Source organism: Embleya sp. NBC_00896 (genome assembly GCF_045207785.1).
Classification (GTDB): domain Bacteria; phylum Actinomycetota; class Actinomycetes; order Streptomycetales; family Streptomycetaceae; genus Embleya.
In genome coordinates this window covers 630,828-688,498 of sequence record NZ_CP108777.1, presented here as the reverse complement: position 1 = coordinate 688,498, position 57,671 = coordinate 630,828, and the positions used below count along the sequence as shown (strand labels likewise).

Below are 57,671 nucleotides of genomic sequence, written 5' to 3'. Positions count from 1 at the left end.
GCCCTGGCGGAGCGGCTCAGCCGGGCGGGCATCGACGTACCCGAGAGCGGGGTGGCGCGCCGCCGCCTGGAGGTCGCCGCGGAGTACCTCAAGATCAGCCTGTCGGCGCAGGAGCACGCCGACTACGCGCTGCACGGCCTCGTCGACGGCAAGGACGTGAACCTCGAACTCGGCCGTGCCGAACTGGCCGAGATCCTCGAGGAACCGCTGCGCACCCTGCGCCGGACCTGTGCCGAGTTCAAGCAGTCCCTGAACCGGCAGCCCGATCACCTGGTCCTTGTCGGCGGGCCCATGCTCTCGCCGCTGGTGCGCGAGGTCGTCGAGGAGGTCTTCGGCCGGAAGCGGACCACGGTGTCCGATCCGCGCACGGCCGTGGCCTGCGGCGCCGCGCTCCAGGGCGCCGTGCTCGCCGGCAGCCTCAAGGATCTCCTGCTGCTGGACATCACTCCCTTGCCCCTGGGCATCCGGGTCCTGGACGAGGAGAGGCAGCACGTCCTGTCCACGCTCATCGAGCGGCACACGACCATCCCCGCCACGGGCCGCAAGGAGTTCACCACCATCGGCGACAACCAGGCGGCGGTGCGCATCGAGGTCTACAACGGGCGGCTCGACCCCGCGTCGCGGATCGGGGAGATCCTGCTGGAGGGCATCCCGCCGGCCCCCGCGGGCGTGCCGAAGATCGAGGTGACGTTCGCCATCGACGCGAGCTGCGTCCTGGAGGTGACCGCGCGGGACGAGGGCACCGGGCGGACGAAGACCATCCGGGTGACCGACAGCACGCTGCTGTCCCCGAACGAGCTCGACGACATGACCCGGAGCTACCGGCGCCAGGCCGAGCTGGAGGAACTGCGCAAACGGCTGCGGGAGTCGGTCGACGAGGCCGACGCGAGCGACGGCGAGGCGTCGTGGCGCGAACTGCGGCAACGGCTGGTCGCCTACCGCCCCTCGCAGGCTCCCGCGGACCCCGAGGCCCAGCGGATGCTCGTCGAGATCTTCAACGAGGCCAACGACAGGGAAGTGGAGCTGCTGCTGACCCAGGAGCCGCTGCGCGACCTGGCCGCCAAGGCCCGCGAATACCTGGACCGGGCTCAGGGCGCCGGCGCGACCCACCAGGCACCGGACCAGGACCTGTCCCAGGCCCGGCACCTGGCGGCCGAGCTGGACGGGCTCCTGGACCGGCTGCGCCCGCAGTTGGCGAGGCTGGCGGCGTGGAACGCGCTGCTGGTCGGGTTGGCCACGGCCGAACCGGATCCGTTGCGCCGCTTCCGCAACGCCCACGACGCCGGCGAGTACGCCCGCGCCCTGGCGGCACTGGGCCGATCGACGGCCCCGCTGGAGTCGCCCGAGGACGTCCGACGACAACTGCGCAGCCTGGCCGAGGTCGGGGACGCCGACGGCTACCGCGAGGCGCTGACCGTGCACGCCGGCCGGCTTGCGGCAGTGGTGCTCGACCCGGAGCACCCGGAGGCATTCCTCGCCCGGATCCGGGCGGCGTTGGTGACGGTCACGGGGAAGACGACCGGCAGCGGATTCCTGATCTCGGACCGCCTGGTCGTCACCAACCGGCACCTGCTCCCGGACGGGGACGACGGGTACGACGCCGCGCGGGTCCAGATCGGGGTGGAGGGCATCGGGACGATGGCGGCCGAGCGGGTCTTCCTGCCGGACTCGGGCCGTGGCAACGCGGCGCTGCTGCGGCTGCGCGAGCCGGTGGCCGGGACCGTGCTGCGGCTGGGGCAAGTGAAGCTGCTGGGCATCGGTGACCGGGTATGGGCCGCCGGCCCGCCGCCGCGTGACCTGCTTCGCGGTGTCGTGGACAAGTTCGAGTCGTTTCCCGAGCAGGACCTGCGGCTGTTCAAGACCGGACTGCGGCTGCCGGCCCGGTGCAGCGGCGGCCCGCTCCTGAACGACCTCGGCGAGGCGGTCGGCATCCTCACGATCAGGGCGGACGGCGGTGCCGACGAGGGCACCTTCGCCCTCACCGCCGACGCCCTGACCCCGCTTTTGGCCGCCGCCGGTTTCGAGCTCTGACGCGGGCCCGGTCGAGGCGGGACCGGGGCGCGCGCACGGTTCCTGGAAACCGTCGACGAGGACCGGGACCCAGGCGTGTGACGAGCCGCCGCCGAGGCATCGCGACGGGGTTCACGATTAGGGCGGCCTTCAGTCGCGGATCCTTCTTCGCCGCCCGAGGGACGGCGTCGGCGACGGTGCCGCCGGCCGCGCTCACCCCTCGCGAACGTGAGGTGCTCGGGCTGATGGCTGACGGTCCGTCAGTACGACCAGTTTGCCGACCGTGTGGCCGGCTTCCATGTCCGCGTGGGCGTGGCGGATGTCGTCGAGGCGGTAGGTGTTGACCGGGCCCAGGGTGATGCGGCCCGCGGCGATCTCGTCGAGGAAGCGCTGCAGTACCTCGCCGGGCAGGTCGCCGCTCTCGCCTCCGTAGGCGGTCAGCCGCACGCCCTTGGGCAGGTAGCCGATCGGGTAGAAGTCGTGCACCAGCCACTGGTTGGACAACATCCCGGTGAAGCAGACCGTGCCGTGCACCCGGGTGGCGGCGAGGGTGTCGGGAAGGGTCGGGGTGCCGACCAGTTCCAGGGCGGCGTCCACGCCGTCGGGGAACAGGGCGCGCGCGGCCTCGGCGACGTGGCCGTCGTCGACCAGGACGTGGTCGACGCCCTGCGCCTTGAGCGCGTCGGCCCGTTCGGGTCTGCGGGTGGTCGACAGGACGATCGCGCCGAGATCCTTGGCCAGCGCCGCGGCGGCCAAGCCGACCGAGGACGTCCCGCCGCGGATGAGCAGGCTCTGGCCGGCCGCGAGGTCCAGGCCGGTGGTCAGCGACCCGTACGCGGTCTGCAGCGTCTCGGGGACCGCGCCGATCACCTCCCAGGGCAGCGCCGAGGCGAAGGGGATGACCTGACCCACGGGGACGAGGGTGTACTGGGCGTAGCCGCCGTCGTAGGTGCGGCCCATGTCGCCCATCATCGTCGCGACCTGCCGGCCGGGCGCCAGACCGCTGTTCGCGTCGGCCGGGTCGAGTCCGTCGACGACGCCGACGGCCTCGATGCCCGGCACGCGCGGAAAGGTGACGCCTTCGGCGAGGCCGAGGCGGGTGTGCAGTTCGGAGCGGTTCAGGCCGAACGCCTTGACCGCGATCCGCACCCAGCCCGGCCGGGTCGCCGGGACGGGGCGGTCGGTGACGACCAGGTTCTCCACCGGACCGGGCTCACTCAGAACCACGGCGCGCATCGTTTCGGCCATGACGGCCCTCCCTCGGGGTGCTTGCCGCGGGAGACTACAGGGCCTGGGCGGTCCGATGGACAAGCGACGCGCTGTCGACGGGGTGTGGGGCGAGGGCCGCGTACCCGGTGTCCGGCATGACGGTCGCGCGCACATACACGCACTCCGCCAACTCGTCGCCCCACGCGCGCTCTTCACGTTGGTCGCACGATCCGGCAGGGGCTTCGGAGCGGGCCGACCTCGTCAGAGCTGTCGCCACGTCCACGTCGTCGAAACCTCCAGCGGGTCGATCGGGGTGACGAGCCGCGGCAGGGTGTCGAGGCCGTTCGGCGGCCCCGACTGGGGCTGGACGCACACGGCTTCGGCCCGCTCGTCGTCCACGACCACGCGGGGAGTTCGTCAGTCCGACTTCGACTGGGTGCGTCGGGCGTACGCGCGGGCGGCGCGGGCGCGGTCGCCGCAGCGAGTGGAGCACCAGTGGCGGCGGCCGTGGCGCAGCAGGTAGCGGTTGCAGGGGGTGGAACCGCAGGTGGTGAGGCGGTCGGCGTCGGGGCCGGTGAGGAGGTCGGCCGCGTTCGCCGCAAGGGTCGCGAGCGCGCGGTCGAGGATCTCGGTGGTGGGGCACGGCGCCGCGCGATAGGGGCCGTTCTTCTCGTCCCAGTGCAGCAGTGCGGCCGTTGGGGCCCTGCTCAGCGCGTCATTGACGGCGGACAGCGCCGTGGGCAGGGCGGGCAGCCCGGCGACACGGGCGGCGAACAACGACTTGAGGTGCTCGCGCAGCGAGCGCAGCTGCGTCGTGCACATCTCCTGCACCCCGGCATCGGCCGGAGCGAGGTCACGTGCGGTGAGCCACTGATTCGTCGCCTCGGGGGTGCCGAGGAGATCGATGAACTGCCCTCCGGGCAGCGCGATGGCGCTGTTGGCGAAGTCGAGGGCGAGGTACTCCTCCGCTCCTGGCGCGGGCGGCGGCACAGACTCGGTGGTCAGGGTCTCGCTCATGGTTCTCATGGTACGGCTTGCACTCGTCCGTGAGACACCGCTACCGTTCTTCACGGATAAACCCCTTCTCATCCGTGAGGTGTTTGGATGGCCAGTACCGGCACGACCAGTGAGCAGATACCCGTGCGCGTCTTCGGCGGCCCGACCGCCCTCTTCGAATACGGCGGCCTGCGATTCTTGACCGACCCGACCTTCGACGCTCCCGGCGACTACGAGGTGCCGGGCGGCAGGCTGACCAAGACGGCGCCCTCCTCCGGCACACCGGCCGACCTCGGCCGCGTCGACGTGGTGCTGCTCTCCCACGACGAGCACCCCGACAACCTCGACAACTCCGGCCGAGCACTCCTCGCCGACGTCCCGCTCACCCTCACCACCCCCGGCGGCGGGCAGCGTCTCGGAGGCAGGGCCAAGGGGCTGGCCGACTGGGAGGCGATCGAGCTCGACCGCCCCGGCGGCGGCACGATCACTGTGACGGGCGTGCCCGCCATCCACGGCCCCGGGGCCCGCGAAGAGGTCGAACCGATCACCGGCCAGGTCGTCGGCTTCGTCCTGACCGGGGAGGGCCTGCCCACGGTCTACGTCAGCGGCGACAACGCCTCGCTCGACCTGGTCAAGGAGATCGCCGAACACTTCGGCCCGGTCGACACCGCCATCCTCTTCGCCGGGGCTCCCCGCTTCGCCGTCCTCTTCGACGGCGCGCTGATCGTCCTCGACGGCGCCCAGGCCGCCGAGGCTGTCAAGATCCTCGGCGCCCGCCGGGTGGTTCCCGTCCACTACGACAGTTGGGCCCACTTCACCGAGGGCCGTGACGAACTGGTAGCCGCTTTCACCAACGCCGGACTGGCCGACCGCCTGGACCTGGGCGACCTGGGCTGACCGGACAGTCGCTCGGACGCGCTGGGCCAAGAGCAGGAAATGGCCCTCGTCGCGCAGCGGGTCGTATTCGACGGTGACGATCAGCCACGGGGGCACCGAGGACGGGTCGTCGCCGCGGACGGGGGAGACGCGCGGGTCGGCGGGGTCGACGTCCGGGCCGAGGTAAGGGCGTCCCTGCCCGTCACCCTGGCCGCCGCCGACGGCGCGCCGCCCCTGTTGCCCGCCGCGACCCCGGAACATACCGACCCCGCCGACCAGTTCGCCTTCGACCTGGACATCGCCATCGCCATCGCCTCGGGAACCGCGCGGCGGGCCGGGCGATGTGTCGGGACTTCGGTAGTGGATCTTCCTCTCCAAAACGTTCACAGTCTGTACATGGCATCAGGTTCGACATTTTCCGGGCGTCGATGGACCAATCGTTACGAAAGAGGGCAGTGGGAGCTCCGCGAGAGCCTCTGCTCCAAGATCGCCGAACTCGAGGCACTGCTCAAGAGCAAGACGACGCAGGTCCCGCTTCCGGCGCGGACACAGCTGCTCGCGGAGCAGGCACTCAAGTCCTTGGAGGAGGCAACGAGCGCACTGCGCCACGATCACCGCCGGCGACTGCCCACGCAACACCTGGCGGTCGCGCAGACGCGGTACGACGTGGCGTACATCCTCATGGTGCGGCTGTCGTCATTGGACGACGTGAGAGCGATGCTGCCCGGCATGGTGGCCTACATCAGGGAGCATCTGCCGGTCGGCGACGAACGCAGAACGCAGGTCGAGGAGATCTCGCTGGCCGTGCGATCGGGTGGTGTCCTCGACGACGTGCAGCGTGAGGTGCTCGTCGACGCGTCCACGATCGCCCATCAGGCGCACCTGAGAGAGAAGCTCAGGGTGCGCAGCTTCGCCAACATCGTCTTCGGGGTGTCGGCCGTCCTGGCCGTCATCGCCTTCCTGGTCGCCGCGTTCACCGCCGTCTCGCCGGAGACGGTGCCCCTGTGTTTCGACCCCGAAGGCATCGGGATCGTCTGCCCCACGGCGAGCGCACCGGTCGATCGGGACCAGATGGCGGGCAACGTCGACGAGCTCTACGCGAGCGTCGCGTCCGCTTGGGACTACCCCGTGGTCGAGTTCGTCGGGCTCGTGGCCGCCGCCGTGGCGGCGGCCGCCTCGCTGCGACGGATCAGGGGCACCTCGACCCCGTACAACGTTCCCGTGGCCTTGGCGCTGATCAAACTGCCGACCGGCGCGCTGACCGCCGTGCTCGGACTGCTCCTGATGCGCGGCGAGTTCGTGCCCGGATTGAGCGCCCTCAACTCGTCGGCCCAGATCATCGCGTGGGCCGTCATCTTCGGGTACGCCCAGCAGCTCTTCACCAGGTTCGTCGACAATCAGGCGCAGGCCGTCCTCAACTCGGTCGGAGGACCGAACGGCGCGGCCAAACCCGTCCGCGCTGCGCCGACTCAGCCCGGCTGACCGGGATTCGGGCGCGTACCACGATCGGCGCAGCGTTCGGAACACGGGTGTGCGCGTCGCCGATGGATGCCGCCCCCGAGATGTCCGCCGAATCGCCCCGTCACCCCCTCGCGGGTCACTCCTCGAGGCGTGCCGTTGACGTGCGGTTCGTACCGCCTTGTGTTCCGCTGGGACGGGCGCGAGCGATCGCAATCGAACCGAACGCGCGACGCCCGTGGTCGCGCCGAGCGACCGAAACCGCGCCACGCGAAGGAGCCGACATGCCCGGCGACATCACTCAACCCTGCGACTTCACCATCCACAGGCCCACGATCAAACGCGGTTCGACGGGGGACGCGGTCAAACAGGAGCAGTGCTACCTCAACCACTCGTTGACCGGGACCAAACTCCTCGAAGACGGGGTGTTCGGGCCGGTGACCGATGCCGCCACGCGCAGGTTTCAAACGTGCGCGAAGATCGGGATCGACGGCATCTGCGGCCCGCAGACCTGGTCGTTCCTGACGTTCTGGGCCAACTCGCCGGGCTTCGTCTGCTGAGCCCGTCGCACGCGCGTCGAACGGGTAGGGGGTGAACGGCGGTTGGTATCCCAACCGCCGTTCACCCGTGTACTCAGACCCGTACCGGTACCGGTGCCGACTTGGCGACGATCAGCCGCTGCCCGACGTTGATCAGGTTCGGGTCGGGAATCCCGTTCCACGCGACGAGTTGCTCGATCGTCGTTCCGAACCTGCGGGCGATGGCCGTGAGCGTGTCACCGGACTTCACCGTGTAGAGGGTGTTGTGCGGTGTGTCGGACTCGTTGACGATGAGTTTCTGCCCGACGTCGATCAGGTCCGGGTTGGGAATCTTGTTCCAGGAGACGAGTTGCTCGACCGTCGTCCCGAACATGTCGCCGATGGCCGTGAGCGTGTCGCCGGACTGGACCGTGTAGCGCGTGACGTGCAGCGTTTTTGTCGACATATCGGCCACGGTAACCCAGACATCCCCCCATCGCGCGGAGGCGCGCGTCCCGCGCGCGTCGGCGCCATCTCGGCCGCAGGGTCCGGCGGTTGCGCCGAGCACCGCTCCGGCCGGCCGCCTCGATGTCGACCGGGCGCGTCGATTCGAGCCGATGGGACCCGGCTCCGTTCCCATGATCCGCCGCGAGGCGCCCCGATGCCCCCTTCGCGGACGGTGTGGCTCGAAGAAACCGACACGTTGTCCGGAGTCGGGGTCGTTCGGGTACCGGTGGGCGGACCTCGTACCCCTTTTTGGCGGAGTGGTGACGTTCTCGCCGAAGGGCCCAGCCGGTCGTCACAGCCGGCCGGGCCCTTTGTGCGCGGGCGCAGGCAGTGCGCGCCGGGCGATGTTCAGCCGTCGCTCGGGGCCAGGGGGTGGCGCCGGGCCGAAAGGGTGAGCGCCAGTACCCACGGCCGGTCGGAGAGGGCGCCGATGTCGTCCGCGGAGAGGGTGGCGGTGGCCACCGTGCGGTCCCCCTCCGGGGGTTCGACTCCGTGGCCGCGCAGGATGTCGTGCTCGGGGCCCCTCGCGGGACCGGTCAGCCGAATGATCACCGGCAGGACGCGCGTGCCCGGGTCGCCGTCGGCGTCGATGGCTTGCGCGAGGGGGGCATCGAGCTTGGCGTAGTCCATTTGTCGAGTGTCGCACCGACCGGCAGCCGTCGAAGGGCCACAGGTCGGTGCGACGACGTCACGCGTGGTTGCGCACAGGTCTCACAGGTCCAACAGGTCCAACAGGTCTCACAGGTCGGTGGCGTCGATCAGGCCGTTGCCCCACTTGGGGTCGAAGTCGCCGGGCGCACCGCCCGGGATGTGGGCCTTGGCGCGCAGGATCGTCATGAGCTTCTCGGGGTCGAGGCTTGGCTCGCGTTCCAGGAGCAGCGCGGTGAGTCCGGCGACGAAGGGACTCGCCATGCTGGTGCCCTGGAGGGCGAGGTGTTTGCTGTCGACGACGAACTTCGCGGGCATGTCCTCGGTGTCCCGAGAGAAAGCCGAGATGATCATCGCGCCGGGGGCGGTGATGTCGGGTTTGGCGACACCGTCGCGGCGAGGGCCCTCGCTGCTGAAGGACGCGATGTCGTCCTCCTGGAGCCAGGTCGCCTCACGGGCGGTGCCGCCGGCGTCCGTCCACCGGATCCGCGTGGCGTAACAGGCGACAGTGACGGCGGAGGTCGCGGCCCCGGGTGAGCCGACCTTCATCGAGTCGTGCACCCTGGGTCCGCTGAACTGCACCGGGTGATCGCCGCCGAGAATCCAGGCGTCGACCCGGCCTTGGCCGCCCGTGGCACCGCGCAACACCAGCAGCCACGGCCCGCTCCCGAGCGCCTCGCCGTCCTTGCTCTGCACCGTGACGAAGAAGTTGAGGTCGCCGTTGACCGGGTCGGGGCCGGGCGTGGTGATCTCGACCAGGCCCTCGGGCAGGATGTGCCGACTGGTCGGCCGTCCCGTGGTCTTGACCGGTTGAAACGGTGTCGTGGCGCCGTTGGGGGAGACCACGGCGACCTCGATCCGGTCGCTCGGGGGGTACCACCCGTTGACCGCGAACACCGGGGAGTTCCCGGGATGGCAGGGAATCGACCTGGTGGCGCCCTTCGGTACGGTGAGCTGGACGTGGATGTCGTCGTCGCCCTCGTTGCCCGCCGCGCAGCACACGATTCGGCCGGGCCCGACCTCCTCCTCGATCGCCTGCGACATCGCGTCGGTACCGTCGTGGGGGTCGAAGTGGCCGCCCAGGCTCAGGTTCAGCACCACGGGCAGGTCCAGTTCGCGCCCCACCCGGAAGATGTACTGGATGCCGTCGATGATGTGGGCGTCGTCGAAATCGGTCTTCACCATGACGATGCGCGCGCCGGGGGCGACCCCGTCGACGCCGGCGGCGATGCCCGCGACGTGAGTGCCGTGTCCCTCGGTGTCCCGGGACAGGATCTGCGCGTTGCCGGGAAACTCCTTGCCGTATCGACCCTCGGGAACCCCGGACCCGCCGAGGATCGTCTGATCCCACACGCGTTCGATCCGTCCGGCGAAGTCCGGGTGGCGTGGGTCGATGCCGGTGTCGACGATGCCGACGAGCACTCCCTGACCGGTCAGGTTCGTGGCGTTGCGGAACACGGTCACGCCGGTCTTGCGCTGCGCGACGTCGAGAAGGGGACGCATGCGGTAGGCCGGGACGATGCGGCGGATCCCGGGGTGCGCCGCGACGCGGTCGAGTGCGCCGATCTCGACGAGAGCGGTGCGCACCGCCCGGCCGCCCTCGTTCAGTTCCACGCCCTCGCCGGCGAGGTCCTCGAGCGAGGCGTCCGGCTCGCATTCGAGCTTGACCACGACGCGCACCGGCTTGGCTCGTTGACGTGCCGAGACGAGCCCCGACATGACGGCCGTACGTACCAGCGGGCCCGGCCGCCGCTCCTCCTCGAGATACCGGTCGTAGGTCGCGGCCAAGGACGGAGCAAGTTTGCCGAAGTCCATGCTTCGTTTCCCTTCGAGGTTGCGACGAGGCACGGCATACCCATCCGAATCAGGCCTCGATGCCGAGCCGTGACCAGCTTCGAGCACTCGAAAAGCCCACCATGTGCGCGGCCGGCCGAAGCTGCCGAAGTTCACCCGTACGGGCGCGCCTTGCCGGCGGAGCCGGGGTCGGGATCGTGGCGGTGCGCGCGCAACCGTCGGCCGGCGGCGGCGGGTGGACGCGCCGCCGGCGTGATCCGGACAACTTTCGTCGTGGCGTGCGGACGAGATGACCGGTTCGGGTGGGTCGGGGCGGGGTGCCGGCGGTGTCGACGACGAGCGCCAACGGCCTTGCGTGGCACGGGTGGACGGCGATGGGGAAGGGGTATCGACGGCCGCTTTTGGCAACTGTCCGTAAATACGCTTTCACTCAGCGCTTCCTTTGGAAAGGCTTACCTGTGTTGGCAACCCGCCAACCAACATCTTGGGAGGATCGATGTCAGAACCTGTCGAAGTCACCGACCGCGGCGCAAGCCGCAAACTCACCACCATCGGCGCGGGTCTCGTGGCGAGCGCTCTGCTCGGTGCGATCGCCCTCGCCCCGACGGCCGACGCCTCGGTGGCGGACTCCTGTCCGAGGAACACCGTGTGCGTCTACACCGGGGAGGATCGCACCGGGACGCGCACCGTCATCCCGGCGCGGGTCGTCGAGGAAACCGGCGACATCGGGTACACGGTGGCCCAACCCGTGCGATCGCTGGCCAACCGGACCGGGTTCGACCTGCTCGCCGGCACGAGTCGACCCGCCATCTGTATCCGATTCCCCTGCTACCAGTACGAGTTACGCGAGCGAGTCCTCGCTGGCTGGGACGCGATGGGCCTCGTGGACACCGGGAGCGAACCCCTGGTGATCGGCGTGGACTTCGGCCCCTGATGTAGCCGGCCGACACGTGAACGGTGAGCCCCCGGACCCCGCCGGTGCGGGCAAGCGGGCCCACCGAAACACCCGGCAGGGGGCACGGCGTGACGGGCATCCACACGAACACCCGTCACGCCGGCCCCCTGCGCGGTGGTCGCCCGCGCCGACCAGGGGAGATGCCATCAGCGAAGACACACGCGAGCCCGTTCCGGACCCGGAACCCTTCCGGCAACCGGCCGCGTCCAGGGCGGACTGAAGCGACGCTCGTTGGCCCGGCTCCGGGGGTGGGTCGAGGTCCATGTGGACCTCATCCGCCTCGGGGCCGGGACCTGAGTGGCGACCGTGGTTCAGTCGTGTTCGACCCGGTGGTTCAGGTGACCGGCTTGGGCGGGAATACCCAGACGCGCTCATTGGTGGCTACGACGCCGTAGCCACCTGTGGCCACCTGGGGGATCAGCTCGCCGGCGGGACCGGGGTCGGCGAGGACGGACTTGTCCGCGGCGGACAGTACGAGGGCCTCGCGGATCGTGACGCGCTCCGACATCGACGTCGAGGCGTCCGCCGCCGCGTAGGCCGCGCCGTTGACGATCTGCCAGACCACCACCGGCCGCTCGCTCGGCGTCTGCTGCCAAAGGATCGTCCCGGAGGTGACCTGCCAGGCCAGGGCGTGCGGGCCGCCCTGGTCCCGGTTGGACAGGTACAGGACCGCGCCGTCGGGGGCGAGGTGGTACGCGAAGTCGGCGCTCTGTACCCGCGGGGCCGGGCCGGGCGTCGCGAGCCGCCCTGTGACCGGGTCGTACAGGCCGAGCAGCATCGGGCCGCGTCCCATGGTGACGCTGCCGTTGCTCGTCTCGTTCGTGTACCAGCCGAGCAGGATCTTGTCCCCGACCGGGCCGAGCACCACGGCGCGTTCTTGGCGGTCCCTGGCCTGCGCGTCCGTCGGGGTACCCGGCGGGGCGGTGACGGTCGCCGTCGACCACCTGCGCTGCCCGGTGGCGGCGTCGGTCGCCACGACGTGGCCGACGAGGGCCGCCTTGTCGTACTCGATCGTGAACACCGTCCCAAGGGCGAAGGAGCCGGCCGCCCCCCGGGCGAAGTCGCCGGGGTCCGAACAGCCCTTGTCACGGTCGCCGCACGTGACCACCGGCGGGCCGAAGTCCGGGGTGTCGGCGGTCCGGGCCCAGACGTGCTGCTTCCCGTCCGGTCCGGCGCCGCGGCGAATCACCCAGCCGTCCGAGACGATCTCCTTGTACGAGTAGTCGGCGGCCATGGTCAGGTCGACCACGGCGATCCGACGGCCCTGCTCGTCAAAGGCCGTGACGAGCAGCGAACTGCGCTCGGCGGTGAGACCGGACGCCGGCACCTTGCGTTCCTCGCGCGTGACCAGGGCAGGCATGCCACGCCACGTCTCGACGGAGACGATGCCCTTCAGGCTCACAGTGGCGCGCAGGGCACCGGCCCTGGCGTCGTGGAACCACGCCACCTTGTCGGTCCCCGCCCCGCCCGGCGTTGTGGCCTGCTCGTGGACGATCACGACGCCACCGCCGACGACGCGTACGGCGTCCCGGGAGTTACGGACGCCGGTTTCGCTCTTGTCCCTCGGGGCGGACCAGGCCGGTGTGCCGGCCAGCCCGGGCAGCGCGGGCCCGGTCCAGGGGACCTGCCCACCCTTCGCGCCCTGCTCCGGCCCGACCGCCGCGTCCGGGCGCGGCGCACCCCTTCCCCCGCCGTCGTCCGAGCATCCGACCAGCACCGTCAGGAGTGCGGCCGACACAGCCGCCAGCCCTCCCAGCCGCCGTGTTTTCGCCATGCTTGTACTGAGCCCCGATCCGTGTGGTAACCGCAGGATGATAGGGACCGAGAGGCGAATCCAGACACCCCTCCACGGTATTTGGATGAGCCTCGCGCCTTGCGGCTACACGATGAGCACAGCGATGGCCCGGCCGTGGTCGGTGTCAGCTGGGGGCGTCGGGTTCAGGCGGCTTGGCGGGCGACTTGGATGTCCAGGGCGGCGCGGAGCCAGTCGTGGGCGGCGCCGGCGGTGGGGGCCGATGGGCCGGACAGTTCGGCGGCGAGTTGCCAGTAGTGGTCGATGCGGGGGTCCGCCGCGAGCTGATCGCTGAGCCTGCGGCGGAAGGTGGGGGTGTCGCGCGTGCCGCCGGCGCAGGCATAGGCGGACACGAAGGAGTCGAGCGCCTCGCCCTCGTGCGGTGGCCGCCGGGACCGCAGTTCCGATGACGCCAGCGCGTACGTCTCGCCGAGCCCGTCGTAGAGCACCTCCGGACGGTAGCCCCCGTCGGGCCGGTGCGCCGCGGGCTGACCGCGTTCGGTGCCGACGCAGTCGCCGGAGACGAAGGCGTGCAGTCGGGCGAAGGCCAATACCTGAGCCGGGGTCGGATCCGCGGGCGGCTGCGGAACCGCCTGTTCGAGGACTGCGGAGACCACCCGTGCCGGCAGCCGCGCGGGCAACCAGCGCCGCCAGAAGCGCGCCAGCGCGGCGGTATCGGGCGGTGCGGAAACGGCGCCGATCAGACGCAGCCGATCCGCGCGTTCCTCGGGCGCGCAGTCCCGGAGCAGCCCGAGGGCGGCCTCCCGCCAGCGCAGGGCGGCCAGTCGCGAGCCGACCTCCCGCAACTGCCCCGCGATGACGTCCTCCAGCGCGTCCTGCCGGTCGAGGACCCGGCCCACGTCCGGCACCGGCAGGTCGAGGGCGCGCAGGGAGCGGATCAGGCGGAGCCGGTCGAGCGCGTCGGGGCCGTACCGGCGGTGGCCACCGGCGCTGCGGGCGGCTTCGGGCAGCAGGCCGCGATCCGAGTAGAAGCGGACGGTCTTGACGGTGACGCCCGCATGCCCGGCGAGCTCTCCGATGCTCCACAGGCCGTCGTCGGCCAAGGCTTGAACCTCCCTCAGAGGGAGTTCCTACCGTACCGGCGAGCGCGGACGGCCGGTGTGGCCGGTCCGCGAGGCCCGGCGTGCGAGGAGACGTTCATGACGGCATTCATCCTGGTGTCGGATACCTACACCGGCGGTTGGATATGGCGGGAAGTGGCCGCCCGACTGCGGGAGTCGGGGGCCGAGGCGTATCCGACGACGCTCACCGGCATGGGTGACCGTCGCCGTCCGGCGGGGCCCGAAACCGACCTGGAGACGCATATCCGGGATCTGGTGCGGCTGATCGACGACGTGGAAGCGGCGGAGGTGGTGCTCGTCGGTCACGGCTACGGCATCCACCCCGTGCTCGGCGCCGCCGACCGACGCCCGGAGCGGATCGCCCGGATCGTCCACCTGGACGCGGGCCTGCCCCGGGACGGCGACCCGGCCCTGACGCTGCTGCCCGATCAGGCGCTCCGCGACCGGCTGCTGCGGGCCGAGCGCCCCGCACCGGCCGAGGACGACTGGCGGATCCCGCCGCCGGCACCGGACGAGTGGCAGCACTGGGGCAGCATCGCGGGCGTCCCAGCGGACGCGTTGGAACGGTTGGCCCGACTTGCCGCACCACAGCCGCGGGCCACGCTCACCCAGCCGCTCCGACTGACGGGCGCGGTCTCGGCCATGCCGACGACGGGGGTCCTGTGCACGGCCAACGGGTCGAGCATCGCCATGGTCGAGGCGTTGGTGGGAATGGGGGATCCGCGCCTGCGGGCGCTCATCGATCCCCGGGTGAGCTTCTTCGAACTCGACACCGGGCACTGGCCGATGCTCTCCGCGCCCGACGAACTGGCCGAGGTGCTACGCCGAGCAGCCGCGGGAGAAGGGCACCGACTGGCCGCGACGGTGGGCGAACGGCCCAGGCATCTTGGGCCCTTCCTCATCATCGATGTGCCGGAGTCGCCGCGTGAGCGGGTGGGCCGGGTCGATCTCTACCCGCCCGATGCCGACCGCCCTCGTCCGGCGGTGGTGTTCGTCCACGGCGGCCCGGTTCCCGCCGAGGTGCGGCCGACGCCGCGGGATTGGCCGACCTACGTCGGCTACGGCCGATACGTGGCGGGGCTGGGAGCGGTCGGCGTGACCGTGGACCACCGGCTGCACGATCTCGCCGACTACGGGCGTGCCGCCGAGGACGTCGCCGAGGCGGTCGAGCTGGTACGGGCCGATCCGCGCGTGGACGGGGAGCGCGTCGCGCTGTGGTTCTTCTCCGGTGGCGGGTTGCTGTCGGCGGATTGGCTCGCGGCGCCCCCGCCGTGGCTGCGGTGTGTGGCGGCGACCTATCCCGTGCTCGCGCCGTTGCCGAACTGGGGGCTCGGCGATTCCCGGTTCCGGCCCGCGGTCGCGGTGCGTACGGCGGGGCGGCTGCCGATCGTGGTGACCCGGGTGGGGCTGGAGCGCGCGGAGATCGCGGTGACGGTCGAGGAGTTCCTGGCCGCCGCCGAGGACTCCGGGGCCGACGTCGAGGTGGTCGACGTACCGCTCGGCCGGCACGGGTTCGAGGCGATCGACCACACCGAGCAGGCGCGTCACGCCGTGGACCGCGCGGTGCGATCGGTGCTGGGGCATCTGCGGAGCTGAGGCATCCCGGGACGTGCCGAAGCCGGGCCGGCCGAGGCTCGGCTTCGGCTTCGGCGCTTGACAGCAATCGGTTAGAGGTCCATTCTCAAGTTAGAGGGTGTAACAAACACAACAAGCCATAACAGCGAAGGATCGTGATGATCGTGAACGCGAACAACACCGGCCTCGACCGGGCCACCGAGATCGTCCTCCCGGGCATCGTCGAGCCGTCGGGCCTGGAGGTCCGGGTGCGCCCCGTACCGGAGCCGGGCCCGGGAGAGGTCCTGCTGGCCGTCGAGGCCTCGGGTGTCTCGTTCGCCGAGCAGCAGATGCGTCGCGGCAAGTACTACGACCAGCCGTCGTTCCCGTTCGTCCCCGGCTACGACCTGGTCGGTACCGTCCTGCGGGCCGGACCCCGCGTCGATGCCGCGCTCGTCGGCCGCCGATTCGCCGCCCTGACCAAGGTGGGCGGCTGGGCCAGTCACGTCGTGCTCAAGGCCGCGGACCTGGTCGAGGTACCCGAGGGCGTCGACCCGGCCGAAGCGGAGACCGTCGTCGTCAACGGGATCACCGCGTGGCAGATGCTCCACCGCCTGGCCAAGATCCGCAGCGGACAGACCATCCTCGTCCACGGCGCCAACGGCGGAGTGGGGTCGACCCTGGTCCAGTTGGCCACCCACGCCGGTGTCCGTGTCATCGGCACCGCCTCCCCGCGCCACCACGACGCGGTGCGCGCCCTGGGGGCCACCCCGCTGGACTACCACGCCCCCGACCTGCCCGGTCTGGTCCGCGCGCTCGCCCCGCACGGGGTCGATGCCGTCTTCGACCACGTCGGCGGCGAGGGGATCGTCGACTCGTTCCGACTCCTCGCCCGCGGCGGCACGCTCGTCTCCTACGGGACCGCCGCCACCAAGAACGAGCCCGGTTCCTCGAAGCTCCCGGTGCTCAAGCTGGTGGCCCGACTCCTGGCGTGGAACCTGCTGCCCAACGGTCGGCACACCCACTTCTTCAACATCTGGGCCGGCCGGCGCCGCCCGGAGACCTTCCGAGCCCGCCTGCGCTCCGACCTGACCGACGTCCTTGACCTGCTCGCCGACGGCGCGATCACCGCGCAGGTGGCGGCCCGCATCCCGCTGAGCCGAGCCGGCGACGCGATGGAGCTGGCCGAATCGGGCACCGTCACCGGCAAGGTCGTGCTCGTGCCGGACTCCGAGCACTAGCCGGTCTTCGGGCCCGATTGGCGGGGGCCGACGGCGGTCGGACGATGGAAGGCAGCGGCCTCGCCCGGGGGCGCGAAGACGCGGCCCGACGTCACGACGACGCGTCACGCCGGAGGGTGCCGAGGTCGAGCCTGGGTGCGACGGCCACGATGCCCGCGCCGAGCGCCACACACAGGGGCGAGTACAGCCACAGGTTCCAATGCGTGTGCACCTCCGTGGTGCCCGAGTTGAGCAGGGGGCCGCCCAGGCCCCGCAGGAGCAGCGTCGCGGCCAGCCCCCACGTACCGAGCCGGTACACCCACGGCGGACCGATCTCGGGGGCCAACCGCGCGCTCGCGAGCGGCAGATAGCCGGAGACGACGAGGCCCGAACCGACCAGGAAGCTGAGCGGTGCGGGCACCCTCGCCGATTCGGAGCCCAGGAGATGGCTCGCCCATTCGTCCTCGGACGAGAACGGCCACGGCGTGAACTCCCACACCATGTGCTGGACACCGATCGCCGCTAATACCGCGCCGACCGAAACCCCGACCACCTTGCGCCACATGCGAAGACATCTCCTTCGATCACGATCCGACCCGATCCGACCCGACCCGACCCGATGTCGCGCCGCCGATGTCGACGCCTTCGACGCTAGGGAAACGGACCGGAACGGACGATCGCGCAGACACCACAACCGTGGTGCGCGATCGCGTACTTACCGGGTGGTGCGGGCACTCGCCGGGCGGCTCGTATGATCGTCGGCATGACTCTGCGGATCATCTACGCGGAGGACGACTACCTCGTTCGGGAAGGCGTCGCCGCCCTGCTCGGACACGTCGACGGGCTCGACGTGGTCGCCACCGCGACCGATCTTCCCGAGCTCCTGACCGCGGTCGCGGAGCATCTGCCCGACGCGGTGCTGACCGACATCCGCATGCCGCCCACGCACACCGACGAGGGTGTCCGCGCGGCCCGGCTCATCCGCGACGCCCACCCGGGCATCGGGGTCGTCGTGCTGTCCCAGCACGTCGAGGCCGCCTACGCCCGCGATCTGCTCGCCGCCGGTGCCGAGGGGCTCGGCTATCTGCTGAAGGAACGCGTCGGTCACGTCGACCACCTGCTGCGCGCCCTCCAGGACGTGGCACGCGGCGGCACGGTGCTCGACCCGCGGGTCGTGGCGACGCTGCTCGCCGAGCGGCGCGCCACCGCCGACTCGACCCTCGACCGGCTGACGCCGCGCGAGCGCGAGGTGCTCGCGCTGATGGCCGAGGGACTCAACAACGCGCACATCGCGACCACGCTCACCGTGTCCTTGCGTGCCGTCGAGAAGCACATCAACGCGGTCTTCGCGAAACTCGGCGTCGTCGGCGAGGCCGCGGTGCACCAGCGGGTCAAGGCGGTGCTCGCCTTCCTCGACGACGAGGGCAGGCTCTCATCGGACTGACCGGACCGGGCCCGTGGTGGGCCCACGTCCTGTGGCTCGGGACGGTGGTCTGCGCCGGCGCGAACGCCTTTCTCGCCGTCCTCAACCGGGGCACCGGGCACGGGCCGGGTCTGGCGTACACGCTCGGCGCGTCCCTCCTCGCCGTGACCTTCTCGGCGGTGGGCGCGCTCGTGGCCGAGCGACTGCGTGCCAACCCCATGGGGCCGCTGCTGTGCGGGCTCGGCGTGGCGGTCGCGGCGACGAGCCTGTTCCAGGGCTATGCGCTGTACACGACCCGGACTCGACCCGGGGCGTTGCCGTGGGGCGACACGGCCGGGTGGGTGGGACTGTGGATGTGGGTCCTCGCCGTGGTGCCCGCCGGGACGTTCCTGCCGCTGTTGTTCCCCGACGGCCGGCTGTCGTCACCGCGCCGACGCCTGGTGGGCCGGCTCGCGGTGTTCGACGTGGTCGTCGCGACCGTGTGCGTCGCCGCGGTGGCGCGCGGCGCGTCGCCGGTCGAGCTCGAACCGGCCGTGGACACCACCGCCGACCTCGTGCTTCTGGGCGTCGCGGGCGGCCTGTTCGCGGTGGTGGCGGCGGCGTCGGTGGCGGCCGGCGTGGTGCGCGGCCGGCGGGCGGTCGGCGATGAGCGGCAACAGCTCAAGTGGTTCGGCTTCGCCGTCGCGATCGCGGCCGCGGCCGTGCTCGCGCAGTTCCTCCCGCCGACCGGGCAGCCTCGGCCGTGGCGCGCCTGCCTGCTGTTCCTGACCGCGGGCGTGCCGGTGGCGATCGGCATCGCGATCTTCCGGTACCGGCTGTACGACATCGACGCGGTCATCCGCCGAACGTTCGTGTACACGGTGCTCGCCGCGTTCGTCACCGCCGTGTACCTCGCGGTGGTGGTCGGCGCGGGCGCGCTCGTCGGGGCGCGCACCGGGGACGGTCTGTGGCTTCCGCTCGCCGCCATGGCGGTCACGGCGGTCGGCTTCAGCGGGGTGCGCACGCGGGCGCGGCGGCTGGCCGATCGGCTCGTCCACGGCAGGCGTGCCACCCCCTACGAGGCGCTGGCACGGCTGTCCGAGCAATTGGCGGGGCGCGTCGCGCTCGCCGACTTCCTGCCGACCCTGGCGCGGGCGCTCGCCGAGGCCACGGGGGCGGCCCGGGCGGACGTATGGATGCGCGTCGGCGACCGGCTCCGACTCGCCGCGTCGCACCCGCCGTCCGATGCGGCGCGCGAACCGCCTTTCCACGGCGTGGGTGTGGGTATCGGTGCCGGTGCCGGTGTCGGCGACCGGTCGACCGCCGAGGCCCTGGCCCGGGCGTTCGGGGCCCACGCCGCCGCCGAAGTGCACGGGCCCGCGGGCCCGCTCGGCGTGATCGCACTGACCAAGCCGCCCGGTGTGCCGGCGACGGACATGGACGCCAAGCTCGTCGCCGACCTCGCCACGCATGCCACGATCGCGTTCCGCGACGCCGCCCGCGAGGCCGAACTACGCGAATCACGCCGCCGCATCGTCGCCGCTCAGGACGCCGAACGCCGACGCCTGGAACGCGACGTGCACGACGGCGCCCAGCAGCAGATCGTCGCGCTCGCCGTCAAGAGCCGGCTGGCCGGTCTGCTCGTCGACGGCGACCCGGAGCGAGCCCGCACGCTCTTGGACGAACTCGCGGCCGACGCCGAATCGGCCCTGGAGACCCTGCGCGACCTCGCCCGCGGCATCTTCCCCGCGGTCCTGGCCGACAAGGGCCTCGTGCCCGCGCTGCGCGCCCACGTCGCCAAGACGCCATCACCGACGCAGGCGCGGATCGAGGCGACCGGGCCGACCCGGCGCCATCCACCGGAGGTGGAGGCCGCCGTCTACTACTGCTGCCTGGAAGCCCTCCAGAACGCGGCCAAGCACGCGCCCGGCGTGCCGCCCCGGGTACGGATCGACGCCACCGCCGACGGCGTCGGGTTCGCCGTGGCGGACGCGGGCCCCGGGTTCGATCCGCGGGTTCGCGCCGAAACCGGCACGGGCCTGCGCAACATGCGCGACCGCTTCGAGGCGGTCGGTGGCGTCCTCACGATCACGTCGACGCCGGGCCACGGCACCCTCGTCGCCGGGCACGTTCCGTCCCCCGGTCGCCGCCACGATCCTCACGCCTAGGGGGTCTGCGGCGTTCCGGCCTGGTGCTCAGGCGGGCGTCGGCGCGTGCTCGGGGCTGTCGGGGGCGGGCAACGTTGTGTCCGGTGCCGACAGCGCGGGGGCGATTTCCAGGACGACGTCGGCGAAGGCTCGCACGCGTTGGTCGGCATCATCGCGCGTGCGCCACACCAGGCCGTGCTCGACGGGGGGCATGTCGGGGACTCGGGCGAAGTGGATGTCCGGCCGTTGGTACAGCAGGGGCAGCTGTCCGTCGCCGGGCACGATGGCCCGACCGGCCGCGACCAGCGCGAGCGCCTCGGCGTACGTGGTACACGGCTCGCGATGCCTGCCGATCGGCCGCCCACCGGGCGTCCGCCGGGGGAGGTGGAAGTCGGCCCAAGCGGCGGGGACGGAAGCGGCCAGGTCGACGAACGTCTCGCCCGCGAGGTCCTCGAACGAGATCACATCGCGCCCCGCGAGGCGGTGGTTCGTCGCCAGGCACATGTATCTGGCGCCGCGCGTGACCACCGCGCCGACGGTCAGATCCGGTTCGTCTACGGGCAGCGCGGTCAGCAGCAGGTCGGCGGTGCCGTCGCGCAACTGCGCCACGTGATGGTGCAGCTGGGTCTCGACGACGCGCACGCCGCAGTCCGGGTTCCGCAGCTCGAACACCTCGCGGGCGGCGAACAGGAAGCGTCCGGCCTGGGCGCCCATGAACCCGACGGTTAGCGTGCCGGTGATGCCGCGCCCGGCCAGTTCGGCGCGGTCCATCGCCAGCTTGATGCCCTCGTACAGCGGCAGCAGGTCGTCGCGCAGGTCGCGCCCGACGGAGGTGAGTTCGACGCGGCGACTCGTGCGTTCGAACAGGGCGACGCCGAGGCGGCGCTCGATCTTCTTGACCGTCGTGCTGATCAGGGCGGTGGAGACGTAAAGGCGCGTGGCGGTGCGACCGAAATGCAGTTCCTCACAAAGCGTCAGGAATATCTCCATCTCGGAGCGTTCCAACATCTCGTCCATTCCTTGGGATCCATCAAGCGACGTAGATGATCCTGCCTCATCGTTCACGCCAGTTGAACGATGGGGGATCGGGAACGAATGAAGGGGGAGTCGCCCTCGGTGGTGTCCGAACCCGGTGCGAACACCTGCGCTCCGTGAGGCCCGCACGTCCGCGCTCGATGTCGCGGGCCGACCCGAGGATCGGCCGGTCGTTGGGGGCGTGATGGAGCAGGTCCTGGTTCCCCGTACGGAGTGGTGACGGTCGGGCAGATTGGGGCGGGTCACATCGGTCCCACGACGCTCAGCCGGGTACAACAGTAAACATGGCCGACAATTTCGGCCGATTCCGGGGCGCATCGGTTCAGTCACCGTCCGACAGGCGCCAGCGAAGCGTTGCCGGGCAGGTCTTCGTCCTGCAAGTGGCCGTCGTGGTTTTGCTCGTGGCCGGCGCGGTGCTCGCGCTCGTGCTGCAGTCCCGTCACGACAGCGACAGGGAGGCCCGGAATCGGGCCGTAGCCGTCACGCAGACCTTCGCCCACTCCCCCGGGGTCGTGGCGGCGTTGCGTTCACCCGACCCGTCAGCCGTGCTGCAACCGCTGACCGAGGCGGCGCGCAGGGCTGCCGGCGTCGACTTCATCGTGGTGACCGACACCGAGGGGATCCGCTACACGCACCCCAGGCCCGAGCTGATCGGAAAGCCCGTCGTCGCGAATATCGAACCGGCGCTGGCCGGGCACGTCCTCGTCGAGAGCGTCGACGGCCCGCTCGGCCGCGAGGTACAGGCGGTGGGGCCCATCGTAGGCCCCGAGGGCGCGGTGGAGGGCGTGGTCATCTCCGGCCTCAAGGTCAAGAACGTGACCGGCGTGGTCGACCGGCAACTGCCGATCATCCTCGCCACCAGCGCGGCCGCGCTCGCCCTGGCCACCGGCGGGACGGCGCTGGTGACCAGGCGGCTGCGGCGGCAGACCCACGGGTTGGGCCCGGCCGAGATGACCCGCATGTACGAGCACCACGACTCGGTGCTGCACTCGGTCCGCGAAGGCGTCCTCATCGTCGGCGACGACACCCGACTGCTGCTGGCGAACGACGAGGCCAAGCGGCTCCTCGACCTCCCGCCCGACGCCGAGGGCCGGCGGATCGCGGACCTCCCCGGCCTGGACCCCGGCACGGCGGAGCTGCTCGCCTCCGGCCGCGTGGTCACGGACGAGGTGCACTACGCCGGAGATCGGTTGCTGGCGGTCAACCAGCGACCCACGGACCGTCGCGGCGGGGCTCGGAGCGCGGTCGCGACCATCCGTGATTCGACGGAGTTGATGGCGCTCTCCGGTCGGGCGGAGGTGGCGGGCCGGCGCCTCAAGCTCCTGTACGACGCCGGCGGGGGCATCGGCACGACCCTCGACATGGTGCACACGGCCGAGGAGCTCGCCGACGTCGCGGTCCCGCGTTTCGCCGACTTCGTCACCGTCGACCTGGCCGCCACGGTCCTGGACGGAGGGGAGCCGATCGGCACCGGCGCGAACATGCGCCGCGTCGCCGTCAGCGGCATCCGGGACGACCACCCCCTGTACCCGCTCGGCACGCTGATCGACTTCGTCCCCTCGACACCGCAGGCGCGCGGACTCGTCGGCGGCGGGTCGGAGGTGCTGGCCGATCTGTCCGCCGCGCCCGGCTGGCACGCCCAGGACCGGGAGCGCGCGGGAGAAACCGTCGAGTACGGCATCCATTCCCTCATCACGGTCCCCGTCAAGTCGCGCGGTGCCGTGCTGGGCATGGCCAACTTCTGGCGGATGGAAAAGCCCGAACCGTTCGACGAGGAGGATCTGTCCCTCGCCGAGGAACTGGTCACCCGCGCCGCGGTCAGCATCGACAACGCCCGCCGCTACACCCGTGAACACGCCTTGGCGGTGGCCCTGCAACGCAGCCTGCTGCCGCGTGCCCTGCCCGAGCAGAGCGCGCTCGACGTCGCCCACCGCTACCTGCCGGCCCAGTCCGGGGTGAGCGGCGACTGGTTCGACGTGATCCCGCTCTCGGGCTGTCGGGTGGCGCTGGTCGTCGGTGACGTCGTCGGCCACGGACTGCACGCGGCCGCCACCATGGGGCGGCTGCGCACCGCGGTGCACAACTTCGCCACGCTCGACCTGGCGCCCGACGAACTGCTGAGCCACCTGGACGACCTGGTCGGCCGGATCGACCAGGACGAGGCGGATCCGGACGTCGGGGCGGGCATCATCGGCGCCACCTGCCTGTACGCGGTCTACGACCCGGTCTCCCGCAGCTGTGTCATGGCCCGGGCGGGGCACCCGCTGCCCGCGCTGGTCCACCCCGACGGCAGCGTGGAGTTCCCCGACCTTCCCGCCGGGCCGCCGCTGGGCCTGGGCGGCATGCCGTTCGAGACCATCGAGCTGGAGCCGGCCGAGGGCAGCCTGCTCGTCCTGTACACCGACGGGCTGATCGAGGACCGCAGCCGTGACCTCGACGTCGGGATGGAGCTGCTGCGCCAGGCCCTGGCGCACGCCGGCCGGTCGCCGGAGGAGAGCTGCCGGGCGGTCCTGGACGCGCTCCTGCCCGAGCGCCCCAAGGACGATGTGGCGCTGCTCATCGCCCGCACCCGCACTCTGGCGGCCGACCGCGTCGCCGAATGGGACGTGCCCTCCGATCCCGCCGCCGTCGCCGTGATGCGCGAGACCGTCGCCGCGAAACTGGAGGAGTGGGGGCTGGGCGATCAGCTGTTCGGCACCGAGCTGATCCTCAGCGAGCTGATCACCAACGCCATCCGCTACGGATCCGAGCCGATCCGGGTGCGGCTGTTGCGCGACCGGAGCCTGATCTGCGAAGTGGCGGACGGCAGCAGCACCGCACCCCACCTGCGGTACGCGGCCACGATGGACGAGGGCGGCCGAGGTCTGTTCCTCGTCGCGCAGATCGCCGCGCGCTGGGGCACGCGGTACATCCCCGAGGGCAAGGTCATCTGGGCGGAGCAACTCCTGTCCGACTCCGCCGACATGCAGGCGGTAATAAGCATTGATATGGATGATTGACCCGATATGGGCGGGTGTGCCGGCGCCTGGTTTCGACGCGGTCAGCCGGGACGGAGGGCCGCTCATGATTCTGCCGCCCCACCGGACTCGGCGCCGGTGGTGACGCCCATGCCGGCGGCGTCTACGCCTCGGGTCGGAGGGCGTCGGGGGGCGTGTTCGGCTCACCAGGATCGGGGTCGGCCGGAGTCGACCGTCGCTGCAAACCGAGCTGAACCGCACCCAGCACCACTCTGGCGATCACTCCCACCGCGACCAGGTTCACGGTCATCTGGATCATCGTCACGATCCGCGCGGTCTCGGTCCGGGGCGTGATGTCGCCGAAGCCGACGGTCGAGAAGACGGTGAGGGTGAAGTACAGGGCGTCGGTACGGGTCAACGATTCCGTGAAGGATTCCGCCCGGTCCCTGGCGATCAGGAAGTATGTCGCAGCGAAGAGCAGCAGGAGGAAGGGAACGGAGACGGACAGGGCTTCGAAGGCGCGCAATCGTGGCCGGTCGGAGCCGGCGATGGAATTGATCTGCCAGACCACCATGGCCGCGAACGCGACGAGCCCGGCGACAAGCCCGGCAGCGGTGGCGCCGTCGAGACCGCGGTCGAGCGGCAACGTGTAGTACGCAACCATGAGTAGGACCGACATCAGTGAGCCGCGCAGCAGCCCGAGCAGCAGATAGCGGCGCTCGACCGGGTCCGTGTCGGCGAATCGCATCATGAAGTGGGCCGCGGTCGGCCGAGTCCCACCGAGACTCGCACGCGTTCCTCGGCCCGCACGAGCAGTGCCGGCCCTGGATCCTCGACCGGCTCGTCCGATGTCAAGATTCGCCTCCTCGAGGTCACTGTAGCCCGATCACGTGCGATATCGGGGCGAATCGGTTCGTGTCGTGCGTCGACCCGCGCCGTTTGCCGCGGTCGACGCCTCCGGCTCGGACGAAGGGCCGACGCCGGGCTCGAAGGCCCGTCCGCGGGCAAGCGGTTGCGCCGCGAGACCGAGGAGGAGTGCGCCGCCCGGCGACGATCCCGGTGCTCAGTCGAACAACGATTCCTGGACGTCGACGGGCAGTTCGGGCATGAACTCCGGCTCGATCGGAGGCGGGACCGAACCGGCGGCCCGGACGAGGTCTTCCAGCGAGGACCATCGGCCGGCCGCCACGCCCGCGGAGACGACGGTATGGAACAGCCGCATCATCGCGTCCGTGTCCCATGACAGCGATCGGTCGGGCGGGATCTCGATGCCCGCGAGCCGGAGTCGGGCATCGAAGCCCAGGGGAGTGGCCGTCGGCTGCACGATGGCGGCCAACGCCATGACGTCCAGGAGCGGGCAGGATGCCAACCGCGGGCAGTACGGCCGCTGTTCCCAGACCAGCGTCTTCTCGATGAAACCGTGGGTGGCGACGAGGGCGTGGGGCTCCTCGCGGCCGACGCGTCGCTCGACCTCGGCGAACGCCGCGGCAAGGGAACCGGCGGCGGGCTCGGGAACGGGGGTCTTGACCGGTGGCGGAGGCGGAGTCCCGGGCTCGGGCGGAACGACGGCGTTGTGCACACTCCACGCGGTGACCTCGGTGGCCCCGCGACGGGCGAGGGCGTTCAACTCGACGGGTTCGGGCCGATGACCACTCCGGGTCTCCAGCCGCAGCCGCAGCCCGACGAAACACACATCCGACATCGCGCTCGTGTCTCTTGCCACCCCCGGAGTGTAGACACCCGGACCACGGACCCGCCGACCACCTCGACACCCGCGTGGCGCCGACGACGGCGAGCACCCTTCAGGTCGGCGTCGGCCGACGCCGACGAACTTCGCTGACGGCCCGCGGCCTCATGGCGTTTCCTCGGATTGCTGCTCGACCTTGCGGATGAAAACCAGCCAGTCGTCGTCGGGATCCTCCACGCGGTCGAGTGCCCAGAGCTCATCCCGGACGCGGAAGGTGTCACCTGGTTCCAGGGTGTACCGGCGCTCCTCGCCGTCCTCGACCACAAGTCGGACGGTGAGGGGATGTCCGGGACGCGCGTCCACGTCAATCACGCCGAAGAAAGCGATGTCAGTCTGCGTCGGCCTTCCGCGGCTGATAATGATCTCGACAGTCATTCGTCCAGTCCGGGGTGTAGTACGGCGGAAGGCCGATCTTGACCTGTATCGCCGTCGGGTGTTGGCACAAGATCCGCCAAACGTACCCTGGCAGCGCTCACCGGCCGGCACGTGTCATGCCCCGGTTGGCGGCCGAACTCGACGCCACCGCCGCGCAGATCGCGCTCGCGTGGCTCCTGGACCACTCGCCGGTCGTCCTGCCGATCCCGGGCACTGCCCGGGTCGACCATTCGGAGGGGAACCTCGCCGCGGCACACCTCCGCTTGACCCCGGCCCACTGCGACCGCCTCGACCGGCTGTCCGAGCACGCGTAGAGCCATCGGACCGTCGCGCCGGACGGCGATGCCGTACCGCCACGACCCCGCGCTGCGCCGGCCGCGTCAGCCGACGGTCGCCGCCATGCGCTCCACCGCGTCCGCGACGTGTTCCGGCGAGGTGCCCAGATTGAAGCGGGCGAATCCGCGCCCGGGCGGACCGAACCCCAAGCCCGACGCGAGCGCCACCTTGCCACGCCGCAGGAACGCCTCGGCCGGGTCGTCGCCCAGACCCAGCGCACGACAGTCCAACCACGCGAGGTACGTCGCGCGCGGCGGAACGTATCCCACCTCGGGCAACCGCTCCGCGAGCAGCTTGCCCAAGAGCAGCCGGTTGGCGTCCAGGCCCGCGAGCAGTTCCGAAAGCCACCCCTCGCCTTCGGTGAACGCCTTCTCCGAGGCGAGTACGCCGAAGAGCCCGGCACCCACACTGATTTCCGGGTGGATCGCCGCGACGTCGGCCCGCGCCTCCTCGCCCGGCACGGCGAGCGCCGCTTTGAGGCCCGCCAGGTTCCACGCCTTCGAGGCCGAGCACAGCGTGATCGACCGCGCGGCGGCCGTCGCGTCGAGCGACCCGAACGGCGTGTGCCTCGCCTCCGGATACGTGAGCGGGGCGTGGATCTCGTCCACGACGACCCGCACGTCGTACCGGTCGGCCAAAGCCGCGACGGCGGCCAGTTCGTCGGGAGTGAACACGACGCCGGTCGGGTTGTGGGGGCTGCACAACAAATAGGCGTCGGCGCCGGCGGCGAAGTCGCGCTCCAACCGGTCGAGATCGAGACGGAAGCCGTCCGGACCGAAGGCGAGCGGGCTCTCCACCGCCTCGCGGCCGATCCGGGGGATCCAGTAGAAGAACGGCGGGTATCCCGGCGTGTTCACCACGACGCGAGCACCCGGCTCGGTGACCAGACTCAGGGCCTCGACGATGCCCGCCATCACATCCGGTACCAGGCGCATGGCGGCGGGATCGGATCGCCAGCCGTAGCGGCGCTCGGCGAATCCGGCGAAGGCCTCCGGAAGACCTCCCGCCAGGGCGTACCCGGTGTCACCCAGCCGAATCGCCTCGATCAACGCCTCGGCGATCGCCGGCGCCGGCGAGGTGTCCATCTCGGCCACCCACATCGGCAGGACGTCGGGCTCGTACTCCCGCCATTTGAAGCTGCGCCGCCGCCGCAACGCGTCGAGGTCGTACGTCGTCAGCGGGTTGCCGACACCGATGTTCTCCCAGGAGGTCATAGCCGGCTGCCTTTCACGTTGAGCACCGGGGGAGCAGACCCCTGGATCATGCTCGCTCACGCGTCGGGTCCAGGACAAGGAAGATTCGGCGGGGCACCGCGTCGGCGAACTCAAGCCCGGTGGCGATCGCCCGACTGCCCGCTCCCCGCCGACTGCCCGCTTCTCCCCGAATGCCCGCTCGTCCCCGACTGCCCGCTCCCCGCCGGCGGCGCCGAACGGCCGCCCAGGCTCCGCGTTCCCGTGTGTCGCTGAATCAGCAGGCTCCCCAGAGCGGTGCGCCGGTGCAGTACCGCCCGTCCGGCGCGAACCGTGGTGATCAGACCGGCGCCGCGCAGCGCGGTGGCGTGGGTCGAAGCGGTGGCGGCGCTGACACCCAGCCGCCGGGCGAGATCGCCGGTGGTGTGCTCCTCCGCGAGCAGGAACAACACGTCGACGCGGGTCCGCCCCAGCACTCCGGCCAGCGCGTCCTCCGCGCTGCCCGCCGCGCCCACCCCGTCCGGCGACAGCGGCAGGCCCGGACCGGCCGGGTAGGTCACGACCAAGGGGCGATCCGGCACGAGGGAGACGAGCGGATGGCCGGTCCAGTGGAAGGTGGGCAGGAGCACCATCCCCCGACCGCGCGGCTTGATGTCCCACTCCCCGCCGGGGCCGTCGATCTCCCAGACGTCCTCGCGCAGCCGGGTGCCGGGGACGAGCGCGGTGAGTGCGGCGCCGATGCCGTGCTCGGCCACGGTCAGCGCGTGGCGGGTGAACTCCGCCCGGTGCAGGTCCTGTACCAGGGGCCATACGGGGCCCAGGACCGTGTCGAAGGCCGCGTGTTGCGCGCGGCGCAGGAGCTGCCAGGCGTCGGCGTCACCCCGGTGCAGGTCGCGGATCCACAGCGGAGTCGGGGCCGGGTGCCCGGCGTATACCCGCTCGATCTCGGAGCGGACCAGGTCCGGATCCGAAGTTCGGACCGTGTCCAGTCCCTCCTTCAGCGAGTCGCTGATCGAGTCGATGAAGTTGGGAGCCGTAACCCCGGGGACCAGGTCCCCCAGCGGCTGGACGGCATCCGGCAAAGAGCGGAGCAACCGCCGTCTCCAGCGACCGAAGAGCAGCTCGTCGTCGGGGCGGACCATCCGCATGAGGGCCGTGTTCAGCTCTTGCAACGGGACCGGCCGGGGCGCGAACCGGACTCGCCCGAGATCGGCGGCCGTGAAATGGATCCGGATCACTACTCTCCCCGGCGGCGCCGCGCCATCGTTTCGGGCAGGGCCTAAACCATCGCGTGTGCTCCCTGCCGGAGGCCAGCATTCAGGTCATGCCCCTTCATTCACACAGGGGCCGCCCGAGGGCGCAAGGACCGAGGTCACAGAGACACAAAGGGAGAGCCATGTCGCGCAGGAACGTCGGCGCTGACGACCGTGCCGCCGCACTGGACCGGCGGACCGTCGCCAAGTCGGTGGTGCTGGCCGCCACGCTGCTGGTCGCGGGGAGCGGCGCCGCGCACGCACAACCCGCGAACGCCGCGAAGGCGCAGCCCGCGGACGACTTCGTCGTGCGGTTGCCCGCGCCGACCGGCCCGCACCAGGTCGGGGTGACCATGCTGCATCTGGTCGATCGGCACAGGCGCGACCCGTGGGACGGCGCCATCCCCGTCCGGGAGTTGATGGTCACGGTGTTCTACCCCGCGCGCACCGTCCGCGGATACCCCATCGCACCGCAGATGACCCCCGCGGCGGCGGAGGGGTTCAAGGCCTTCGACCCCGTCTATTGGCACCGGGAGTTGCCGACGAGCGGCGTGGACTGGGCCGCCACGATGACCCACTCGCACACGGGCGCGCCCGCGCAGGCGATCCGGCGGCCGGTGCTGCTGTACACCCCGGGCGGCAGCGACCCGCGCACCATCGGCACCGGCGTGGCCGAGGAGCTGGCCGGCCGCGGCTACGTGGTGGTGACCATCGACCATCCCGGGGAACCCGGGGCGGTCGAGTTCCCCGACGGCAGGATCAGAGAGTACGGATTGCCGGGAACCCCAGAGGACCCGCGGATCTTCCGCACGATGATCGACACCCGACTCGCGGACGTACGGTTCGTCCTCGACGAGCTGACGGCACTGGCGGCCGGCCGGAATCCCGACGCGGAAGCACGGGCCCTGCCCGCGCACCTCGGCCGCGCCCTGGACCTGCGCCGGGTGGGCATCTACGGCCACTCGGCAGGCGGGACGGCCGCGGCCCAGGCCCTGTACGAGGACCGGCGCATCGCCGCGGCGGTCAACCTGGAGGGCTACCTGGACTACCCGCCGACCCGACCGGGCGAGGAGGGCGAACTGCTGCCGATTGCCCGGCACGGGACGGACCGGCCGATGCTGCTGCTCGGGACGGACGGCTTCCGCAACGCGCGGCTCGATCGCTCCTGGTCGACCATGCTCGGCCGGCCGGGAGGACACACCCACCGGCAGTGGATCGACGACGCCACGCACTGGGTCTTCACCGACTACGCCGCCATGGCGCCCCACCTGCAGGCCGCCGGGCTGATGACCGCCGAGAACCGGATCAAGCTGATCGGCGCCATCGACCCGGCGATATCGGTGCCGACGGTGCGCGCGCGGGTGCACTCGTTCTTCGCCCGGCATCTGCCTTCACACTGAGGCCGGCGACCCGTCCCACACGCCTGGGCGTCGAGCCCGCCCAGGCGCCGGCGACCCCCACGCGGCCGGAGTGGCCCACCACCGGAGCACAGGCTCAGGTGCCGAGGACGAACTCGCGTACGGCCGAACCGATTTCGTGGGGCGTCCTTACGAGAAAGTCGCGGGATGCGTACCTTTCGCCATTCGCGCTATTCGCGTCAGCCGCGCGGCGCGAGCACCGTGCCGAACATGCCGCTCGCGCCGTGACCGCACCGGTTCAGCGCGTTCCGAGTTTCCGGGAGGGGTTACGGCGACACGATGCGTTCGACTGCGGCGGTGATGAGGTGTTCGCGGTCGGCTTCGGAGAACACGCCCGGGAGGGTGAGTTGTTCGACGATGAGCCAGTTGAATGCCAGGTACAACAGGCGGACTGCGGTGGCGTCGCCGGGGAGGCCGGATTCCTCGTGGTAGGCCACGTTGGCGTCGACGTCGGCGCGGACGCGTTCGGTCAGGACCGCGCGCAGTTCGGGGCGGCGGGTGGCTTCCAGGCGGAGTTCGAGCAGCGCCAGATAGCCGGTGCGGAAGGCGCTGACTCGGCCGACCAGTTCGCGCATCAGCATCGCGTAGGTCTCCCGGTCCGGGGAGCTCTCCCGGTGCCGTGCGAGCGTCGCCTCGTCGGGCTGGAGCCGCTCGTAGACCCGGGCGCCGGCCTGGGTGAGCAGGTCGTCGCGGTTGGAGAAGTAGTTGGAGGCGGTGCCGACGGGGACGGCGGCCTCGATGTCCACGGCTCGGAAGGTCAGGCCTCGCGCGCCCTGCTCGGCCAGGACCTCGATGGCGGCATCGATCAGGGCTGCCCGTCGCTCGTCGTTCCTGCGCACCATTGATACAACTCCAGATGTAGTACTACGTTTGCACCGCTGTTATCATAGTACTACGAATGAAGTTGTCTGTGTGTAAAAGTACTACGTCGGTATTACCACCGACGGCTACATCGCGGTCCGGCGCGGATGTTGTGGGCGCCCCAGCGGATGCGGAAGGCGTCGCTGCGGGCGCGGATGCCCCGTCGCGCGTCGAGGGGGGCATCCGCGGGTCGGCTCAGTTGTCCAGGCGGCGCTTGCTGAGCCAGGCGACCATCTCGGGGTCGCGGTGGTCGAAGAAGAGGGTGGTGCCGGTGTCGAGGGTGGCGATCCGGGCCATCTGGTCGTGGGTGAGCTCGAAGTCGAAGACATCGAGGTTCTGCGCCATTCGCTCGGGGCGGACCGACTTGGGGATCGTGACGATGTCGCGCTGGACGAGCCAGCGGAGCACGACCTGCGCTGCGGATTTACCGTGCGCTGCGCCGATCTCGCTCAGGACGGGGTGGGTGAACAGGTTGTTCTTGCCTTCGGCGAAGCCGCCCCAGGACTGGTGTTGGACGCCGTGCTCGCGCATGAGCTGCTGGTCGGCGGTGCGCTGGAAGAACGGGTGCGTCTCGATCTGGTTGACCGCGGGGGTGACCTCGTTGTTGAGGATGAGGTCGAGAAGGCGGTCGGGGTGGAAGTTGGCCACGCCGATGGCCTGGGCGAGGCCCTCGCGGTTCACGGCCTCCATGGCCCGCCATTGCCCGTAGACGTCGCCGTAGGGCTGGTGCATCAGGTACAGGTCGAGGTGATCAAGGCCCAGCTTGTTCAAGGAAGTCTCGAACGCCCGCCGGGTGTTCTCCTGCGCGGGCGCGTCCTGGATCCACAGCTTGGTGGTGACGAACAGTTCCTTGCGCGCGATGCCGCTGTTCTTGATGGCGCGGCCGACGGCCTCCTCGTTCCCGTAGGCGGCGGCGGTGTCGAGCAGGCGGTAGCCGGCGGCGAGGGCTTCGGTGACGGCCTGTTCGGTCTGCTCGGGCGGGATCTGGTAGACGCCGAAGCCGAGGATCGGCATCTGCACGCCGTTGTTCAGGGTGACGTTGTGCATGGGATCTTCCCTTGGTCGCGAACGTGTGCGGGGGGGGTGAAGGTGTGCGAGGGCGCGGTGCGCTCCAACTCTCGCCCGATCGCCTCGCGACCGCCCGCCGTGACGCGCGGTCACGGGCGGCAAGACCGCACCCGTCCAGGGGTGCGGCCAAGAGTCGGCTCGGCGGCCGTCGGCCTCACCGGCCGTGCGAAAGCGCCGAGAACCACCCTCGCGCCTTTGCCCCATCAGCGGCAGGCCGGGCCGTTCGGGGGTGACGACAGGGCCCCCATCGCGCCGTCGGACCGGTCGGCGCGGTGTGACACTGAAGCCATGGCACACGAGCGCACGACCGGTGACAGCCGGGGCACGGAGCTGGGCCGATTCCTGCGCGCCCGCCGCACCCAGACCACGCCCGACACCACGACGCCCTGCTCCTGCTGGACATGACCGCCGGTGGGCCGCTTCGGCGTCGAGCCGAGCCTTCTGCGCGCCGGCGGGACTGACGTGCAGACCCGTCCACCTCGCCCAGCGGACCCTCCCGCTCGGCCTCGGCGATCCGGGCGATGAGGTTGTCCCGGATCTCGACGAGTCGCCCCGCGCTGTTCCGGCTCCGGCCGCGGCATTCGGCGTGTCGAGTCTTTCAGGGCAGGAGGAGAATGCGGCCGAGTTGGGACCGGTCTTCGAGTAGCCGGTGTGCTGCGGCGGCTTCGGTAAGGGGGAGGCGGGCGTGTACGGCCGTGCGCAGTCGTCCGGTCGTCAAGTAGTCGGCTGCCTCGGTCATTTCTTGGCGGGCCTGCTCCGGGTCGGCCGCGCGCCAGGCGAGGAGGGAGAATCCGGTCACGGACTTCAGGGCGAGGAATTCTAAGCTCTGCTGTTCGACGTGCGTCGGCCGACGGTGGGTTGGAATTCGGGCATGCCAAGGTTGGTGGCGGTGTGTTTGGCGGTACGGCTACGGAGATGGCCCCGCCGCTGCACGAGCGTCCGTGCGCGGTTGCGTAGTGATCTTCAAGGCGACGTGAAAGCTACATCGTGTTCACGGGTTCTTTAATCCTTCTGCTCGGTAAATGCAGAGGGTATGCAGGGAATAGTCCAGGCTGATTTTGCAATGGGGTGCTGGTTGATGCAAAATCGCACTTGGGATTTTGCAATGAGATGAATGTGACTGCATACTGGCTCCCGGTCTGCGGCCCCTCGGCGTGGGCGGGGGACACGACGGCGGGAGGCGGGCGGCGATGCCGGGCGGCAGGCTGACTCACGAGGAACGGCGGCGTATCGCCGACGGGTTGGCCGAAGGACTCACCTACTCCCGGATGGCAGCGGACCTGGACCGCCCGGTCTCCACCGTCACGAGGGAGGTCGCCCGCAACGGCGGAGCCGGCGGCTACCGAGCCGACCAGGCACACCAACTCGGGCAGCCTCACCTCCGCCGAACTGGTCCAGCGCCTACAGGTCAGCCCCGCGTCGGTGTCCAAAGCCGTCGGCTACCTCGAGGTACAGAACCTGATCCGGCGCGAACGCGACCCGCACCGGCGGGCTGAGCACTACGTCATCGACCACGACGTGTGGTTCGAAGCCATGCTCGCCAGCGCCCGGGCGACTGCCGAGGTGGCCGACGCGGTCCGCGACGGCGCCCGGACCCTGGGCACGGCCACCCCGGCCGGGGCCCGACTGGCGGACCTGAGCGAGTTTCTCGGCCACGTCGGCCGCGACCTCGAGGACGCCGCCCGGCGCTGGCGACGGGTGGTGTCCCCCGGTCCCGCACCGGACCCCGGCGACGGCCCGGCCTGACCGACCTCGGACCCGGCACACCGCGGGCCACGTAGCGTCGTCTGCTCATGGCGCAGCTCGACCATCGCTCGGCGTCGCCGGGGCCGTCGAGCCCGATCCTGAGCCAGTCGGCCCCCGCGGCCACGCGTTCCTCATGTCGATCCCTCCGATCGTCGAAGTGTCCGCGTCCAGTGTCGCGTTCGGCACCGTATCGCCGTTCGTCGGGATTCGTCGGAGACCGGTGGCGACCGGTGGCGACCGCGTCCGGGAAGCGCTGCGGTGGGGATGTATGGATTGTGTATGGCCGGACGAGCGGCTCGCCATCGGTGGGCGTCGGTAGACATCGGGTATGGCTCATCACACACGATCGGCGGCTCGGCCGTCGCGGCGGTCGGTCATCGGGTTGCTCGCGGCGGTTCCGCTCGCCGGCGGCGGCATCCTCGCCGCGTCCGACATCGCCGACGCCGATGCCGGCACCAGTCGCGGCAGGCCCGAGATACCGAAGGATCTGCGGCCCGGTGGCGCTTACGACCGGCTCATCGCGCAACTGGCCGCCGAGGACAAGTTCTCCGGAACCGTGCTCTTGGCGCACCGCGGTCGGCCGGTACTGGCCCGCTCGCACGGCATGGCCGACAAGGTCCGGTCGATCCGCAACGGGCCGGACACCGTCTTTTGCCTCGCCTCGATCACCAAGTCCCTTACCGGTGTGGCGATCGCCCAACTCGTGCAGCAGGGGCGGATGGGGTTTCAGGCGACCGTGGGGACCTTTCTCGACGGCTTCCCCGCCGAGATCGCGGACCACGTCACCATCCATCAACTGCTGACCCACACCTCCGGCGTCGGCAGGCCGGCCCTCGGCAGCGGGGGACCGCCCGCCGACTGGGACAGTTTCGAAAAGGTGATGGACGGCACGCAGGCCGCCGTTCGGCGGACCCCGTTGCGGTTCGCGCCCGGGACTCGGTACGGGTACAGCAACGACGAGTACTTCGTTCTGGGTGCGATCGTGGCCAAGGTGTCCGGCGAGACCTACTTCGACTACGTCCGTCGGCACGTCCTCGGTCCGGCCGGCACGGTTCGCGCGGACTTCCACCCCAGGCCGTACATCCAGACCGCCGCCGACATCGCCCACCCGTACTGGACGCAACCCTCCGGTCCGCGCGTCGACTTCAGCGCCGGCGCGCATTGCCCGTTCACCAACGGTCCCGCCGGCGGCGCGTACTCGACCGCGAAGGACCTGCTCGGCTTCGCCCGTGCCCTGATGGGCAACCGGCTCCTCACCCCCTCGTTCACCGACGTCGTCACCGGCGGGAAGATCGCCCTGGCGCTGTCGGAATCGCCCGGCCCGCCGACCCAAAGCCAGTTCTACGGCTACGGGTTCGACGACCTCGTCGTCAACGGCCGACGCGTCGTGGGGCATTCGGGCGGCGGCCCCGGGGCGGCGAACCGGCTGGACATCTTCCCCGACCTGGACTGGGTGTCGATCGTGCTCGGCAACTACGACAACAGGATCGATCCCATCGTCGAGCTGGGGCGAAAGCTGGTCACGGCGTAGGCACGACCCACACCCGCGCGGCGAAACACGAAGCACGGATCACGAATCACGAACACGGATCACGAAACGCGGACGGTCGATGGCACGAGCGAAACGCGAAGCGCGAAAGGCGAAACAATCATGACCTCCACCCGACGAAGGATGCTTGGCGCACTGGGTGCGGTCCCGTTGGCCGCGGGCACGGTGGTCGCGACCGGGGGAGCCGCACGGGGCGACGACTTCGCGCGGTCCGCCAAGGACCCGGTACACCTCGGCCCGGTGCCCGACGCGCTCAAGCCCGGCGGCGAACTCGACAGGTTCGTCGCGGACTTGGCGGCCAAGGACGAGTTCTCCGGCACCCTGCTGCTCACCCGACGGGGCCGGCCGGTCCTGTCCCGGGCCTACGGCATGGCCGACAAGCAGCGGAACGCACCCATCGGTCCGGACACCATCTTCGCGCTCGCCTCGGTGACCAAGTTGTTCACCGCCGTCGCGGTGACCCGGCTCGTGCAGCGCGGCAGGCTCGCCTACCACGCGACGTTGGGCAGCTACCTCGACGGCTTCCCACCGGAGATCGCGGACCGGGTGACCCTCCATCACCTCCTCACCCACACCTCGGGCCTGGGTGATCACCGGGAGACGCCGGGCTACGCGGAGGCGGCGGCCGGTTGGACCACGGCCGATCAGGTCATGGACGGCACCCTCGGGTTCATCCGCAAGGGCGGGACGGCCTTCCCGCCCGGTGCCGGGAGCCGGTACAGCAACTCCGGGTACCACCTGCTCGGGACCATCGTGGCGAAAGTGTCCGGCCGTTCCTACTTCGACCACGTCCGCGAGGAGGTCTTCCGCCCGGCCGGCATGGCCGACACGGACTTCGTCACCGCGCCCCGATGGCGCCAGGACCGACGCGTCGCGCGCCCGTACGTGAAGCAGACCTCGGGGCAGCGGGTGGACGACGTCGCGGGGCGGATGTTCATCGGTACGCCGGCCGGCGACGCGTTCTCCACCTGCCGGGACATGGACCGCTTCGCGCGGGCGCTGCTCGGCGACAAGCTGCTCGACCCGCCCTTCACCCGGCTCGTCCTCGGCGGGAAGACGCCGCTGGGACCGCCACCGAAGGGCCCGACACCGACAGGCCCGACGGACCCACCGCCGGGCGGGGGTGGCGGCACGCCCCCACAGGCCATGTTCCAGTGCTACGGGCCGACCGGAATGCTGATCGACAACCAGTGGGTGATCGGGCACGGCGGCGGCGCCGACGGCGAGTCGACCAACATCGACATGTACCCGGACGGCGGCTGGGTGGCGGTGATCCTGAGCAACTACGACAGGGACACGGTGCGGCCCATCGCCGGCATGGTGCGCCGCATCATCACGAGTCCGCGATAGCGCCCTGCCCGGGCCGAACCGCCCTCGGCCTGCTCGGTACCGCCGCCCCGCCGGGTTGGTCGCCGGGCACCCGGGGTCGTCGGGTCCGGCCGTGGCGGTCAGTCGTCCAGGTGGACGAGGGACTCTCCGTAGGCGGCGGACCGCCCTGGGGAATCGCCTGTTCGGGATCAATTCCTCGCGGTGGCGACCGAGTCGAGGACCACGCCCGCGGCCGGTGCGCCGTCGCTCGAACCGTCCGCGACGCCGGCGGCGGCGATGTTTCGCAGGGCGTCCAGGCCGCCGGTGATCCTGCCGAACGGCGTGTAGTTCGGAGGCAGGCGGGTGTCCTGGTAGACCAGGAAGCCCCGCGAGGGGAGTGGGAAGTTCCTCACCAGGGGCTCGAAGCCGACGGAACCGCCTCGCCACCGTGGTGACATGACACCGAGTGCTCGATCACGTCGCCGAGTCGGTGGCCGCCGAGTCGTTCGGGTGGCGACGGGTGCGGTTCAGTCCCGGTCGGGCTCGGTCACCAGCACCGCGCGCAGGAGTCCGGGGAAGGCTTCGTCGACCTCGTCGCGGCGAAGTGCGTTCATGCGGGAGGTGCCGACGTAGTACTGGCGGATGAGGCCGGCCTCGCGCAGCACGTGGAAGTGGTGGGTGGCGGTGGACTTGCTGACCGGCAGGTCGATCGTGCCGCAGCTGAGGTCCTGGCCGGCGGCGTCGAGCTCGCCGAGGATCCTGCGGCGTACCGGGTCGACCAGGGCCTCGAGCATCTGCTGAAGGCTGATCGTCCGGACGTCCGGGTGGGGCAGGACGCGTTCTCGCCCGTTTCGCCGCGTCGTCGCCATCGCCGGTTGACCTCCCGCACACATCGTAGGACACGCGTCGAAGGAGGACGCGCATCGAAGTTCGATGACCATAGAAGTTCGATGATCATCGAAGTTTGACGGTCATCGTACATTCTGCTTGAGTGTGGCACGGCAACGCGTCCTCCGCGTCGCCGACACCGATCGAAGGGCGATGCGTGATGACCAGGACAGTGCGTTTCCACGAACTCGGCGGGCCGGACGTGCTGCGGGTGGAGGACGTGGAACTCGGCGAACCCGGTCCCGACGAGTTGTCGATCCGGGTGGACGCGATCGGCGTCAACCGGGCCGAGGCGCTGTTCCGCGCCGGCCACTACATCGAACAGGTCAAGGAGTTCCCCGCCCGGCTCGGCGCCGAGGCCGCGGGAGTGGTCGAGGCCGTCGGCGCGCACGTGCGGGGATTCGAGGTCGGCCAGGCGATCAGCGTGATCCCCGCGTTCTCGATGAACGACTACGGCGTCTACGCCGAGCGTGCGATCGTCCCCGCATCCGCGGTGCTGCACCGCCCCACCGGCCTGGACGCGGTCGGCGGGGCGGCGGTCTGGATGCCGTACCTGACGGCCTACGGGGCGCTGGTGGAGGTCGGCGGGATGGGTGCCGGGGACACGGTCGTGCTGACCGCGGCCTCCAGCAGCGTGGGCCTGGCCGCGATCCAGGTCGCCCACCGCGTCGGGGCGGTGCCGATAGCCACCACCCGCACCCGCGCCAAGGCCGAACGGCTTCGCGAGGCGGGGGCGGCCGAGGTGATCGTCACCGACGAGGAGGACGTCGTCGCGCGAGTGCGCGAGCTGACCGCGGGACGGGGCGCCGAGTTCGTGTTCGACGCCGTCGCCGGCCCCGGTGTGGTGGACCTGGCCAGGGTGGTCGCCCCCGGTGGCACGCTCCTGGTGTACGGGGCGCTGAGTGGCGAGGTCACCCCCTACCCGGGGTTCGAACTCGGCATGCCCGCGCTGAACATGCGCACCTACACCGCCTTGGAGACGACCACCGATCCGGAACGGCTGCGCCGCGCGGAGGCGTTCATCTCCTCCGGCCTGCGCACCGGTGCCTTCGAGCCCGCCGTGGACCGCACCTTCGACCTGGACCGGATCGTCGAGGCGCACCGCTACATGGAGGCCGGCGCCCAGGTGGGCAAGATCGTCGTCACCGTGGACCACTGAGGATCCCCTCGGGACCATCCGGCCGCGCCGCCCGGCCGCGCCGCTCCGCGATCAGGCGCACCTCGTAGCCGGCCCGTCCCTCGGGCGGCACCCGACCGGCGAGCGCGAAGATCTCGGCCGGCCCGGTCACGTCCAGCGCGTTGACCCCGGGGAAGGCCGGGATCACGACCAGATGCGGAAGGGGAGGGGAAGGGCTCGTGCGTCCATCCTCACCGCCGGGCGGAATATCTGCAATGACAGGAGTCTGCAAGATTCGGACACGCGGTGTGCGTGCCGTCCCGCGCATGCCGATCACTCGTTGGAGGCACCCGGCTCGCACGAATCGGGCGGCGCGCGTCTCCTGGTGAGGGGGCGCTGTGCCGTCCCACCCCCAGATCGTCGATCCGAACGCAGGAGTGCCATGTCCATCGACGCACCAGGATCGGACTCGAACCCCGCGCGCGCCCGCCGGCCGGCGGGCGCGCGGGGAGGTGTGGCCGGGGCGCCCCGTACCGCTCGACACCGGCCCAAAGGGCGTGCGGTGACGTCGAAGGCAAGAGTCGTCACACCCGATACGTCGAGGCTGTCGCCCCGGGAGCGCGCCGATCGCGGCCGGGCGGCTCGCGCGAACGCGCCCCGGTCCAGCCATGCCGAATACGCACCGGGCCCGCGGCGGGCGGACCCGGTGGACGTCATCGAGAAGCAGTCGGCCGCGCGGGTACCGGAGTTGGTGCCGATCCGCTACGGCCGTATGTCCGAGTCGCCGTTCCGCTTCTATCGAGGGGCCGCCGCGATCATGGCCGGTGACCTCGCCGGCACGCCGAACTCGGGACTGCGGACCCAACTGTGCGGCGACGCACACCTGTTGAACTTCCGGCTGCTGGCCTCCCCCGAGCGACTCCTGCTGTTCGACATCAACGACTTCGACGAGACGTTGCCCGGCCCGTGGGAGTGGGACGTCAAGAGGTTGGCCGCGAGCCTGGTCATCGCGGGGAGGGAGAACGGCTTCACCGACCGCGAGCGCGGCGATGTCGTCCGGTCCGCCGTGCGGTCCTACCGGGAATCGATGCGCCGCTTCGCCGGCATGGGCAATCTCGACGTGTGGTACGCCAAGGTCGACGCGGATCGGCTGCAGGACCTGGCCTCGGGGCGGTTGCACAAGCGCGGCCGCAAGCGCATGTCCCGGGCCCTGGCCAAGGCACGCACGCGGGACAGCCTCCAGGCCTTCGACAAGCTCACCCGGGTGGTCGACGGCAAGCGTCGGATCGCGGCCTCGCCGCCGTTGATCACTCCGGTCTCCGATCTCCTGCCGGGCGGTGAACGCACCGTGTTCGAGGAGAAGATCCACGGCCTGATCGACCGGTATCGGCGCAGCCTCCGGTCGGAGCTTGGGAGTCTGCTCGATCAGTACACCGTGGTCGACATGGCACGCAAGGTCGTGGGGGTCGGCAGTGTCGGCACCCGTTGTTGGATCATCCTGCTGCTCGGTCGGGACGGCGAGGACCCACTGTTTCTCCAAGCCAAGGAAGCCGACGAGTCGGTCCTGGCCCCGCACGTCGGCGAAAGCGGGTACGCCACCCAGGGGGAGCGGGTCGTCGCGGGCCAGCGCCTGATGCAGGCCGCCGGCGACATGCTCCTCGGCTGGGAGCGGGTGACCGGGATCGACGGTCGCGAGCGGGACTTCTACGTGCGTCAGTTGCGTGACTGGAAGGGCATCGCCGAACCGTCGCTGATGGCTCCGGAGGGCATGGGTGCGTTCGGCGAGCTGTGCGGCGCCACGCTCGCGCGCGCACACGCCAGATCCGGGGACCGGATCGCCATCGCCGCCTACCTGGGCGGCGGCGACGTCTTCGACCGGGCGCTGACGACCTTCGCCGAGACGTACGCCGACCAGAACGAGCGCGACCACGCGGCCCTGCTGGACGCCGTCGAAGCCGGACGGGTCACCGCCGAGCAGGCCTGAGGCACCCGGTCTCGCGGGACACCGGCCCGGTGCGCGCGGTGGCGTGCGCCGTCGTCGACGGGCGGCCGATCGCCGTGACGGGCTGTTTTCCGGCGCGTCGGGATTCTTTGCCTTTCGGGGTCATCCACCCGGCGGTCGGTGTCGAATAGGTGGTGAGCGTTGGCCATCACCGGGGGGTGGACGTGTGGAGTCGCAGAGCGGTGCACAGCGGCCGGATGATCATCTACACGACCGGCTCGTCCAGGGCGACGAAACCGCGCTCGCCGAGGCGTACGACCGCTTCGTCGCACTGGTGCACTCGGTCGCCCTGCGCGTGAGCGGCAGTCGCACGGCCGCGGAGGACATCGTGCAGGAGGTGTTCGTCCACCTGTGGGAGCGTCCGTACGCCTTCCGGCCCGAGCGCGGCTCGCTGCGGGGGTGGTTGTGCCTGCTGGCACATCGCCGCGCGGTGGACTGGGTGCGCGCCGAACAGGCCCGCGAGCGTCGGGTGCGGCAGGTGTGCGGCACGGACGTGGAGGATTGCGCGCCCAGTGCCGAGGACAGCGTGGTGGCGGCCGACGAGGCGGGACGCGTCCGGACGGCCGTGGCGACGTTGCCGGCGGCGCAGCGCGAGGCGATCGAGTTGGCGTTCTTCGCCGGTATCACCTACCGGCAGGTGGCCCGTCAGCTCGGCGTCCCGGAGGGCACGGTGAAGTCTCGAATGCGGGGCGGATTACGGCAGTTGGCATCGTTGCTGGCAGACCCGTCCGCGCCCGGCGCGGGCACCGAGACGAGTGGGGAGAGCCGATGAACGCAGGCCACGACCGGGTTCCCTCCGTACTCGCCGCGTGGGTGCTCGGAGTGTGTGAACCGGCTGAGGACGCCCGGGTGCGGGCGCATCTGCGGCAGTGTGCGGATTGCCGGTCCGAGGCCGATCGGCTGCGGGTGGGGGTGCCGAGGCCGATCCTCAACGGTGGCCGCGCTGTTGCGCCGCCGGCGCTGCGGGCGCGCACCCTGGCCGCGGCGTCCGCCGCGCGGCGCCCGGACCGTCCGGTGGGCGAGTACGCCGCCTGCTACGCGGACGCGGTCGCGACGCTCGACGCGCTCCTGGGCGAGGTGATGCCCCGTCAGGACCCGGCGGCCGCAGCCGTGATCGGCGATGCGGGCGTGGTGGGGGAGGGCTGGGACCTGCCCGGTGTGCTGGCGCACCTGATCGCCACCGACGGGGTGCTGTGTGTGGCGTTGGGTGTGCCCGAGGCGGTGCCGTCGGGGATCCCGGCCACCGCCGGCCCCGGGGACCCGGAGGGCCTGCGCTCGGCTCGGGTGCTCGCGCGGCTGCGCACGCACACGCTCGGTCAGGCTCGCGAGATGTGGCGCGAGCAGGCCGGTCGGCTGATGCGCGCGGCCGGGCCCGTGAACTCCGCCGCCGACGTCGCGCGGCTCGTGGACGCCTATGCGGATCGGGCCTTCGAGACCTGGATCCACACCGGTGACCTGGCCCGATTGTTCGGGCTCCGGGCGGTGCGGCCGCTGCGGCTGGATCAGCTGATCGCCTACGGGCTGCGGGCGTTGGGGCCGATGCTGGCCGACCGGACGCCGGTGTCTCTGGTGTTGACGGGGTCGGGCGGCGGGCGTTGGACGTTGCCCCAGGGGCGGCACGGCGCGGCGGCGACGATCACGGCGGACGCCGTCGAGTTCTGTCTGTTGTTCGGCGGGCGCCGTACCCCCGCCTCGGTGCGCGCCGAGATCAGCGGCAGCGCGCCGGTCGCCCGCGCCGCGTTGGCCGCGGCGGCCGCGCTCGCGCCTGTTGTGACGACGATTCCCCGCCGACGGGCGCCCGGGCGCTGATCCGCGCCGGGACCGCCCACCCGGCCGACACGGCACCCCCGGATGCGGCCCGCGAGGACGCGCGACGTCCGGTCCGGTACGGGCGGCGACCCGGCGTGCCCTTCACCCGCCGCCCCGAGATCGACCACGGCACCAACCGGCATGTCCCACAAGGTGGTTCGTCCCTCTGGCGACCGTTACACGGTTGCCACACATCGGCACAAACCGCGATGAGGGCGGCGACGAACCAAAGATGTCACGGCAGATCGTGCCGTGCGAACCTCGAGGGGGAACCTCGTCATGCAGCACAGTCTTCGACCCGTCGCCGCGCTGCTCGCGGTCGGGGCGTTGGTCGCGACGGGCACCGTCGCGCTCACCGACAGCGGCCCCGCCGTCGCGTCCAGCCATCGCGAGGCGCCGCTGATCGCCGGCAGCCCGCAACTCGACAACACCGACCTGTACGCGTTCGTCAGCCCCGACCGGCCCGATACCGTCACGCTGGTGGCGAACGTCGTGCCGTTCCAAGAGCCCAACGGCGGCCCGAACTTCCACCCGTTCGCCACCGACGCCCGCTACGACATCAACATCGACGGGGACGGCGACGGCAAACCCGACGTCACCTATCGCTGGACCTTCCGCGACGAGGATCGGCGCGGCAACGACACCTTCCTGTACAACAACGGACCGGTGACCTCGCTGGACGACGAGAATCTGCTGTTTCGACAGTGGTACACGCTCCAGGAGATCCGCGGCACGAACGCGCGGACGCTGCTGGACCGGGGCCGGGTGGCGCCCTCCCGGGTGGGCGCGGCGTCGATGCCCGACTACAAGGGTCTGCGTGATGCGGCCTTGCACGATCTCCCGGGCGGGGCACGGGTGTTCGCCGGTCAGACCGAGGATCCGTTCTTCCTGGACCTGCGCGTCTTCGATCTGCTGTACGGCGGCGACCTCAAGGAGGTCGGCCAGGACACGGTGGCCGGCTACAACGTGAACACGCTGGTCCTCCAGGTGCCCAAGGCGAGTCTGGCGCTCAAGAACGACCCGGGCCGCAACCCGGTCGTCGGGGTGTGGAGCACGACGTCGCGGCGCGGCATGGACCTGGTGGCCCCCGATGGTCGAAGCCGCGACTGGGGCCGGTACGTGCAGGTGTCGCGGTTGGGCAATCCGCTGGTGAACGAGGTCGTGGTGCCGGCCGGCCTGAAGAACCGCTTCAACGCGCTGACGCCGGACCAGGACCGGACCGTGCCCGAGTTGGTCGACCGCGTCAACAACCCCGAGGTGCCCCGGCTGATCGAGAAGATCTACGGGATCAAGGCCCCGCAGGGCCCGCGCGCGGACCTGGTCGAGATCTTCCTGACCGGCATCGCGAAGGCGACCAACGGTCCGATCCAAGTCGATCTCAACTCGCAGTTGCTGAACAAGGACGTGGATCCGAAGGCGTTCGTGCCGGCCGAGGAGTTGCGGTTGAACATGGCGATGCCACCGGCGGCGAAGCCGAACCGGCTGGGAGTTCTGGGCGGCGATCTCGCCGGGTTCCCCAACGGGCGACGGTTGACCGACGACGTGGTGGACATCGAGCTCCAGGCGCTGGAGGGGGCGGCGGCCACGGGGCGCCTGGTGCCCGCGCTCGCGCGCGGCGACATGGTGGACACCGGGAATCGGCCGTTCGCGGGCGCCTTCCCGTACGTGGGGCTGCCGGAGTACTGGCCGGTCAACCGCGCGCCGCGCGACGGGTGATCCGGTCGTGCGGATGTTGCGAGTGGTGTGTGCGGGTGCGGTGGCGGGGGCGTTGTTGATCGCGGTTCCCGCCGCCGTGCACTCGCCGGGAGCCGACCGGGGGTCCTCGCGGCCCCCGGTCGGGGCGGGCGCGGCGGCGTCGGCGGATCCGATCGAGGTCGCGCAGGCGCGGTTGCGCGAGGTGCCCGACGACGCTCGGGCGCTCGCGGATCTGGGCGGCGCGTACGTGGAGCGGGCCCGGGTGGGCGGGGACGCGTCGTTGTACGCGCGGGCGCGGCAGGCGTTGGATCGGGCCCTGGCGCTGTCCGGTCCGGGGACGCCCACGCGGGTGCCCGCGTTGGTGGCGCTGGCGGCGCTGGCGAACGCGCGGCACGATTTCGCCACCGGGCGGGATCTGGCCGAGCAGGCGATCGCGGCCGACCCGTATTACGCGCCCGCGTTCGGGGCGCTGGCCGATGCCGCCACCCAGCTCGGCGACGCCGAGGGCGCGACGCGCGCGATCCAGCGGATGCTCGATCTGCGGCCGTCGGTGGCGTCGTTCACCCGCGCCTCGTACGACCTTGAGCTGCGGGGCGACGTGGACGGCGCGCGGGTGGCCCTCGATCGCGCGCTGGAGGGCGCGTCGGCTCGTGACGACGTGGCGTACTGCCGGTTGTGGCAGGGCGAGTTGGCGCGCCGGTACGGCGATCCCGCCGGAGCGCTGGGCTCCTACGAGGCGGGGCTGCGGGTCGTGCCGGGAGATCCCGCGTTGCGGGCCGGGCGGGCCGCGGCCCTGGCGGAGGTGGGCCGGGTGGACGAGGCGCTGGCGGTGTACGCGGAGCTGACGGCGACCACCCCGCTGCCGCAATACCTGGCCCGCTACGGCGAGTTGGCGCAGCGGACCGGGCACACGGACCTGGCGCGGATCCAGTTCCGGCTGGTGACGGCGCAGTTCGCGGTGATGGACGCGCAGGGCGCGACGGACGACGTGGCCCGGGCGATGTTCGAGGCCGACCGGGGGGATCCGGCCGAGGCGGTGCGGCGGGCCGAGGCGGAGCGGGCGCGGAGGCGGTCGGTGCACACGGCCGACGCGCTGGCGTGGGCGCTGTTCCGGGCGGGTCGGGCGGCCGAGGCCGTGCCGTACGCGCTGGAGGCCACGGCCGGGGGCTGGCGCGACCCGGAGGTGCTGGCACATCTGGCCGCGATCCGCGCGGCGGTAGGGACCGGAGGCGGGCGATGAGGGCACGGTGGCCGGTCGCGGCGTGCGTGGCGGTGGTGTGGGCCGTGGGTGTGGTGGTCGGCTGCGCGCCCGCGGCGTCGGCGCATCCGCTGGGGAACATCAGCGTCAACCAGGCCCACGCGTTGACGGTGCGCCCGGACCGGGTGGAGGACCTGGCGACGGTGGACGAGGCGGAGATCCCCACGCTCCAGATGGGCGGGCGGCGCGATCTCGACGGTGACGGACGCCTGTCGGCGGGCGAGTTGCAGGCCTACGCCGACGCGGAATGTCCGCGCCTGGCCGGGGGGTTGCGGTTGCGGGTGGACGGGCGGGAGGCCGCGCCGTGGGTGGTGCTGCGGGCGAGCGCGGAGCAGGTGGCCGGGGCGGCGGGGCTGTCGACCACGCGCACGGAGTGCCGGCTGAGCACGCCGGTGGACCTGTCCCGGCCGGCGCGGGTGTCCGTGCGCAACGACAACCATCCGGGTCGGGCGGGGTGGCACGAGGTCACCGCCACCGGTGCGGGCATCGCGCTGGGCTCCTCCCCGGTGCCCCGGGAAAGCCCCAGCGGCGGGCTGCGGTCCTATCCGGTGGACCTGTTGACGTCGCCGCCGGACGTGCGCGACGTGGAGTTGCGGGTACGGCCGGGCACGGACGCCGTCGCGCCGAGCACGCGGCGGCCGGCGCCGAACCCGGTCGAGCGGGCCTACGCGGGGACCCAGCGGCGCTTCGACGCGGTGCTTGGCGCCGATCACCTCACGGTCGGGGCCGGCCTCGCGGCGGTGGCGCTGGCCCTGCTCCTGGGCGCGTCGCACGCGGCGCTGCCCGGGCACGGCAAGACGGTGATGGCCGTGTACCTGGCCACGCGCGGCGCGGACGGGCGCCGGCAGGGGGTGCGGGACGCGGTGACGGTGGGCGCCACGGTGACGTTGACGCATACGGCCGGGGTGTTGGTGGTCGGGACGTTGTTGAGCGTGTCGACGACGTTGACGGGCGAGCGGGTGCTGGCGTGGGCGGCCGCGGCGAGTGGGCTGTTGGTGGTCGGCATCGGCGCGTGGCTGCTGCGCGCGGCGGTGCGCGGGCTGCGGGCGGGGCGGGCGCGGGACGGGGGTGCACGCGTGCCGGTGCCCGTGGGCGCGGGCGTGGGCATGGGGCATCACGAGCTCGCACACGCCCACTCCCACTCCCATGGGCACTCCCACTCCCATGGGCACTCGCACTCGCACGGGCACGCGCACTCCCACGGACACGGACACGGACACGGTGCGGACCCGCAGCGTCCGGCCCGTCCCGGGCGCGGCGTCCTGGTCGGTATGGGCGTCGTCGGCGGTCTGGTGCCCAGCCCCTCCGCGCTGGTCGTGCTGTTGGGCGCGATCGCCCTGGGGCGCACCGTCTTCGGCGTGCTGCTGGTGCTCGCGTACGGCGTGGGCATGGCGGTTGTGTTGACCGCCGCCGGCCTGGTCCTGGTGCGCCTGCGACCGATGGGCCGCCGGACCCGGCACCGGTGGTGGTCGGCGTATGTACCGCTCGCCACCGCCGTGTCGATCGTCGCGGTCGGCATGGTGCTGACCGCCCGCGCGGTGGGCTGAGGCCGGCCGCCGAAATGAGCAGATCCGGAAACGAAGGGAATCGAGCGATGACAACGAGGAAAGCCATGAGGACGAGGACGAGGACGAGGGCGGGAACCACGCTGGTGACGGCGGCCGTGTTGGCCTGCGCCGCGGCGTGCACGGGATCGGGCGGCGACCGGGACTCCGGGCAGCCCCCGTTCGTCGCCGCACCGCAGACGGTGGCGTGCCAGGAGCACCAGGCGGGTCGTCCCGGGCCGGAGTACACCTCGGAGCAGGACGGCGACACGGCCAAGATCATGGGCGTCCTGGAGCACTACACCGCCAACGGCCGCAAGCCCTTCTGCGACGGGAAGGCACCAACCGCCACCGACCGCGCGTGGGCACGCCTGTACATCGACCTGGGCGCGGACCCGGCCTACCTACCAACCGCCCTCGGCGGCACCGGCACCCCGGACGAGGACCCCACCCCCGCACCATGACCACCCGAGCCGGCGCGGTGGGTGCCCCAGGTCACAGGGAACGTTTCCGGGTTCGGCGGCCTCTTGCCACTGTCAGCGTCGCCACCGTCAGTGGAGGTCCCCGTGAGGTTCGCCGGCAACCGTGCCCACCACCCCGTACCCGCCCGCCCGTTCGCCCTCGCATCCGGCCGCGCGGCCACCCCCGGCCCCGCCCGGAGGAAACTCGCCCACCGCAAGCGCGTCGGCGCGGCGGCCGCGCTCGCCGCGCTCGCCCTGTCCCTCGGTGCCCCGCCCGCCGACGCGTCCGCGGCCCGCCACGGCCGACCGCGCGAGTCGTACGTCGCCGTCGACGCCGTACACGTCCTCAAGGTCGGGCGCCCGACCGCTCGCCAGGTGGTCGTGCTCGTGCCCGGAATGTACGGCGCCGCGGGCGACTTCCGGGTGCTCGCCCGCGACCTCGCCCGACGGCTGCCCGACACGCAGGTGTGGTCCGTCGACCGACGCGAGCAATCCCTGGCGGACCTGAGCGGCTTCCAGGGCGCCGACCCGGCGTCGTACTACCTCGACGGACGCTACCGCCGGCCCCCGCACATGCCGGCCGAGGCCCGAAACTGGGGGCTGGCCACCACACTCGGCGACCTGCGCGCGGTCGTCCGGTCGGCCTCCGACCGCGGCCGCCGCCGGGTCGTCCTCGGCGGGCACTCGTGGGGCGCGACGACGGCACTGGCCTACGCCGCATGGGACTTCGACGGCCGCCCCGGCTACCGCGACCTCTCCGGTCTGATGCTCATCGACGGCGGCGTGCACGGCGCGTTCGCGGGGGAGGGGTGGGAGCCGAGGAACTCACCCGATCAGGTCCGGGCCCGCCTGGCCGCCATCGACTCCGAGACGGGAGAGGGGAAATCGGTGATCGACGGATACCTCTCCCAAGCACTCGGTCTCGGCGACCGACCCGAGAGCGCCGCCATTTGGTACCAGCTGATCGCCTGGTACGCCGACCGGGCCCCGCACGCACCCTCCGTCCTCGCTGCCCGCCTCCCCGAGCCGCTGCGCCCGCCGCGCCCGGTGACCAACGCGGGACTGCTCGGCTGGTTCATGCAGGCGTCGCCGCGCACCGCTCCCGCGCTCTCCGTGCACTCCGGCTCCCTGACCGACACAGGCGATTGGCGCGACAACGGCATGACGCCCCTGCGACGCGTCGCCGCCGCCCAGGCGGGCCCGACCCCGGCCGGCTTCGAGTGGTACTGGCCGCAGCGCCTGAGCCTCGATCTGGACGCGGTCGATCCGTACACCGACACGGAGTCCACCCGCATCCTCGGCCTGCGCCTGTGGCACACCCGCGAACTGGACATCCCCCTGTACGCGTTCGAAACCGGCCTCGACAAGGGCACCCAGGGCACCGCGGCGCACTGGCTGACCGCCAACTCCCGCATACCCGGTGCCACCTACGCGGCCGACCCGACGATGTCCCACCTGGACCCCCTGTTCGCCGCCCCCACCCACAACGAATTGACCCGCACCCTCGTCCCGTTCCTCCGCAGCCTCCGGACCGTGGCGGATTCGAGGTAGGCGCTTCGCGAGGCCGTGGCCGTACTGAGCCCGACCTACCTGCCCGAGTTCCAGCAGGACGAGGACGAGGCACTCGACTGGGTCGCCGAAAACTTCCAGCCGGTCACCTGGCTCGGCCCCTGACCCGCACCTCTTGCTCCGCGTCGTCGGCGATCACATACCGGTCCCGAGTGTGGTGGATCGCCTGAGCGGCGCGGTCTTCGGTCCGGCCCGCACCGTGGAGCACCGTGGTGAGGCTCTCAAGGACCCGCACACGGCGTCCTGGGGCTGCGCCGGACCGCACGAGGAGGGAGCGTGTCGGGTCGTGAATACTGGGCGGATGGACATCCAGGCGATGGAGGACGCCCGGCGGTGGCTCGCGGAGGATGGGGTTACGCAGGTCGGGGCCGACGAGTGGACCGATGGGGAGACTCCGGACGGTCGGCTCACCGGCAATGAAGTCGCGCACGAGTGGGCGGGGGTGGTGTTCACCGACGAGCGTCTCGACGCGGGCGGCCGGCTACGGCTCGCGTTCGGGATGCTGGATCTGCTCGACGACTACTGGGTGACGTGTGAGATCGGGTTCGCCCACCGGGGTCCGGGCGGTCCGTTGCCGGCCGAGGTGCTCTGGGACGGGTATCGGCGGCGGCTGGAAGCGCCCCGGGTGTCCGAGGCCGTCACCTACTCCCTGTGGGTCGACTGGTTCGAGGATCGGAGTACTGCGGCGACGGCCTTCGCCGAAGTGCTCGGCCGGGACATCGACCAACTCACCAAGGCGAGCTCCGACGCCCTGCTCCGTCGGGCCCGCCGCGTCCTGGAGTGCTCGGGTCCGGTTCCGTGGCCGGCGAAGCAGGCGACCTACGCCGTCGCGGCGCGGCTGCCGGTCCTGCGCGCGGCGCTCTTCAAGGGCTTGTTGACCAGCTATCACGACATCTACGGAAGCCTGGAGCCGGACACGGCGTTGGCGCTCATCGCCGAACTGGACCTCCCGGCGGACACCGAGCACCTCGCGGCACTGCGCACCGTTCTCACCGCCGGGCACCGAAACCACTACCGCAGCCCGGGCGCGTGGGACGACGCGCGAGGTCGTGTGGCAAGCACGCCCGAGTACGCCCCGACGTGCCACGACACCATCGCCGCCGCCCCGGCCGACACCGGTCGGTGACCGCGATGGGCACCGCCCGATGACAACCGCCCCCACCCGAAGCCGTGGACGGGGTCATCTGGGGACGGGACCTGCCCGGCCCCAGGTACACGAGCATCCCTTTCCGACCCCCTGTGGTCGGAACGCGGCCCACTCGCTCCGCGCGACGGAGGAGAAGGAGGCGTGCGTGGTGCTGGGGTATCGTCGCGGCACGTTGTTGGGGGCGACAGACGGGATCCACGGTGTCGATCCGAGTGCTGGTCGCCGATGATCAGGCCTTGTTGCGGGGGAGCTTCCGCATGCTCGTGGACACCGCGCCCGGCCTGGTGTCGGTCGGCGAGGCGGCCACCGGCGTCGAGGCCGTCGAACTGGCGAGGCGCGAACGGCCGGACGTCGTGCTGATGGATGTCCGCATGCCCGAGATGGACGGCGTCGAGGCGACCCGACACATCTGCGGCCCCTCCGGCGTCCCGGGCACGCGGGTCCTGATTCTGACCATGTTCGACCTGGACGCCTACGTGTACCCGGCGTTGCGGGCGGGGGCCAGTGGCTTCCTGCTCAAGGACACCCGACCGGCGGACCTGCTCACGGCCATCGGCGTCATCGCCTCGGGGGAGGCGTTGCTCGCGCCCACCGTGACGCGGCGCCTCATCGCCGGGTACGGCCGGCAGCCCGGACCCGGCGACCCGATGTCGACGCCGACGCCGTTGCCGTTGCCGCGCGAGTTGGAAGGGTTGACCGATCGGGAGCGCGAGGTGCTCGTCCTGGTCGCCGAGGGGTTGTCCAACGCCGAGATAGGCACGCGTCTGCGTGTCAGCCTGCCGACGGTGAAGTCCCACGTGAGCCATCTCCTCGACAAACTCGGGGCACGCGACCGCGTCCAACTGGTCATCACCTCCTACGAGAGCGGCCTGGTCACCCCCGCCCGCCCGGGCGGAGGATCGTCCCGATAGGGCAACAGGGCGACCACGCGGAAGCCGCCCCCGGTACGGGGACCGGCCGCGACGGTGCCGCCGTGCAGCGCGGCCCGTTCCCGCATCCCGATCAGCCCGTAGCCGTCCGGGCCGGCCGATCCGCCGGGGCCGTCGTCGGTCACCTCGATCCGCACGCACCGGCTGTCGGCCTCGACCGACACCTCGCAGCGCGATGCCGGGGCGTGCCTGGTCACGTTGGTCAGGGACTCCTGGACGATGCGATACACCGAACGGCCCACGCCCTCCGGCAGATCGTGCGTCCCCGAGAGCCGCAGGGCGACCCGGACGCCCGCCTCCGTCGCACGCTCGACCAGTGCCGGCAGATCGGTGACGCCGGGGGTCGGCCGCAGATCGGGCTCCTCCTCGGCACGCAGCACACCGAGCATCCGGCGCATGTCGGTCAGCGCGTCGCGGCTGGTGGCCTCGATCACCCGCAGCGCTTCGAGGGCCTCCCGAGGGCGGGTCTCGGCGACGTGGCCCGAGATCGCCGCCTTGACCGCGATGACCCCCATCGTGTGGCCGACGACGTCGTGCAACTCCCGGGCGATACGCAGACGTTCGTCGGCGGCCGCGCGCTCGGCGAGGTCTCGGGCGGCCTGCGCCGCGAAGGCCCGACGCGCGCTCACCGTCCGGCCGATCGTCCAGGCCCCGCCCAGCGCGCCGGCCGCGGCCATGACCGGCCCCGGATCGATCCGCCACGCGTACGCGGGGCCCGCCAGGGACAGGCCGAACATGCAGCCCGCGCTCAGCGCCGCGATCGCCGGCGTGGGCAGCCGGCGCCTTCGCCACGTGAGGGCGACCGTGTACAGCGCGAAGGCCGGGGCGACGAACCACGTGCGCGTGGTGCCCAGGACCTCCGCCGTGACACACGCGGCGAGCACGAGGACGAAGACCGGCATCGGCCATCGGCGCCGCGCCGCGACCGGGACACCGATGCCCAGCGCGACCGACACGCGGGCCCACCAGGGCACATGGCTGCCGTGTGCCCCATACAGGGCTGCCACGGCGAACACCGCTGCGGCCGAGGCGTCGAGCCCGATCAGCCAACCTCGGGTCAGCCGCCGGGTGACCGCGGAGCGAAGACCGGACTCGTTCACCCGGCCACCCTAGGGACGGAGGTCGCCGCCCGCGTCATACCCGGGTATGTCAGTCGGCGGCCCGATGCGCCCCACGGCCGCGGGTCCGAAGGTGATGCCCATGATCGAAGTGGAACACCTGACCAAACGCTACGGACGGGTCGTCGCGGTCGACGGATTGTCCTTTCGCGTGCGTCCCGGCGCCGTGACCGGATTCCTCGGCCCGAACGGCGCCGGCAAGTCCACGACCCTGCGCCTGGTCCTGGGCCTGGACACGCCCACGGCCGGCGCGGCACGCGTCAACGGCCGCGCCTACGTCGACATGCCGCGTCCGATGCGCGAGGTGGGCGCACTGCTCGACGCGAACACCGCGCACGGCGGCCGCACCGCGGTCGACCACCTGCGTTGGCTCGCCCGAACCAATGCCGTCGACCGCCGACGGGTCGACGCCGTGTTGGAACAGGTCGGCCTGGCCGCCGTCGGCCGCAAACGCGTCGCCGGGTTCTCGCTCGGCATGCGACAGCGCCTGGGGCTCGCGGCGGCGCTGCTGGGGGATCCCGGCGTGCTGATCCTGGACGAGCCGATCAACGGCCTGGACCCCGACGGGATCCGCTGGTTCCGCGAGCGCGTGCGGGCCCTGGCCGGCGAGGGCCGCACGGTCTTCGTCTCCAGCCACGTCATGAGCGAGATGGAACTGACCGCCGATCGCCTGATCGTCATCGGCGCGGGGCGCCTGATCGCCGACACCTCCGTGCGCGAGCTGACCGACCGATTCGCCCGCGGCGTGCTGGTGCGCTCCCCGCGCGCGACGGAACTGACCACGGCCCTGACGTCGGCGGGCGCGAGGGTGGCGGCGGAACCCGACGATCGGCTCGTCGTCCACGGGATCGAACCGCGAGGCATCGGCGATCTCGCCGCGGCACACGGCATCGCGATCTGGGAGATCCGCGCGCGCACCGCGTCGTTGGAGGAGGCGTACGTCGAACTGACCGCCGACAGCGTCGCCTACCGTCCGACGGAGGCGGCGCGATGACCGACGTGCTCGCGGCGGAGTGGCTGAAGCTGCGCACCGTCCGCTCCACATTCGTCGTCCTGGCGGTGGTGGGCATCGCCATGGCCGGGACCTGCGCGTTGGCCGCATACGGTGCGCACACGTGGGACGGGCTGACGGCGTCGGATCGGGAGCACTTCTCCCTGTCGCCCCTGGAATCCCTGTTCCTGGTCGTCGCCGAGATGAGCATGGCCGTGCTGGGCGCGCTGACGATCGGCTCCGAATACGCCGGCGGCATGATCCGGGACACGCTGGTGGCGGAGCCACGGCGCGGCCGCGTGCTGTTCGCGAAGGCGGCGGTCGTCGGGGCCGTCGCCCTCGCGGTCGGGCCGGCCTGCGTATTCGCGACGTCGTACCTGAGCCGGGCGATCGTCGGAGACCGCCCCATCCGGGCCTTCACCGACGCGTCGACCCACACGACCGGCCTGCTGCTCGCGCAGAGCCTGGCGGTCGTGGTCGCCGCGCTGGTGGGATACGGCCTGGGCGCGGCGCTGCGGTCGACGACGGGTGCGATCGTGTCCTTGGCCGGGCTCCTCCATGTCGTTCCGATGGTCGTGCAGAGTCTGCCCGCGCCCTGGGACAGGCGGGTCAACTCGTTCACCCTCGACAGCCTGCCGGGCCAGTTGGCCGGCACGGGCAACGCGTACTCGATCTACGGCTCGGCGCTCCCACCCGCCGCGGCGGCCGGGGTGATGTGCGCCTACGTCGCCGCCCCCTTGGCGTTGGCGACCCTGCGTATCCACCGCCGGGACGCGTGACGCTCCGCGACGCCGCCCACGTGATCGCGATCGAGCGCAGACCCCTCCACGTGCCGGATCACCACCGCGCCGGCCGGACGGGATCCCGGCGGTCCCCGCATCGACATGTGTTCGCGGCGCCGCGGGCCCCGGAGCGCCGGCCGTGCGCCGAGCCGACGACCTGCGCGGCTACCGAGGCGTGCGTCCCCGCCCCTGCTCCTGGCCTGCCGCGAGCCCCGACAGGGCTCAGCCGCGGGCGGAGGCGGGCGGGCCGAGGGTGGCCAGTTCGACCCGCGACGTGATGCCGAGTTTCGGATACGCCTTGTACAGGTGGTAGCCGATGGTGCGGGGGCTGAGGAAGAGTTGGGAGGCGATGTCCCGGTTGGACAGCCCTTCGGCGGCCAGACGGACCACCTGAAGCTCCTGCGGGGTGAGCCGGTCGAGCACCGACTCCGGGGGCCGGGTCGAGGTCGACACTCCCGTGGCCCGCAGTTCCGCTCGGGCCCGCTCCCCCCACGGCAGCGCGCCCAGCCGCTCGAACGCCTCCAGCGCGGCCCGCAGTTGCGAGCGCGCCTCGGCCTTGCGGTGCTCCCTGCGCAGCCACTCGCCGTAGAGCAACTCGGTGCGGGCGCGCTCGAACGGCCGCCCGCCCCGGTGATGGAGGGCGACGGCCTCGGCGTACAACCGGCCCGCGTCCCGGCTCGGCGCGAGCAGCGCCCGGCACCGCAGGGCCACGGCGTCCGACCAGGGCCGGCCGGCCGCGGCGGCCCAGCGCTCGAACCGGGCGAGGGGTTCGGCGGCCCGGGCGGGCTGCCCGCTGCGGGCCGCCGCCTCGACCTGGTCGGGGGCGAAGAAGGTGGCGCCGAGATGGTTGCCGACGCGTCCCAGGGAGGCCGTCTCCAGTCGGTCCAGGGCGTGCTCGACGCGGCCCAGGGACAGGTCGAGCAGGCCCAGGGCCATGACTCCCCACGCCGAGGTGCGGACGATCCCGCGTTCCGTCGCCCTGGCCACGGCGGGCTCGGCCAGGTCGCGGCAGCCCCGATCGTCGCCCGCGATCGCCGCGTGCCAGGCGAGCACGCACCGCAGATGGTCGACCCGATGCGCCTGGCCGATGCTGTCGGCGAGGGCCAACCCCTCCTCGGCGTGCGCGCGGGCGTCGCGGTGTCGACCCAGGAAGCCCTCGACCACCGCGAGGTGCTCCAGCAGATGCGCCGACCAGCCGACCAGGCCGCCCGCCCTGGCGTCGGCCACCAGCGCGTCGAGGATGTCCCAGGACGCCTCGTCGTCGCCGGTCATCATGCCCATCGAGCCCGCGATCAGCCGCTCGCCGGGTCCGTGGGCGATCCCGGCGCCGGCGAGTACCGAGTCCGACAGCGCGCGCATGGCCGGCAGCGCGGTCGCGGCATCGCCCGCGAGCAGGTGCGCGAGGCCGTCCAGGGCACGCGCGAAAGCGCTGTCGCCGGCGATCGCGCCCAGCCGGTCCGCCGCGTCCCGGGCGAGTTCCGGATCGCCCGCGAAATAGCTGTTGCGGACCGCCTCCATCAGCAACCCGGCGGCCTGGTCCCGGTATTCGGCACCGAGCGCCGCCGCGGCGGCGACCAGGAGCCGGGCGGCGCGGGCCGGCGAGCCGTCCTCGAACTCGACGGTGGCGCGCACCCGGGCGATCCGCGCGCCCAGGAGCGGGTCGTCGCGGTCGATCCGCCCCGCTTGCCCGGCCGCCTCGGCGGCGCGCCGCGGTTCACCGGCGGCGAGGGCCGCCTCGGCGGCGGCCACCAGCCGTCGCGCACGCGACTCGGGGACGGGGAGAGGTCGGCGGCGCGCTCCAGAGCGGTCGTCCCGGCGGCGTATCCGCCGCGTCGCCGCGCCCGATCGGCGGCCTCCTCCAAGGCCGCCGCGGTCGGCTCGTCCGGCCCATCGCCCGCCGGCCAAGTGCCACGCCCGACGATCGGCCGCGTCCTCCGAGGCCGCGCGGTCACCGAGGAGCGCGTCGGCGAGGGCTCGATGCGCGGCGCGCCGCCGCCGGGCCGACGCGCCGTGGACGACGGCGGCCCGGGCCAGGGGATGCCGAAACACCACGACCCCGCCCGGTCCGCGGCGCAACAGCCCCGAACGCTCGGCCGCTTCGACGGCGCACGGATCCGCGCCGAGCGCGCCCGCCGCTCGAGACACGACATCGATGTCCCCGGTCTCCTCACACGCGGCGACCAGCAGGAACGTCCGCGCCGGGTCGGGGAGCCGGTCCATCCGGACGCCGAACGCGTCCCGAACCCGCTCCGGCAGCGGCAGCAACGCTGCATGCGGGGCGGCCGGCCCGAGGTCCCCGGCTCGCTGGCGATCCGTGAGCACGGTCGGCAACTCGATGAGCGCCAACGGGTTTCCATCGCTCTCGGCCAGGATCCGTTCGCGCACATTGTCCGCGAGATCGGGGTCGCGTTCGGCGAGCAACGTGGTCGCCGCCGAACGGTCGAGCGCGCGCAGCGACAGTTCGGGCAACCCGACCCGGAACGAATCGGCACCGTCGTCGCGGGCACCGAGCAGCAACAGCACACCCTCGTTGGTGAGCCGACGCGCGGCGAACGCCAACGCCTCGATCGACGCGCGATCCAGCCACTGCGCGTCGTCGAGCACGCACAACAGCGCCCCGTCCCCGGCGAGTTCCGCGAGCAGCGACAGCACCGCCAACCCCACCAGGAACCGATCCCGGGGTTCGGCCGGACCCAATCCGAAGGCGGCACGCAGCGCGTCCGCCTGCGCGGCGGGCAACACCGCGAGGCGATCGAGCACCGGATGCAGCAGGGCGTGCAGCCCGGCGAAGGGCAGTTCCGCCTCGAACTCGATGCCCGTCCCGCGGATCACCCGAATCCCGCTCGCGCCCGCGCCCGCGCCCGCGCCTGCGGACTCGGTCGCGGTCTCGGTCGAGGACTCGGCGGCGGCGGAGGCCGCGTACTCCAACAGCCTCGTCTTGCCGACGCCCGGAGCGCCCCGCACGAGCAGGACCGCGCTGCGACCGTCGAGCGCGTCGGCCAACAGCCCGTCGACGAGCCGCTGCTCCTCGGCCCGGCCGTGCATCAACACGCGCGTCCTCCCGCGTGTTCGGGCGAGGTCGACTCGGGACACGGGGACCGATGATGCCGGGACACGGCACGAGCCTACGGCGTGTGCGGAGTACGACGACCCCGGGCGGTACGAACGGCACCGGATCCGGCGCCGACGCCGGGCGCGGCTGAAGCGCGGCGCTCGGTCGCTCGCGCGGCGGACCGACCCGCAAGATTCACCTGGTGTGCGACCGGCGTTGCCGCCCCTGGCGTTCACCGTCACCGAGGGACAGCCCGCCGACAGCCCGCAGTTCGTCCCCCTCCTGCGGAAGATCGGGC

General features: G+C 71.8%; 47 protein-coding genes and 4 pseudogenes (1 of these 51 only partly in view). 27 read left to right on the top strand and 24 right to left on the bottom strand.

Going from position 1 to position 57,671, the window contains the following annotated elements:
• Nucleotides 1–2,031, top strand: the end of a protein-coding gene (locus OG928_RS36340; RefSeq protein WP_331766261.1) for an Hsp70 family protein. It extends 2,454 nt beyond the left edge of the window; only the last 2,031 of its 4,485 coding nucleotides appear in the window; its start codon lies beyond the left edge, outside the window; it ends in the stop codon at nt 2,029–2,031.
• A 192-nt stretch (nt 2,032–2,223) separates the two neighbouring features.
• Here the strand turns inward: OG928_RS36340 and OG928_RS36335 are convergent, their stop codons facing one another.
• The 3 genes and pseudogenes from OG928_RS36335 to OG928_RS36325 all read right to left on the bottom strand — a co-directional run bounded on the left by OG928_RS36335 (nt 2,224) and on the right by OG928_RS36325 (nt 4,245).
• The gene (locus tag OG928_RS36335; RefSeq protein WP_331768236.1) at nt 2,224–3,246 is read right to left on the bottom strand and encodes a zinc-binding dehydrogenase; all 1,023 of its coding nucleotides are present in this window, start codon (nt 3,244–3,246) and stop codon (nt 2,224–2,226) included.
• A 234-nt stretch (nt 3,247–3,480) separates the two neighbouring features.
• Nucleotides 3,481–3,636 (bottom strand): annotated as a pseudogene (locus OG928_RS36330) (aldose 1-epimerase); the annotation flags it as partial.
• Nucleotides 3,637–4,245 (bottom strand): ABATE domain-containing protein, encoded by a 609-nt coding sequence (locus OG928_RS36325; RefSeq protein ID WP_331766259.1) that lies wholly within the window; start codon nt 4,243–4,245, stop codon nt 3,637–3,639.
• 78 nt (nt 4,246–4,323) lie between these two features.
• Here OG928_RS36325 and OG928_RS36320 point away from each other — a divergent pair, with 78 nt between their 5' ends.
• Nucleotides 4,324–5,112, top strand: a complete 789-nt coding sequence (locus OG928_RS36320; RefSeq protein ID WP_331766258.1) for an MBL fold metallo-hydrolase — start codon at nt 4,324–4,326, stop codon at nt 5,110–5,112.
• 51 nt (nt 5,113–5,163) lie between these two features.
• Here the strand turns inward: OG928_RS36320 and OG928_RS36315 are convergent.
• A pseudogene (locus OG928_RS36315) lies at nt 5,164–5,352 on the bottom strand (alpha/beta hydrolase fold domain-containing protein); the annotation flags it as partial.
• Between the two features lie 1,481 nt (nt 5,353–6,833).
• On the opposite strand from OG928_RS36315, the gene OG928_RS36310 reads away from it, so the two are divergent.
• Nucleotides 6,834–7,109, top strand: coding sequence for a peptidoglycan-binding domain-containing protein (locus OG928_RS36310; RefSeq protein WP_331766256.1), 276 nt, complete (start codon nt 6,834–6,836; stop codon nt 7,107–7,109).
• Between the two features lie 73 nt (nt 7,110–7,182).
• Here the strand turns inward: OG928_RS36310 and OG928_RS36305 are convergent, their stop codons facing one another.
• The 3 genes from OG928_RS36305 to OG928_RS36295 all read right to left on the bottom strand — a co-directional run bounded on the left by OG928_RS36305 (nt 7,183) and on the right by OG928_RS36295 (nt 10,037).
• Nucleotides 7,183–7,533 (bottom strand): LysM peptidoglycan-binding domain-containing protein, encoded by a 351-nt coding sequence (locus OG928_RS36305; RefSeq protein ID WP_331766255.1) that lies wholly within the window; start codon nt 7,531–7,533, stop codon nt 7,183–7,185.
• Nucleotides 7,534–7,922: 389 nt separating this feature from the next.
• Nucleotides 7,923–8,204 carry a hypothetical protein gene (locus OG928_RS36300; protein WP_331766254.1) on the bottom strand — a complete coding sequence of 94 codons (282 nt, stop codon included), beginning with the start codon at nt 8,202–8,204 and terminating at the stop codon, nt 7,923–7,925.
• 108 nt (nt 8,205–8,312) lie between these two features.
• Entirely contained in the window at nt 8,313–10,037 is a 1,725-nt protein-coding gene (locus OG928_RS36295; protein ID WP_331766253.1) for a S8 family peptidase, read from the bottom strand.
• Between the two features lie 475 nt (nt 10,038–10,512).
• On the opposite strand from OG928_RS36295, the gene OG928_RS36290 reads away from it, so the two are divergent.
• Entirely contained in the window at nt 10,513–10,950 is a 438-nt protein-coding gene (locus OG928_RS36290) for a peptidase inhibitor family I36 protein (protein ID WP_331766252.1), read from the top strand.
• Nucleotides 10,951–11,305: 355 nt separating this feature from the next.
• Here the strand turns inward: OG928_RS36290 and OG928_RS36285 are convergent, their stop codons facing one another.
• On the bottom strand, nt 11,306–12,709 hold the full coding sequence (locus OG928_RS36285; protein ID WP_331766251.1) for a hypothetical protein: 1,404 nt from the start codon (nt 12,707–12,709) through the stop codon (nt 11,306–11,308).
• Between the two features lie 200 nt (nt 12,710–12,909).
• A complete protein-coding gene (locus tag OG928_RS36280; RefSeq protein ID WP_331766250.1) occupies nt 12,910–13,827 on the bottom strand; it encodes a MerR family transcriptional regulator in 918 nt (305 codons plus the stop codon).
• Nucleotides 13,828–13,923: 96 nt separating this feature from the next.
• On the opposite strand from OG928_RS36280, the gene OG928_RS36275 reads away from it, so the two are divergent.
• Nucleotides 13,924–15,441 carry an alpha/beta fold hydrolase gene (locus tag OG928_RS36275; protein ID WP_331766249.1) on the top strand — a complete coding sequence of 506 codons (1,518 nt, stop codon included), beginning with the start codon at nt 13,924–13,926 and terminating at the stop codon, nt 15,439–15,441.
• Nucleotides 15,442–15,578: 137 nt separating this feature from the next.
• Nucleotides 15,579–16,640, top strand: a complete 1,062-nt coding sequence (locus OG928_RS36270; RefSeq protein WP_331766248.1) for a medium chain dehydrogenase/reductase family protein — start codon at nt 15,579–15,581, stop codon at nt 16,638–16,640.
• Between the two features lie 91 nt (nt 16,641–16,731).
• Here the strand turns inward: OG928_RS36270 and OG928_RS36265 are convergent, their stop codons facing one another.
• Nucleotides 16,732–17,184, bottom strand: coding sequence for a DUF3995 domain-containing protein (locus OG928_RS36265; protein ID WP_331766247.1), 453 nt, complete (start codon nt 17,182–17,184; stop codon nt 16,732–16,734).
• Between the two features lie 198 nt (nt 17,185–17,382).
• Between OG928_RS36265 and OG928_RS36260 the strand changes: the two genes are divergently transcribed.
• Both OG928_RS36260 and OG928_RS36255 read left to right on the top strand, forming a co-directional pair.
• A complete protein-coding gene (locus OG928_RS36260; RefSeq protein WP_331766246.1) occupies nt 17,383–18,063 on the top strand; it encodes a response regulator transcription factor in 681 nt (226 codons plus the stop codon).
• A 44-nt stretch (nt 18,064–18,107) separates the two neighbouring features.
• Nucleotides 18,108–20,189: a sensor histidine kinase gene (locus OG928_RS36255; RefSeq protein ID WP_331766245.1), complete on the top strand. Its 2,082-nt coding sequence runs from the start codon at nt 18,108–18,110 to the stop codon at nt 20,187–20,189.
• A 27-nt stretch (nt 20,190–20,216) separates the two neighbouring features.
• Here the strand turns inward: OG928_RS36255 and OG928_RS36250 are convergent, their stop codons facing one another.
• Entirely contained in the window at nt 20,217–21,185 is a 969-nt protein-coding gene (locus tag OG928_RS36250; protein WP_331766244.1) for a LysR family transcriptional regulator, read from the bottom strand.
• Nucleotides 21,186–21,487: 302 nt separating this feature from the next.
• Between OG928_RS36250 and OG928_RS36245 the strand changes: the two genes are divergently transcribed.
• A complete protein-coding gene (locus tag OG928_RS36245) occupies nt 21,488–24,202 on the top strand; it encodes a SpoIIE family protein phosphatase (protein WP_331766243.1) in 2,715 nt (904 codons plus the stop codon).
• Nucleotides 24,203–24,323: 121 nt separating this feature from the next.
• Here the strand turns inward: OG928_RS36245 and OG928_RS36240 are convergent, their stop codons facing one another.
• The 3 genes from OG928_RS36240 to OG928_RS36230 all read right to left on the bottom strand — a co-directional run bounded on the left by OG928_RS36240 (nt 24,324) and on the right by OG928_RS36230 (nt 26,282).
• Nucleotides 24,324–24,911, bottom strand: coding sequence for a potassium channel family protein (locus tag OG928_RS36240; protein ID WP_331766242.1), 588 nt, complete (start codon nt 24,909–24,911; stop codon nt 24,324–24,326).
• Nucleotides 24,912–25,223: 312 nt separating this feature from the next.
• Nucleotides 25,224–25,883, bottom strand: coding sequence for a hypothetical protein (locus tag OG928_RS36235; protein ID WP_406291541.1), 660 nt, complete (start codon nt 25,881–25,883; stop codon nt 25,224–25,226).
• A 129-nt stretch (nt 25,884–26,012) separates the two neighbouring features.
• On the bottom strand, nt 26,013–26,282 hold the full coding sequence (locus tag OG928_RS36230; RefSeq protein WP_331766240.1) for a DUF6406 domain-containing protein: 270 nt from the start codon (nt 26,280–26,282) through the stop codon (nt 26,013–26,015).
• A gap of 125 nt (nt 26,283–26,407) precedes the next feature.
• On the opposite strand from OG928_RS36230, the pseudogene OG928_RS36225 reads away from it, so the two are divergent.
• Nucleotides 26,408–26,596: pseudogene (locus OG928_RS36225) on the top strand (aldo/keto reductase); the annotation flags it as partial.
• A 66-nt stretch (nt 26,597–26,662) separates the two neighbouring features.
• Here the strand turns inward: OG928_RS36225 and OG928_RS36220 are convergent.
• Together OG928_RS36220 and OG928_RS36215 are read right to left on the bottom strand one after the other, a co-directional pair.
• Nucleotides 26,663–27,832, bottom strand: a complete 1,170-nt coding sequence (locus tag OG928_RS36220; RefSeq protein ID WP_331766239.1) for an aminotransferase class I/II-fold pyridoxal phosphate-dependent enzyme — start codon at nt 27,830–27,832, stop codon at nt 26,663–26,665.
• A 110-nt stretch (nt 27,833–27,942) separates the two neighbouring features.
• A complete protein-coding gene (locus OG928_RS36215; RefSeq protein ID WP_331766238.1) occupies nt 27,943–29,046 on the bottom strand; it encodes a winged helix-turn-helix domain-containing protein in 1,104 nt (367 codons plus the stop codon).
• A 158-nt stretch (nt 29,047–29,204) separates the two neighbouring features.
• Between OG928_RS36215 and OG928_RS36210 the strand changes: the two genes are divergently transcribed.
• Nucleotides 29,205–30,461 (top strand): alpha/beta hydrolase, encoded by a 1,257-nt coding sequence (locus OG928_RS36210; RefSeq protein ID WP_331766237.1) that lies wholly within the window; start codon nt 29,205–29,207, stop codon nt 30,459–30,461.
• A gap of 284 nt (nt 30,462–30,745) precedes the next feature.
• Here the strand turns inward: OG928_RS36210 and OG928_RS36205 are convergent, their stop codons facing one another.
• The 3 genes from OG928_RS36205 to OG928_RS36195 form a co-directional block, all read right to left on the bottom strand.
• Nucleotides 30,746–31,321 (bottom strand): TetR family transcriptional regulator, encoded by a 576-nt coding sequence (locus OG928_RS36205; protein ID WP_331766236.1) that lies wholly within the window; start codon nt 31,319–31,321, stop codon nt 30,746–30,748.
• A gap of 214 nt (nt 31,322–31,535) precedes the next feature.
• Nucleotides 31,536–32,387, bottom strand: a complete 852-nt coding sequence (locus OG928_RS36200) for an aldo/keto reductase (RefSeq protein WP_331766235.1) — start codon at nt 32,385–32,387, stop codon at nt 31,536–31,538.
• A 619-nt stretch (nt 32,388–33,006) separates the two neighbouring features.
• On the bottom strand, nt 33,007–33,207 hold the full coding sequence (locus OG928_RS36195) for a zinc-binding dehydrogenase (protein ID WP_331766234.1): 201 nt from the start codon (nt 33,205–33,207) through the stop codon (nt 33,007–33,009).
• A gap of 391 nt (nt 33,208–33,598) precedes the next feature.
• Here OG928_RS36195 and OG928_RS36190 point away from each other — a divergent pair.
• The 3 genes and pseudogenes from OG928_RS36190 (at nt 33,599) to OG928_RS36180 (ending at nt 37,053) form a co-directional block, all read left to right on the top strand.
• Nucleotides 33,599–34,154: pseudogene (locus OG928_RS36190) on the top strand (helix-turn-helix domain-containing protein).
• 328 nt (nt 34,155–34,482) lie between these two features.
• Nucleotides 34,483–35,685, top strand: coding sequence for a serine hydrolase domain-containing protein (locus OG928_RS36185; RefSeq protein ID WP_406291540.1), 1,203 nt, complete (start codon nt 34,483–34,485; stop codon nt 35,683–35,685).
• Between the two features lie 120 nt (nt 35,686–35,805).
• Entirely contained in the window at nt 35,806–37,053 is a 1,248-nt protein-coding gene (locus OG928_RS36180; protein WP_331766232.1) for a serine hydrolase domain-containing protein, read from the top strand.
• Between the two features lie 167 nt (nt 37,054–37,220).
• On the opposite strand, the gene OG928_RS36175 is transcribed toward OG928_RS36180, so the two are convergent.
• Together OG928_RS36175 and OG928_RS36170 are read right to left on the bottom strand one after the other, a co-directional pair.
• Nucleotides 37,221–37,424: a hypothetical protein gene (locus OG928_RS36175; RefSeq protein WP_406291539.1), complete on the bottom strand. Its 204-nt coding sequence runs from the start codon at nt 37,422–37,424 to the stop codon at nt 37,221–37,223.
• Nucleotides 37,425–37,538: 114 nt separating this feature from the next.
• Entirely contained in the window at nt 37,539–37,880 is a 342-nt protein-coding gene (locus OG928_RS36170; RefSeq protein WP_331766231.1) for an ArsR family transcriptional regulator, read from the bottom strand.
• Nucleotides 37,881–38,059: 179 nt separating this feature from the next.
• On the opposite strand from OG928_RS36170, the gene OG928_RS36165 reads away from it, so the two are divergent.
• Entirely contained in the window at nt 38,060–39,058 is a 999-nt protein-coding gene (locus OG928_RS36165) for a zinc-dependent alcohol dehydrogenase family protein (RefSeq protein ID WP_331766230.1), read from the top strand.
• Here OG928_RS36165 and OG928_RS36160 read toward each other — a convergent pair.
• Nucleotides 39,042–39,224: a hypothetical protein gene (locus OG928_RS36160; protein WP_331768355.1), complete on the bottom strand. Its 183-nt coding sequence runs from the start codon at nt 39,222–39,224 to the stop codon at nt 39,042–39,044. The two genes, OG928_RS36165 and OG928_RS36160, sit on opposite strands and share 17 nt — an antisense overlap.
• Before the next feature lie 498 nt (nt 39,225–39,722).
• On the opposite strand from OG928_RS36160, the gene OG928_RS36155 reads away from it, so the two are divergent.
• From OG928_RS36155 to OG928_RS36110, 10 genes are all read left to right on the top strand, one after another.
• Nucleotides 39,723–41,000: a DUF2252 domain-containing protein gene (locus OG928_RS36155; RefSeq protein ID WP_406291538.1), complete on the top strand. Its 1,278-nt coding sequence runs from the start codon at nt 39,723–39,725 to the stop codon at nt 40,998–41,000.
• A gap of 184 nt (nt 41,001–41,184) precedes the next feature.
• Nucleotides 41,185–41,790 carry a sigma-70 family RNA polymerase sigma factor gene (locus OG928_RS36150; protein WP_331766228.1) on the top strand — a complete coding sequence of 202 codons (606 nt, stop codon included), beginning with the start codon at nt 41,185–41,187 and terminating at the stop codon, nt 41,788–41,790.
• Nucleotides 41,787–42,827, top strand: a complete 1,041-nt coding sequence (locus OG928_RS36145; protein ID WP_331766227.1) for a maleylpyruvate isomerase family mycothiol-dependent enzyme — start codon at nt 41,787–41,789, stop codon at nt 42,825–42,827. The genes OG928_RS36150 and OG928_RS36145 overlap by 4 nt, the downstream gene beginning before the upstream one ends.
• A 279-nt stretch (nt 42,828–43,106) precedes the next feature.
• Entirely contained in the window at nt 43,107–44,543 is a 1,437-nt protein-coding gene (locus OG928_RS36140; RefSeq protein ID WP_331766226.1) for a DUF4331 domain-containing protein, read from the top strand.
• Nucleotides 44,544–44,556: 13 nt separating this feature from the next.
• Nucleotides 44,557–45,762 carry a tetratricopeptide repeat protein gene (locus tag OG928_RS36135; RefSeq protein WP_331768235.1) on the top strand — a complete coding sequence of 402 codons (1,206 nt, stop codon included), beginning with the start codon at nt 44,557–44,559 and terminating at the stop codon, nt 45,760–45,762.
• Nucleotides 45,759–47,327: a nickel transporter gene (locus OG928_RS36130; RefSeq protein ID WP_331766225.1), complete on the top strand. Its 1,569-nt coding sequence runs from the start codon at nt 45,759–45,761 to the stop codon at nt 47,325–47,327. The genes OG928_RS36135 and OG928_RS36130 overlap by 4 nt, the downstream gene beginning before the upstream one ends.
• Nucleotides 47,328–47,392: 65 nt before the next feature.
• Nucleotides 47,393–47,788, top strand: coding sequence for a hypothetical protein (locus tag OG928_RS36125; protein ID WP_331766224.1), 396 nt, complete (start codon nt 47,393–47,395; stop codon nt 47,786–47,788).
• Nucleotides 47,789–47,890: 102 nt separating this feature from the next.
• Nucleotides 47,891–49,336, top strand: coding sequence for an alpha/beta fold hydrolase (locus tag OG928_RS36120; protein WP_331766223.1), 1,446 nt, complete (start codon nt 47,891–47,893; stop codon nt 49,334–49,336).
• A 304-nt stretch (nt 49,337–49,640) separates the two neighbouring features.
• The gene (locus OG928_RS36115) at nt 49,641–50,480 is read left to right on the top strand and encodes a hypothetical protein (protein ID WP_331766222.1); all 840 of its coding nucleotides are present in this window, start codon (nt 49,641–49,643) and stop codon (nt 50,478–50,480) included.
• Nucleotides 50,481–50,758: 278 nt separating this feature from the next.
• Complete coding sequence (locus OG928_RS36110; RefSeq protein ID WP_406291537.1) at nt 50,759–51,412, top strand: response regulator; 654 nt, start codon at nt 50,759–50,761, stop codon at nt 51,410–51,412.
• Here the strand turns inward: OG928_RS36110 and OG928_RS36105 are convergent.
• Nucleotides 51,358–52,530, bottom strand: coding sequence for a sensor histidine kinase (locus OG928_RS36105; protein WP_331766220.1), 1,173 nt, complete (start codon nt 52,528–52,530; stop codon nt 51,358–51,360). The genes OG928_RS36110 and OG928_RS36105 overlap by 55 nt on opposite strands.
• A 100-nt stretch (nt 52,531–52,630) precedes the next feature.
• Here OG928_RS36105 and OG928_RS36100 point away from each other — a divergent pair, with 100 nt between their 5' ends.
• Both OG928_RS36100 and OG928_RS36095 read left to right on the top strand, forming a co-directional pair.
• Nucleotides 52,631–53,542, top strand: a complete 912-nt coding sequence (locus OG928_RS36100; protein WP_331766219.1) for an ATP-binding cassette domain-containing protein — start codon at nt 52,631–52,633, stop codon at nt 53,540–53,542.
• The gene (locus OG928_RS36095) at nt 53,539–54,318 is read left to right on the top strand and encodes an ABC transporter permease (RefSeq protein ID WP_331766218.1); all 780 of its coding nucleotides are present in this window, start codon (nt 53,539–53,541) and stop codon (nt 54,316–54,318) included. Before OG928_RS36100 ends, OG928_RS36095 begins: the two co-directional genes overlap by 4 nt.
• A 225-nt stretch (nt 54,319–54,543) precedes the next feature.
• Here OG928_RS36095 and OG928_RS36090 read toward each other — a convergent pair whose 3' ends face one another.
• On the bottom strand, nt 54,544–57,366 hold the full coding sequence (locus OG928_RS36090) for a LuxR C-terminal-related transcriptional regulator (protein ID WP_331768234.1): 2,823 nt from the start codon (nt 57,364–57,366) through the stop codon (nt 54,544–54,546).
• Between the last annotated feature and the right edge of the window lie 305 nt (nt 57,367–57,671).

Bases quoted from the DNA above. Each gene is read 5' to 3' on its own strand.
- OG928_RS36220 (WP_331766239.1), bottom strand. From the start codon at position 27,832: ATGACCTCCTGGGAGAACATCGGTGTCGGCAACCCGCTGACGACGTAC.
- OG928_RS36205 (WP_331766236.1), bottom strand. From the start codon at position 31,321: ATGGTGCGCAGGAACGACGAGCGACGGGCAGCCCTGATCGATGCCGCC.
- OG928_RS36250 (WP_331766244.1), bottom strand. From the start codon at position 21,185: ATGGACGAGATGTTGGAACGCTCCGAGATGGAGATATTCCTGACGCTT.
- OG928_RS36230 (WP_331766240.1), bottom strand. From the start codon at position 26,282: ATGACTGTCGAGATCATTATCAGCCGCGGAAGGCCGACGCAGACTGAC.
- OG928_RS36320 (WP_331766258.1), top strand. From the start codon at position 4,324: ATGGCCAGTACCGGCACGACCAGTGAGCAGATACCCGTGCGCGTCTTC.
- OG928_RS36180 (WP_331766232.1), top strand. From the start codon at position 35,806: ATGACCTCCACCCGACGAAGGATGCTTGGCGCACTGGGTGCGGTCCCG.
- OG928_RS36245 (WP_331766243.1), top strand. From the start codon at position 21,488: ATGGCCGACAATTTCGGCCGATTCCGGGGCGCATCGGTTCAGTCACCG.
- OG928_RS36140 (WP_331766226.1), top strand. From the start codon at position 43,107: ATGCAGCACAGTCTTCGACCCGTCGCCGCGCTGCTCGCGGTCGGGGCG.
- OG928_RS36145 (WP_331766227.1), top strand. From the start codon at position 41,787: ATGAACGCAGGCCACGACCGGGTTCCCTCCGTACTCGCCGCGTGGGTG.
- OG928_RS36095 (WP_331766218.1), top strand. From the start codon at position 53,539: ATGACCGACGTGCTCGCGGCGGAGTGGCTGAAGCTGCGCACCGTCCGC.
- OG928_RS36325 (WP_331766259.1), bottom strand. From the start codon at position 4,245: ATGAGAACCATGAGCGAGACCCTGACCACCGAGTCTGTGCCGCCGCCC.
- OG928_RS36130 (WP_331766225.1), top strand. From the start codon at position 45,759: ATGAGGGCACGGTGGCCGGTCGCGGCGTGCGTGGCGGTGGTGTGGGCC.
- OG928_RS36305 (WP_331766255.1), bottom strand. From the start codon at position 7,533: ATGTCGACAAAAACGCTGCACGTCACGCGCTACACGGTCCAGTCCGGC.
- OG928_RS36185 (WP_406291540.1), top strand. From the start codon at position 34,483: ATGGCTCATCACACACGATCGGCGGCTCGGCCGTCGCGGCGGTCGGTC.
- OG928_RS36260 (WP_331766246.1), top strand. From the start codon at position 17,383: ATGACTCTGCGGATCATCTACGCGGAGGACGACTACCTCGTTCGGGAA.
- OG928_RS36310 (WP_331766256.1), top strand. From the start codon at position 6,834: ATGCCCGGCGACATCACTCAACCCTGCGACTTCACCATCCACAGGCCC.
- OG928_RS36265 (WP_331766247.1), bottom strand. From the start codon at position 17,184: ATGTGGCGCAAGGTGGTCGGGGTTTCGGTCGGCGCGGTATTAGCGGCG.
- OG928_RS36240 (WP_331766242.1), bottom strand. From the start codon at position 24,911: ATGATGCGATTCGCCGACACGGACCCGGTCGAGCGCCGCTATCTGCTG.
- OG928_RS36210 (WP_331766237.1), top strand. From the start codon at position 29,205: ATGTCGCGCAGGAACGTCGGCGCTGACGACCGTGCCGCCGCACTGGAC.
- OG928_RS36170 (WP_331766231.1), bottom strand. From the start codon at position 37,880: ATGGCGACGACGCGGCGAAACGGGCGAGAACGCGTCCTGCCCCACCCG.
- OG928_RS36135 (WP_331768235.1), top strand. From the start codon at position 44,557: ATGTTGCGAGTGGTGTGTGCGGGTGCGGTGGCGGGGGCGTTGTTGATC.
- OG928_RS36300 (WP_331766254.1), bottom strand. From the start codon at position 8,204: ATGGACTACGCCAAGCTCGATGCCCCCCTCGCGCAAGCCATCGACGCC.
- OG928_RS36100 (WP_331766219.1), top strand. From the start codon at position 52,631: ATGATCGAAGTGGAACACCTGACCAAACGCTACGGACGGGTCGTCGCG.
- OG928_RS36290 (WP_331766252.1), top strand. From the start codon at position 10,513: ATGTCAGAACCTGTCGAAGTCACCGACCGCGGCGCAAGCCGCAAACTC.
- OG928_RS36200 (WP_331766235.1), bottom strand. From the start codon at position 32,387: ATGCACAACGTCACCCTGAACAACGGCGTGCAGATGCCGATCCTCGGC.
- OG928_RS36110 (WP_406291537.1), top strand. From the start codon at position 50,759: ATGCTCGTGGACACCGCGCCCGGCCTGGTGTCGGTCGGCGAGGCGGCC.
- OG928_RS36125 (WP_331766224.1), top strand. From the start codon at position 47,393: ATGAGGACGAGGACGAGGACGAGGGCGGGAACCACGCTGGTGACGGCG.
- OG928_RS36335 (WP_331768236.1), bottom strand. From the start codon at position 3,246: ATGCGCGCCGTGGTTCTGAGTGAGCCCGGTCCGGTGGAGAACCTGGTC.
- OG928_RS36165 (WP_331766230.1), top strand. From the start codon at position 38,060: ATGACCAGGACAGTGCGTTTCCACGAACTCGGCGGGCCGGACGTGCTG.
- OG928_RS36090 (WP_331768234.1), bottom strand. From the start codon at position 57,366: ATGCACGGCCGGGCCGAGGAGCAGCGGCTCGTCGACGGGCTGTTGGCC.
- OG928_RS36270 (WP_331766248.1), top strand. From the start codon at position 15,579: ATGATCGTGAACGCGAACAACACCGGCCTCGACCGGGCCACCGAGATC.
- OG928_RS36295 (WP_331766253.1), bottom strand. From the start codon at position 10,037: ATGGACTTCGGCAAACTTGCTCCGTCCTTGGCCGCGACCTACGACCGG.
- OG928_RS36275 (WP_331766249.1), top strand. From the start codon at position 13,924: ATGACGGCATTCATCCTGGTGTCGGATACCTACACCGGCGGTTGGATA.